The sequence below is a fragment of the Prosthecochloris sp. genome (genome assembly GCA_015482705.2).
Taxonomy (GTDB): Bacteria; Bacteroidota; Chlorobiia; order Chlorobiales; family Chlorobiaceae; genus Prosthecochloris.
In genome coordinates this window covers 57,672-104,650 of record JADMLA020000038.1, presented here as the reverse complement: position 1 = coordinate 104,650, position 46,979 = coordinate 57,672, and the positions used below count along the sequence as shown (strand labels likewise).

Genomic DNA, 46,979 nt, shown 5'->3' with positions numbered 1-46,979 from the left:
AGTCAAGAAAGAAGAAGCGCCGCCGGAACAGACGCTCGCGACGCAGAAGGAGATCAGGAAGGCCATTCATCAGCCGCAGGGGGTCGAGGGCGGTATCGGCGATGCTCCTGTATTCGTGCCCTGCGAAGTCATGCCATCATTTCTCAGGAAGAAAGAGCCGAGATATCCCGAAATGGCCCGTCGTGCAGGTATCGAGGGGAAGGTGTTTGTCAGTGTCCTGGTTTCAGAGAAGGGGAAACCGATAAAGGCGAAGATTATGAAGCGGGTTCCTTCTGATCAGACGATCTTCGACGAAGCTGCGATTGAATGTGTTATGAAATCAACGTATTCGCCCGGTGTTCAGAACAGCTCTCCGATCGAGGTTTGGTTAGCTGTGCCGATACGCTTTACGTTGCGGTAATGGGAAAAAATCAGGTTCTTTTCCTGTAAAGCAGTGCGAAAAGTATCCAGGCATACGCTCCGACCAGTAGTACCGGGCTGACGTAGAGTGAAAAATAACCGTCTGCACTGTTTTCAAGATACATCATGATATAGCTGAATGCTATGACGGCAATTCCGATGCCGATGAAAAAGTAGTTGATCTTTTCCAGCGGCATCGGAATGTTTCTCTTATTGGGGCTCTTAGGTTTCTTCGCTGAAGATTTCATCGAGACAATCGATACACTGTTGTGCTTCTTCACGGCTTGTGGTCAGGGGGGGAAGGAGTCTGACTACATCGCCGCTTGTTGCGTTGACGAGGACCTTTCTTTTCAATGCTTCCTGAACGTAATACGAGGCTTCACGTGTAACGGTTATGCCGATCATCATGCCATATTGACGAATTTCCCGTATTTGAGAGTATTTTTCTGCGAGTGTTTCAAGCGCTTGTCCCATAAGCTTTCCGGTTGCGGAAGCATGTTCCATGAGATGATCATCATAAATAGCGTTGATTAGCGCCAACCCTGCTGCACATGCTACCGGATTACCGCCAAAAGTCGTGCCGTGGTTACCCGCTGCAAAAACGTCCTTGACTTTGCTGTTACCGATAACTGCAGACAGCGGCAAGCCACCGCCGAGAGGTTTTGCCAGACAGATCAGATCGGGTTCGATATCGAAGTGCATGTAACTGAAAAACTTACCGGTTCTGCCGCAACCGGCCTGGATTTCATCGGCGACAAGCAAAAAATTGTGTTGTTCCCGAAGCGTTTTCAGGGTGTCGATGAATTCGGGAGAAATTTTGTGAATGCCACCTTCACCTTGAATGAACTCGACAAACACGGCAGCTGTGCTATCGTTCACAGTGGCTTTCAGGTTATCGACATCATTGAATGAAACATTCGCCATTCCGGGGAGAAGAGGGTCGTAACCTTCAAGATATTTCGCCTTGGCCGTCAATGACATCGCTCCATAGGTTCTTCCGTGAAAACAGTTCGAAAGGGAGACGATTTCTTTTTTATCAGTGCTGCCCGACAAGTGAGCCCATTTTCTCGATAACTTTATAGCGGCTTCGATTGCCTCCGTACCACTGTTGGCAAAAAATACCTTTGAGAGCCCCGAGATTTCAAGAAGTTTTCCTGCAAGCTCGAATTGGGGCTCGAGCATAAAAAGGTTCGACGCGTGAATGACCTTTTGCGCCTGCTTTGTAATTGCGTCGATGACTCTTTTGTCGCCGTAACCAAGCGCATTGACCCCGATACCCGAGATCATGTCAAGGTAGCGTGATCCATCGGAGCCGTAAAGATACGTTCCCTCACCGTGAGTTATGGCAAGAGGCAGGCGTGAGTAGTTATGAAAAAACAGTTGTTTCTCCGTTTCTTTATTTATTTCGCAATCCATAACACCAGTTGATTTTTGACCTTTTCGACAAACTGTTCATTGTCCGAAAGGTTTCACGTTGTATTGTAAACTCAGTTTGAACGGCAGCCTGAAATGCCCTTCCACAGCTTCCATAGTCCGTAACTGCCTGCCAGGGAGGCGATCATGTACAGATCCTGGCTAGGTGTCACTTTGGGGGCTTCGAGGAGGAACGCTATATAAGAAGCCAATCCAAGAAATATAACCGACGAAAGCAATTGTGTCACATCTTTTGGCGTGCACTTGTTGAACATTCCTGTTTTTTCCCGTTTCGGTAGCATCTGTCAGCTCTCTTCTTCGACATTGATCTCGTTTCGGTCCGGATAAAACCGCCATTCCTTGTTGACGATAAGGCGCGCGCCATGGCCGAACGTAAAATAAGACCAACCCCACTGCAGCAATACGAAAACGCGATGCTTGAACGTTGTGAGATAGTAAATGTGTACCAAGAGCCAGGTAAACCAGGCAAAACTTCCGAAAAACTTGAAGTTTCCGATTTCCACGATTGCCTTGTTTCGGCCAATGGTAGCCATCTGTCCTTTATCGCGGTATTTGAACGGTTTTCTCGGCTTGCCTTTGCTATCAGCGAGGATGTTTTTACCCATAGCGTGTCCCTGTTGTGACGCCACTGGAGCCATTCCGGGAAGAGGGTAGTCCGTATGGTGAGCATAATGAGCCTGGTCACCCCCCACGAAAACATCTGGGTAGCCGGGTATGCTCAGATCTTCTTCAACTACGATTCGCCCTGAACGGTCGGTTTCCACTCCCATTTTTCCGCCGATTTCTATCGCTCTGACACCAGCAGCCCATAGCACTGTCGCTGCTTCTATGCGTTCGTTGCCGATCTGAACGCCGTTTGTATCGACATCGGTCACCATACTGTTCGTCCATACCTGTACCCCCAGCTGTTCGAGAGCTCTGGTTGCTTTGCTGGCGAGCTTCGGAGAAAAAGAACCGAGAATTCTCGGTGCCGCTTCGACAATAAATATTCTCGTGAGCTTCGGGTCGATGTGCTTGTAGTACTTGGAGAGTGTAAAACGGCTCATTTCCCCGATAGATCCGGCAAGCTCGACGCCGGTTGGCCCACCGCCGACAATGACGAACGTTAGAAGTTTCTTGCGTTCAACAGGATCCGCGGTTCTTTCCGCAGCCTCGTAGGCTTCCATGATCCTTCGCCGTATTTCGGTTGCCTGGGCGATGATTTTCAGGCCAGGTGCATGTTCCTCCCACTCGTCATGGCCGAAGTAATGGTGTTTTACACCGCATGCGAGGATCAGGTAGTCGTATGTCATTTCACCGAAATCGGTAAAGAGGATTTTTCTTTCCATATCGACATTTTCGACCGAACCTTTGAACACCGTGATGTTTTTATACTTCGAAAGCATGTTTCTCAGCGGTTCAGCAACATCACCAGCTCCGAGAGCTGACATGGCGACCTGGTAAAGGAGCGGCTGGAACAGGTGGTAGTTCTTTCTGTCGATAAGGGTTATCCTGATATCACGTTTGTTCCCAAGTTCTTTTGCTGCGTTGATACCGGCGAAGCCGCCACCAACGATCACGACATGCTTCATCGTTACTTTTCCTGCTGTTTCGTCTGAATTGATCGGTTTCAATGTTCTGTCCCAAACCGGTAGAATCTCCCCGAATAGCGTTATCCAGCACCATGGTTACTATCAGCTCTATTACAGGAGAGAGGGTCTGGCAAACTTTCGCTACTAATTATAGAGTAATTTTCCTAAATAAAAAATTTTCTGTCCGTTGCCGCTATTTTCTTTTCTGGCAAAGACCTGCTCGTGTGGCGGCTGGTTGATGGAGGTTTCTTATGAACGGTTATATGGAGTCTTTTACTCTTTCGGTTGTACAGTCAGACTTTTCTTTTAAGGATATTCTTGACTATTTCGCCTGATTTTTATTTATTAAATCTATAAAATAAAGTCAAGATAGTAGATTATGTTTTCGTTGAGTGCAAAAGCTCACTATGGATTGGCGGCAATGCTTGATCTGGCTGATAATTTCGGGAAGGAAAGGTTGCAGATTCGGCAGATTGTCGAACAGAGAGGGATTCCGAAAAATTATCTGGAACAGATTTTTAACCGGTTGGTGAAAAACGGTTTGGTGAAAAGTGTTCGTGGCAATAAAGGTGGATATGAGCTTTTTGACAGCCCGCGAAATCTTACGGTTTTCTCGATTCTCGAAGCTCTCGAGGGGCCAATTGGTATTGTTTCGCAATATGATGCCAAAGCGGTGAGGCAGGTGTTCGGCAACCTGGAGGACCGTATCAGGGAGCATTTTTCAATTTCTCTGGAGGAGCTCCTCGAGGAGGAAAAAAAATATGCGGAGAAACGGATTTACTATATCTGAAAGTGTCTCTATTCGTTTTCGGAAAACCTTGCTCTCGTGGTTACGATTTTTTTGTTCTGTATATCTCGATGCTGTCCCTTTTACACCCGAATCCGTCCTAATCACCTGTGAAGGTGTATGGGGCGGCAAATAAATCAACTGATCGGTAAGGTTGTGCACTACGCAAATGACATGACGGAGCTTGTTGGAAAGACGCCTCTTGTGGCGTTGAACCGGCTTTTTGGAAGCAGAAATATGGTTCTCGCAAAACTTGAACAGTACAACCCCTGTGGGTCGGTAAAGGATAGGGCTGCACTGGCCATGATCGATGACGCTGTTGCAAGCGGCAAGCTCGGTCCTGAAGGAACGATAATCGAGGCTACGAGCGGGAATACGGGAATTGCCCTTGCGTTCATTGCCGCTATCAGAACGTACAGGTTGATTGTGGTCATGCCTGATTCGATGAGCATTGAAAGACGAAAGATGTTGGCATTTTTCGGGGCAGATGTCGAGCTTACTCCTGCGCACCTTGGAATGGAGGGTGCAATCGCCAGGGCGGAAGAATTACATGATTCCCTGCATGACTCTTTTCTTGTTCGCCAGTTCGACAATCCTTCGAACGTTGACGTTCATCAAAAAACAACTGCGGTTGAAATTCTGCGGGATACCGACGAAAGCGTCGATGTGATCGTTGCCGGGGTGGGGACAGGGGGAACCATAACCGGGATTGCCCGTAATGTCAAGCAAAAACGGCCAACGGTCAAGGTTGTCGCTGTCGAGCCGGCAAACTGCGCTGCCTTGAGTGGTGAACCTCCAGGGCCGCATGCAATACAGGGAATTGGTGCTGGATTCGTTCCCTCCATCATGGATGAAGCGTTGTTAGATGACGTGGTTACTGTAACCGATGGTGAAGCGATGGAGTGGATGCGCCGGATTGCCCGTGAAGAAGGAATTCTCGCCGGTATTTCATCTGGAGCATCGGCTTGCGGTACGGCGAAGTACATAAAAAACAAGGGATTGGAAGACGCGGTGATTGTCACTTTGTTTCCCGATACAGGAGAACGGTATCTGAGTGTAGCTATAAAATAAGTGAAACTATGAAACTGACGATAAACGGTGAAAGAAAAGAACTGTCTTCGGATACGATAACGGTAACCGAGTTGCTCGCTCTTCAGGGTGTTGAAATGCCGGACATGGTATCCGTCCAGATCAATGGTGATTTTCTCGAGCGGAATGTTTTTGATGCCACGGTTGTCAGAGAAGGGGATGAGGTTGATTTTTTGTATTTCATGGGAGGAGGCTGTTCTGAATGAAAGGTTTCACCACGAAGGTTTTACACACAAGGTATCCTAAGAAGGATGTTCATGGAGCTTTGCGGCCTCCCCTGTATGATTCCGTTGCATTCGAGTTCGATAATGCCGACGAGATTCAGCAAGCTTTCGAAGGGAAGCTGCCTGCACATACTTATAGCAGGATATCCAATCCGACTGTAGAGGATTTCGAAACGAAAATGCGGGTGTTGACCGATTCACGAGGTGTCATTGCCGTATCATCAGGTATGGCAGCCATAACGAATGTCATTTTGGCTCTCTGTTCTACCGGGAGCAATATCGTTTCAAGCCGACACCTGTTCGGAAACACCATCTCGTTGTTCGAGAAGACGTTGAGGGATTGGGGGCTTGAAGTACGGTATGCCGATATGAGTGATCCCGGTTCCATCGAGAGCAAGATCGATGAAGATACCCGGGCGTTGTATCTCGAGTCGATAACCAACCCTCAGCTCGAAGTGGCCGATATGTCCGCTGTCTCGGGCTGTGCAGAGAAGTTCGGGGTTCCTCTTGTCCTCGACGGTACGTTGACAACCCCTTTTCTGTTCCGTTCCAGGGATTACGGGGTCGCGGTGGAGGTCGTTTCGACAACCAAGTATATATCTGGTGGAGCAACGGGAGTCGGTGGGGTTATTATCGACAACGGTTTGTTCGACTGGAGTCGATCGCCCAAAGTTTCATCTTTAAGCGGTCAGTACGGGCAGTTTGCTTTTCTCGCAAAACTTCGCAGGGAGGTTTTCAGAAACTGTGGTTCCTGCATGGCTCCGCATCATGCATGGCTGAACACTCTCGGTCTGGAGACCTTGGCTTTGCGCGTCCGGCACAGTTCAGAAAACGCAATGGCGATTGCACGGTTTCTTGCCGAACAGCCTGAAGTCAAAGCCGTCAACTATCCGGGGTTACCGGAATCGAAGTATCATGCAACTGCTTCTGCGCAGTTCAGCGGATTGTTTGGCGGGCTGGTTTCCTTTGAGCTCGAGGACAGGAAGCAGTGCTTTCGCTTTATCGACAGTCTCGCGATTATTAGAAAAGCAACGAACCTCAACGATAATAAAAGCCTGATCATACACCCTGCCTCTACGATATTCGGTGAATATGCCGCGGAGGAGCGTTTGGGTATGGGCATTGACGAAAACATGCTGAGGCTTTCGGTCGGCATAGAGGATCGGGAAGATTTGATAGATGATATACAACAGGGTTTGGAGAACATATGATTGACTTTACAGAGTCACAGCTGGAGCGATACAGCCGTCATATCCTGCTCGACAACGTCGGGGTCGAAGGGCAGCAGAAACTGTTGAACTCGAAAGTGATGATCATCGGTGCAGGAGGGCTTGGAGCTCCGGCTGCCATGTATTGCGCTGCAGCGGGTATCGGAAAAATAGGTATTGTCGATGCTGATGTCGTCGAGGTATCGAATCTTCAGCGGCAGATCATTCATTTTACAGCAGATATCGGTTCTCCCAAGGTGTTCTCCGCTAAAGAGAAGATGCAAGCGATAAACCCCGATGTCGAGGTTGAATCGATAAAGACATTCGTCAATGCATCGAACATCGAAGAAATCATAGACGGTTATGATTTCGTCATCGACGGGACCGACAGTTTTGCGACAAAATTTCTCATAAACGATGCATGTGTCATGAAAGGAATTCCTTTTTCTCACGGGGGTATTCTGAGGTTCAACGGCCAAACAATGACGGTGCTGCCGAAAGAGAGCGCCTGTTATCGGTGCGTTTTTCATAAGCCGCCGCCGAAAAACATGATTCCAACCTGTTCCGAGGCGGGGGTGTTGGGGGCTGTGGCAGGAATGCTCGGTACGATTCAGGCTGCAGAGGCATTGAAGTTCATCACTGGAGCTGGGGATATTCTGGCTGATGCCTTGCTGACCTTCGATGCACTGCCCATGAATTTCAGAAAGGTGAATGTGCAGCGAAACCCGAAATGTGCGGTTTGTTCGGAACATCCGTCCATTACCGAACTGCGGGATGAAGAGCAGCGGGAGTGTGACTTGAAGTAACCTTGAAGCTGGTGGAACAAGGAGGAAGGGCATGGTGATTTATAACTGTGTGTATGAGAAAATAGTCGAGCATGCCTGCAGGGATATGCCTCTGGAGGCGTGCGGATATCTGGGGGGAAGAGACGGGGCTGCAGTTGAAGTCTATCACCTGACCAACATGGATAAGTCGGGCGAGCATTTTTCTTTCGATCCCAAAGAGCAGTTTGATGCTGTTCTGGCAATGCGGAAAAAACAGCAACAGGCCATCGCGGTTTATCACAGTCATCCCGAAACGCCGGCAAGCCCTTCACAAGAGGACATCCGGCTTGCGTTCGATCCCGGAATGATTTATGTGATTGTTTCTCTAGCAGCGCTTCGCCCTGATGTCAGGGCATTCAGAATTGTGAAAAAAGAGGTGAGCGAAGAGCCTCTGGTCGTAATAGACAGACCGGATAACGAATTGGAAAACCGGGAGATGCGATGGAACGGCAAAAACTCTCTATAGTTTGCTTCAGCGGTGATTTTGACAAGGCGCTGGCGGCATTTACTCTGGCAACCGGTGCTGCTGCCGTGAACTGGGAGGTAAAAATGTTTTTTACTTTCTGGGGCCTCAACATCCTGAAGAAAAAAACGGGCCGAACATGGATCGGAAATGGTTTGCTGGCAAAGGTTTTTAATTTTCTCATGGGAGGGAAAAAGAACCTGCCGTTAAGCAGGTTGAATTTCGGCGGTGTAAGTCCGGTGCTGATGACCGGTATGATGAAAAAAAGCAATGTAGCGACCCTCGATGAACTCGTGGAGGCGGCGAAAGCACTGGGTATTGGTTTTGTTGCCTGTGAGATGGCGATGCATATTCTCGGGATCGATAAAAACGATCTCGATGAACATGTGAAGGGGGTTGCCGGAGTGGCCACGTTTCTCGATGCGTCAAAGGATGGACATATCATTTTTATCTGAGCCGGCGTTTACAGGATATTCGATTATTGCCGGTCTGTGATGAACAAGAACGGTTTTCAAAAAAAAGGTTTTAAAGGAGGCAGTTACTATCATGCAGCACACTCTCGATATCACGAAAGAGCGGTGTCCCATGACCATGGTTAAGGTCAAACTGAAACTCTCACAGATCGATGACGGTGAAGTCCTCGATGTCCTGCTTTCGGAGGGTGAGCCCCTGGAGAGTGTACCGAGAACGGCAGAAGAGCAGGGACATCGCGTCGAGGATATTCGCAAGGACGGAGAGCTCTACCACGTGGTGATCCGAAAATGATGGGGACCGACAAGAATACGTGTTGCCAGCTCAGGTAAGATCTTCAATCAACGCTGCATGCTGTGGAAACTTTCTTGTGAGCGAGTCCTTGTCGGCCAGGGTGAAATCACTGAAATCGAAGCCCGGAGAAACAACACAGCTTGTCAGCGTGTATGCTTCCGTGGATTCGGTTTCATGTCTTGCCCCGAACCATGTGTTTGCAGGAACAATGCCTTGAAAGGTTCCTGTTCCCGGGTCCAATGTTAATGTTGACATGAAGCCAACATCATGGAACAGATAGACTGTCAGTGGAGTTCCGGTGTGATAAAACCACAGTTCATCCGATTTGATCCTGTGCAGCTTCGAACGGTCTCTTTTTGTGAGCAGGTAAAAAATTGCCGTGGAATATGCCCGGTTTCCTGAAAAAACCGGGCTTTTGCGAAACTCGTAAGAGGTCTTGCTGCGATACGTTTCACGAAAGAAGCCCCCTTCCGGGTGATTGATAAGATCGAGTTTTTCAATCCAATAGTCAGCTGATTGCATTGAGTTTTTCCTGTACTTTCCTGTTTTTCATACGGGATGCTTCCGCAAGTTTGATCCGAAATCCTTCAAGAGAAGACATGATTGATGGGTCGGTAAGTGCAAGTATTTGCACTGCCATAAGAGCCCCGTTTCTTGCGTTGTCGATGCCTACTGTCGCAACCGGAATGCCTGCGGGCATCTGTACGATTGAATAAAGAGAATCCTGCCCGTTGAGCTTTTTGCTGAAAATCGGAACACCGATTACCGGGAGCACGGTAAGTGCAGCAGTAACGCCGGGAAGATGTGCTGCTCCGCCGGCACCGGCTATGATGACTTTGAGGCCGTTATCTTTCGCCTTCGTGGCATATCGTTCGAGCTCGCTTGGTGTGCGGTGCGCGGAAATAACGGAAACTTCATAGGGAATATTGAATTCGTCGAGGACGGATGCCGCCTCTTTCATGATGTCGAAGTCGGAATCGGAACCCATAAGGATGCCTACCAGGGGAGATGAACCGTTAGGTGAAGTTGTCATAACAAGTAATAGATTGCCACCGCTTTGTGGCGGTGTCCTTTTATTTATGATTTTGCTGAGTTTTGTGTATTTTCACGGGTACAAGAAAGGAAAAGTAACAATTGTAGAGGAAGATTACAATGGCAACAAATCTTGCAGATAAGTACCGCAATCCCGGCCCAAGGTATACAAGCTATCCTACCATTCCCTCATGGAGCACGGACGGAGTATCCCAGGAACAATGGAAGGAAGCCATGGTAAAAGGCTTCAATGACAGTAATGACACTACAGGTGTCAGTATGTATATCCATATTCCCTACTGTGAAAATTACTGTTATTTCTGCGGTTGCAACGCTTATCGTACGCAGGATCATTCTTTTGAGCAACCCTATCTCGAAGCATTGCTGAAAGAGTGGCAAATGTATCTCGATGTTTTCCCCGGAACATTGAACGTCAAGGAAATGCATATCGGTGGAGGCACACCGACATTTTTAAGTCCGGACAACCTCATCAGGCTGGTTAACGGGCTTTATGAACATGTTAACCGAATGGATGATTACATGTTCAGTTTTGAAACAAATCCGCGTTCGACAACGCGGGAGCACCTTGAAGCGCTTTACAGCGTTGGCTTTCGTCGGATGAGTTTCGGTATTCAGGATTTTGACCCAATAGTTCAGAAAGAAATTAACCGCCTACAGCCTTTCGAACTGGTTCGGGAAAAAGTGGATATCGCTCGCGAGATCGGATTTACCTCGGTAAACTTCGACCTTGTCTACGGCTTGCCGAAACAGACGTTGGCCACTGTGACCGATACGATTGCCAAGGTTATGGAGCTCAAACCCGATCGGCTTGCATTTTATGCGTATGGGCACAATCCACACATGTACGAAGGACAGCGAAAGTTCAAGGAAAAAGATCTGCCGGTCGGTGCAGTCAAGCAGGAGCTTTATGACAAAGGTTTGGAGATGCTCGAGTCTATTGGCTACCATGAAATAGGTATGGATCATTTTGCCATTGAAGGGGATGCTCTTTACGAGGCGGCAAAAAACGGTACTCTTCACAGGAACTTCATGGGGTATACGGAAAACACCACCCAGATGATGCTTGCCCTCGGTTCTTCTTCGATAAGTGATACCTGGTATGCTTTTGCCCAGAACGAGCGTTTTCATGAAGATTATATACGCGAAGTCAACGCCGGCCGTTTTCCTTTGCATCGCGGCCATTTGTTGACCGATGAGGATCTTGTCCTGCGTCGTCACATTCTTAATCTTATGTGCAAGCAGGAAACATCCTGGAAGGATCCGAAACTTTATTGCGATGAACTCGATGTCGCGAAGTTCCGTCTCGAAGATATGCAGAATGACGGTATGGTAGAACTGAATGACGATGGTGTTCGTGTAACGGAAGTCGGCATTCCGTTCCTCAGAAATATTTGCATGGCATTTGACGCCAGGCTTTGGCGGTCCGATAGCCTTTCAAAAGCTTACAATGTGTCCAGGGATATCCAGGCTGAATATATCGAGAAGGCGCGACAGGCCAAGGAAGCTCAGCAGGTGGATTGATCTTCTTGATTATTGTTTCATATTCCACGAAGAGGCTGCCTCAAAAGGGCAGCCTCTTTGTCTTTAACGCAGGTAATCGTGAAGTGCTTCCTTATGCTTGTCTATTCCCGTGAAACCCAAAACGAACCTGTCACCGATCTTACCCTGATGTTCATGGTTGTTCCTGTTTCACACGGGGCGGCATTACTTTGTGAAAGCGTTGATGTGCACAGAGGCGGCACAACCATTCTCTCGGTGTCATCCTCTGATTTGACTCGGGGAATCCATCATTGGCGAAAGCCTTTATAGATGCTGCAGATTACCCAGTGAAGTATGAACTTTTTGAGTGCGTGACATGACTTTTCTCAAGTGACTATGCTGGTTTCAACCATTGTCGATTGTCTTCTAAACTGTCTCTTTTTATTCGAGAAAAGGCGGCGTACACTGTCAAACTTTTTTTTCTTTGTTCATCGGGCTTAAAACATGTTTTTCTTCATTGAAATCATAGCTAAAAACTGTTACTTTTATCATAGAATCAATATTTCCAACAGTGCCTGCAAAACGAGGTGCACAGATGTTAAGGAAATATGTTAGGTGATGTTTTGCTGATCAACGATCAGCACAAATCCGCCGCCAAGATCATCATGGAGCGGGTGTTGGCTGATAGAAATGAGTTGGAACAAAGTAGTCCGGGTTACAAGTTTGTCGTTGCCATTTCAGGTGAGTCAGGAGCGGGGAAATCCGAACTTGCTCATTCACTTGCTCTCCTCCTGAAAGGTTGTGACATCCGAGTTAAAATTCTTCACACAGATAACTATTACCGTGTTCCTCCTCTCGAACGGAGGGAGCACCGGATAAGCAACGAATACAAATCCGTCGGTTTCGGTGAGTATGACTGGAAACTCCTGCATGACAATATCGACGATTTCAGGAATGACAAGCAGGTGTTCATACCCTGCATCGATATTATCACTGAAGAAGTTGACCAGCTTTTTACGGATTTCAGTAAAATACAGTTGCTGATCATAGACGGTTTATACGCGATCAGAACGGATGATATCGATCTCAGGGTTTTCATCGATCTAACCTATCACAAGACTAAAATCAACCAGATGTTACGTTGCAAGGAGCCTGCCGATGGTTACCGCTGGGAGGTCCTTGAGCGGGAGCATCATCATGTGCGTTCGTTGAAGTCCCTTGCTGATCTCCGTGTGGACAGTAACTTCGATGTTTTCGAGTCGTGTGTGGAAATTGAGGATGAATAACGATGTCTTCAAACAGGGAAAGAATGAATACGAATGAAACGATCGATACAATTCTCAAGCGCAGAAGTGTCAGGGTATTCAAACCGGATCAGGTGGATAAGGATTCGCTTGAGTTGATTCTCGAGGCCGGTAAATATGCACCTAGTGCAATGAACCAGCAGCCATGGCATTTTACCGTTATCCGTAATCGTGCTCTCCTGGATAAGCTCGATGTATGCTGTAAGACGGTTTTTCTGGAGTCGGATGTTGAAGCGTTGCGTGAGGTGGCCCGTCGTGACGATTTCAGTGTGTTTTATCATGCACCGATCCTTATCGTTGTAACAGGTGATCCCGGCGCGCTTGCGCCTCAGTATGACTGTACGCTTGCCATGCAAAATATGATGCTTGCCGCGGCCTCGATGGACATCGGGTCATGCTGGATGCACTCGATTATGATGTTCCATGCAACCGAAAAAGGAAGGGCTGTATTCAGGGAGCTTGGGATTGTTTTTCCTGAAGGGTACAGTCCATATGCGGCAGCAGTGTTCGGCTACAGTGCGGTTCCCTTACCTGAACCTGAGCCAAGAAAACCTGACAGCGTGACGATTATTGTTTAAGATATCGCCAGTTCCCATTCTTTGTAAAGCTGCTCGATCTCAGTACAAAGTTTCTGGTATCGATCAACGTTTGTTTGTATTTCTTTTTCCGGTTGTGAATAAAAATCCGTTGATCCCATCCTGGTTTCGTATTCCTGTTTTTCTTTTTCGAGCTTGTGGATCTTTTTTTCCAGCGTTTCGGCTTTTACGTTGTTCTGTTTGACTGCAGCTTGTTTTTGCCTGGATGTCGAGGCAGATTTTCTTGTCTCCGGATTGTTCTTCTGCGAGTTACGTCCATGGTTGCGTTCATCTTCCCAGGCTTTTTCCGCTTTTTCAAGGTATTCTCCATAACTTCCAAGATATACCTTGAGAGAGCCGTTTTTAATTTCTATAACCTTGTTGACAAGGCTGTCGAGAAAATAGCGGTCATGGCTGACCAGCATCAGGGTGCCGTCGTAGTTTTCAAGAGCATCGATCAACATTTCCTTGGAACGCATGTCAAGATGATTCGTGGGTTCATCCATGATCAAAAGATTCGATGCCTGAAGCAGAATTTTCGCAAGTGACAATCTTGATTTTTCTCCCCCTGAAAGAACGGCTGTTTTTTTTTCGACACTATCGTTGCTGAAGAGAAAACAACCCAGAATATCTCTGACTTTTCGCTGAGATTGTGCATCGGGAGCGGCATCCATCATTTCTTCGAGAACCGTTTTGTCCGGATTGAGGTTTTCAGTTTGATGTTGGGCGAAATAGTTAAGGGAAACATTGTGCCCGTGAGTCATGTTTCCTTCGTAGTCGAGGTCACCCGAAACGATTCTGCAAAAAGTTGTTTTTCCGGCTCCATTCGAACCGACGATCGCTATCCGATCACCGCGCAGGATTTCAAGATCGACTTCTTTCAAAACCTCCTTTGTGGAACCGTCCGGTTGTAGCCATGATTTCGTGACATGTTCGAGTTTCAGGACTTCTTTACCTGAATGTCGTGCTTTCGGGAAACTGAATGCGATTCTTGACAAATCTTCATCAGGAGCCTGAAGTTCTTCTTCTAGTTTCTGCATCTGGCGTAGTCTGCTTTGCGCCTGCTTGGCTTTTGTCGCCTTGTAGCGGAAGCGGTCCACAAAGGCTTTCAGGTGGGCCATTTTTTTGAGATCGTTTTCATATTTGGCCATCATGAGTTCGAAGCGCTCAGCTTTCTCTTTTTCGTAATAGCTGTAATTACCTTTGTATTCATGTATGGTCCTGAGATAAATTTCAAGCGTTCTGGTTGTGATTTTATCGAGAAAAAAGCGATCGTGAGAAACGATGATGCAACTGTGCTGATAACCGAGCATGTAATTTTCGAGCCATCTCAGGGAATCGATATCGAGGTGGTTGGTTGGTTCATCCAACAAAAGAAGCGTTGGTTTTTGTAACAGCAACTTGGCAATGAGGAGGCGCATCTGCCAGCCGCCGGAAAACTCCCTGACCTTTTTCCGGAATTCCGCTTGGCTGAAACCAAGCCCATCGAGAACTTTTTCAGCTTCGGCTTCCATGGTGTATCCGCCGAGACGTTCGAATTCATGGGAAGCGTCGCTGAACTTTTCAATTAGTCTGTGATAACGTTGGCTTTCGTGGTCCTGATTCGGTGCTGCAAGCTCTTCTTGCAGTTTTTCAATGGAGCTTGAAAGTTCGTTCAGTTTTTTGTTTGCTTGTAGCACATAGTGCAGTGCAGTTTTTTCAAGGTCATTTTCGAAAGAGATTTCCTGGGGAAGATAGCCGATGGTTGTCTCGGATGATCGTATGATCTGGCCGTTCGAAATGATCGAGTGGCCTGTGCCGGTTTCGCTTATGAGACGAAGCAAGGTTGATTTCCCGGTTCCGTTCAGCCCTACCAGGCCCACACGGTCTTTGTTTCCGATACGGAAAGACGCATTGAGCAGAAGATCCTTCGTGCCGGCGCTTAGATTGATATTTCGAGCTTCAAGCATTGTGATGTGTTACAATTGTCGATGTGCAGAAAAAAATAAAATAAACCATGGTCCTATCAACCTGTGTGGAAACATTTTTATTTTTTTTCGAAAAAAAGTGCAAGACTTACAAGAAAAGATCGTCAAATGTATTGAAAGTGCTTGAGTAGGAACAGGTGCTTTTACTATCCGGTTAGGTTAGTGTTGCTGCTTAATGTTCTGCAACAGATCGATGTTTTGATGATAAGGTTACGTATATATTGATATGCTTCGATACCGTGATCCATGTTTTCTGGTGTTTTCTGATCTGTTGTCGAACCCGGTGAAAGAGGCGTGAAAGCGCCTCTAGAGCTGGTCTCCCTCCCATTGTTTCGTTTTTTCTTCAAAAAGATTTTTTTCAAAGCTCGTCTCTTTTTATAAGAAAAAGAAGCTTCCTCAAAAACGTGTCGCCTGTAGTTGAAACCAACAGCGTCGCCACAAAAAAAGTCATTTCGACTCGAGAGAAAGATCATGTTCACCCATGATATGGTATCAAATGTTTCCAAGGTCATGCCGCTTCGTGTAAAACAGGAACAACCATGAACCTCAGGGTAAGACCGGTGAAACAGTCGTTTTGGCTTTCGCGGACCGGGCTGGCGAATGATATTCACGAGGGGTAGCTGAATCTATAACTGATTTCCCTCTCACAATACGGGAGGCTGCCTTTTTGGGGCAGCCTCTCCATTGTTTGAATGATGTGACGAACGTGGAAAGTTATCCGGCAAGCGCTTCGTTCACTTTCTGGGCAGCGTCCCGCAGTCCGTTTGCCGCTATGAGGTTGAGGCCGGATTCATCGAGCATTTTCTGAGCGATTTCGGCATTGGTTCCTTCGAGCCGCACGATGACAGGAAGATTAAGGCCTACTTTTTTTGCGGCTTCTATAACACCGCCAGCAACGCGGTCACAACGTACGATTCCCCCGAAAATATTGACGAGAATGGCTTTGACGTTTTTGTCACTCATAATGATTTTAAACCCTTCTTTCACTGTTTCAGGGCTTGCTCCTCCACCAACGTCGAGGAAGTTGGCAGGCTTTCCGCCAGCAAGCTGAATCATATCCATCGTTGCCATTGCCAAACCGGCTCCATTGACCATGCAGCCGACATTACCGTCGAGACGAACATAATTGAGGTTTGATTTTGATGCTTCTACTTCAAAAGGATCTTCTTCACTGGTGTCCCTGAGTTCAAGAAATTCCTTGTGACGGAAAAGAGCGTTCGAATCGAAGTTGATTTTCGCGTCCAGAGCCAAAACACGGCCTTCCTTTGTAACCACGAGGGGGTTGATCTCTGCCAGAGAAGCGTCGATTGAGGTATACGCTTTGTACAGGGCGGTGATGAACCGTACGGCATTTTTAAAATTTTCACCTTCGAGTCCAAGGAAAAATGCAGCTTGACGAGCCTGGAAACCTTGAATGCCATGGAGCGGATGAATCTGGAGTTTCAACAGTTTTTCAGGAGTTTCTTCCGCAACCTTTTCTATTTCCATCCCACCTTCGGTCGAAACCATCAAAACATTGTTCGAAGTCGCACGGTCGAGAGTAATGCCGACATAAAATTCTCTTTCGATGTTCATTCCTTCTTCTATCAAGAGGCGCTTGACCTCTTTTCCTTCCGGTCCGGTCTGGTGGGTTACCAACGTGGCTCCAAGCATCTGGCGTGAAATGTCGTGAACTTCCTCCGGGGACTTTGCAAGCTTGACTCCACCCGCTTTGCCACGCCCTCCGGCATGAATCTGGGCTTTAACGACGACGACGTCGCTTTCCTGCTCTTCAAACAGCTGTTCTGCTGCCTGTCTTGCTTCATCGGCGGAAAAAGCAACGATATTTTTCGGTACAGAGACTCCGAATTTGCGCAGGATGTCCTTACCTTGATATTCGTGAATATTCATGTTCTTGGATATTTGTTGAAGTGGCACAACAGGAGGGATGCTCCTGAAAATTGGCGAACAAAAACTTTATAATAGTAAAAATAAGCGGTTAGATAAAATTCAATCAGGATAATGGAGCTTTCATATTTCATGGAACAAGCCTTTCGAGAGGCAATCAAGGCATATGAGAAAAAAGAGGTCCCGGTCGGTGCGGCTGTGTTCGACGCGAACGGTCACATTGTGGGAAGAGGTCATAATCAGGTAGAGGAACTTACCGATGCAACCGCCCATGCCGAAATGATCGCTTTGACGTCTGCGATGGCAACTCTTGGCAGTAAATATCTTAACGATTGTACGCTTGCCGTGACGCTCGAACCGTGTCCAATGTGTGCAGGAGCGATTGTCAATGCTAAAGTCGGAAGAGTGGTCTTCGGGGCCTACGATCCGAAAATGGGTGCATGTGGAACAGTCATGAATGTTGTTTCTTCATACGATCTCAATCATCGGCCGGAGGTTTACGGTGGTATTCTCGAGCACAAGGCGCAAAGTCTTCTGCAGGAGTTTTTCCGGGGACTGAGGGAGTAGAGGTTCAAGGGAAAAAGTGAGAAGGCAAAAAGTAGAGGGTGAAAAGGAGGGAATGCAGACTCGGGTTTCAGGGTTTCTCTTTTTCCGACTCGACGTTTTCCCGGATGATGTTTTTTAGCGATTGTGCTACATGAGAAACAATATCCTGTGCCAGATTTCCTCCGGAAGGTGAAGGGCGAACCGTGTCAAGGCTCTCTATCCCGGCATTTTTAACTGCGTTGCTGATGGTTTTTGACAGTATTGGATTGCATTCTTTGACAATCTCTTTGAGCATGAACGTCGCTTCGAAGTTGCTTCGACGTATGATTTCTGCTGTTTCTTCCTTCGAGAAAGACTGACAGTAATGCAGGCTGATGATGCCGGTGAGGCAGGTGAGATAAGTATTGGTGGATCCGGCAAGGAAAAAGTTGAGAAACAGCGGTGTCAGCAGATTGCCTCCTGGCAGAAGCGTAGCGAGGGTGTTGCTGAAAGATGATTGAATAATGGGTTTGATGTGTGACGGTAGTTCTTCCTGATTGAAGTCGGACAGAGGAAGCGATTCATAGGTGAAGCGAAAAAGTGCGATCAGGTCTCTGCCGGAAGGTTTTTTGTGATGAAGCTTGTAGATGCGCCATACAAGCTTGAGGTTGTTCATCAGTGATGTTGACGTGCCGTAAGATGTGTTTTGAGCCAAAGCACCGACAAAAAAGTTTTTAATTGCCAGTTCCTTCGTGGTGTTCAGGGCATCGGTTTCAAGAAGTTTGTGATTGGCCTTGATCCATCGTTCGTCCCTTTCCTTTGTAAATGGGTTCGGATGTTTGGGGTGTGCTGGTTGAGACTTGGCGAGGTGGCGAATATAGGCCCCATAAGATGGCGCTGTTTCATCTTCAGGGAAAACCGGTTTGAGAGAAGGGCTCCAGAGCGCAATGAGAGAAAAAACGAAAATACAGAAGATGACCGCTCCTGCTCCGAAAACAGCATATCCTGCAACAGGATGTAGGCTGCCGACAAGTGCAGCGAAGAAATACAGCTGATTGAAAAGAAAAATCAGAAAAAGCGATAAAGTGAATATCAGCGCTGTCGTCAGCAGGAATCTCAGCTTTCTTTTCATGGCGACCTGATTGAAATGCCGTATGTTTGGTACACTTCAATGTAACAGTTCTTTTATAAATAACCCGCTCGGCTTTATGCAGTGGAGTGGAAGGTGGAGAGAAGACGGTGCTTCAGCAGTGAGCAGAAGGGCCTCTGATGATCGCCTGTTTTCAAGCCAACGGTCAGCTGTTGACTTTTTCTTCGATGGACGGTTTCTGTATGTGGTGGTTCTCGCTGAACAGGTAGTCCTGAAAGACGTCTTCAGCCGAGGGTAACTGCCAGCTTCCGTCCGGCATTTTGTTTGTGGTTTCTTTTAGCCTGTACGTTGTGTCACCACAAGTCCAGCAGTCATATTTCGCCATCCCGGTACACAGACAGGTTTGATCGGTGATTTTCATGCGCTGGCCTTTTTCCTTGAGCTCGAGAGCCTTGTAGTAGGACTCTATGTAACCGCATTTGCCTTTATTGTCAAGCAGGTAACCGAGGCCTTCACAGTTCGGTTTGATCGAATAGTTGAGTACCGGTGAACTTTTGAGCATTCTCATGGGGTAACCGGTAGGAGAAACGGTGTTGACAACAATATCGTCTCGTTCGGTGTTGATGTACTGCTGCTTGACCTCATGCGGGAGGCCTGATTCTTTTGTGATGGTGAACCGCGTTGCCACTTGAACCGCAGAGGCCCCGGCCAGAAAAAATTTGACGGCGTCACCGCCGGTAAAAATCCCTCCTGCGGGTATGACAGGAATGTTCAGATTTTCGCTTTTGAGAAAGTCGAGCACCTCTGTTACGATTGTATAAAGATCGTAGGTTTTCCAGTCTTCAGGCCCGAAACCAAGATGCCCACCGGCAAGAGGACCTTCAACAACGATATAGTCAGGCATGCGTTGCAGCCGGAATGCCCGCTTCAGGAAAATGTTCAAAGCGCGTAACGACGAGATGATAATGCCGATCTTTACATCGTGGAACCGCGGGTGGTCTTTTATAAGATCAAGTGTGCGCAGATTGAGGCCGGCTGCGAGTGTCAATCCGTCTATTCCTGCATCCATGGCAGTGGAAAGCCGTGTTCGAAGCGTTTCGGAAGAATCCCGCATGGTGAGTTTTTCCATGCAGTTCATGAAAATAGCGCCGTTACCGCTTTTTTGAGACACGGTGTGTTCTACATACATTTTCTGTGCTTCGGCAACCTCGCCGAGATCGAAATAGAGATCTGATTTATCGGGGTTGTTAGCGTTGTAACTGTATTTCTTGCGTTTACGAGTCGTATATGAAGTACTGAGTATCTGATCGCAGACATAACAAACTTCAGCATCGGAAATATGGCCAATTCCGCCCAGCTTTTCAGCTGCGAGAGCAAGCTCGGTCGTTGATATGTTTACTCCCATTCCGCCTATAACGATCGGGGTATATTCTTTTTTGCCAAGTTGCAGTCTGAAATTGTCTACTTTCATAATGCGTTGTCAGATCTTTGGCCGGCTTCTCTTTTGTCGGTCTTGTAATACTTGATAATAAACTGGGCCTTTAGGGCCAAAAGAACAAAAGATAGGATATTTCATCATATAAAACCATAAGCTCTTTTTATAATTTTTGTCTTTTATGCATACGGATTGGCCCGCTTGGATAGGGGAGTGAGGTAGGATGTTTGAGAAAAGTATTCAAGATTATTACATTGACATGACTTGGTAGAATAGGGTGGTAATACCCTTCCCTTCAATAAAATCAATGGTCTTACAAGGAGGAGAGTGCCATGATAAAGCTTGTATTGCTTCGCCATGGAGAAAGTGAGTGGAACAGGGAAAACCGTTTCACCGGCTGGTATGATGTTGACTTGAGTGACAAAGGTGAAAAGGAGTCAAGGAGCGCAGGGGAGCTTCTGAAAAAGGAGGGTTTCGTTTTCGATATCGCCTATACTTCGGTTCTCAAGAGGGCGATTCGTACGCTCTGGAACGTGCTTGACGGAATGGATCTGATGTGGATACCGGTTACCAAAGATTGGCGTTTGAATGAGCGCCATTATGGGGCGCTTCAGGGACTGAACAAGGCTGAAACAGCTCAGCAGCATGGAGAAGAGCAGGTGCTGGTCTGGCGTCGAAGTTACGATACACCGCCTCCGCCGCTTGAAAAGACGGATTCTCGTTATCCGGGAAACGATCCTCGATACGCAGCGCTTGCTGAGGATGATGTTCCCTTGACGGAATGTCTCAAAGATACCGTTTCCCGTGTTATGCCGTTTTGGCTTGAAGAAATCGCGCCCGAAATCAAGGCGGGGAAAAAAGTTATTATCGCAGCGCATGGTAACTCGTTGCGTGCCCTGGTTAAATATCTCGACTCAATCTCGGACGAAGATATCGTGGGGCTGAACATTCCTACCGGGGTTCCTCTCGTGTATGAACTCGATGACGATCTGAAACCTTTGAACAGCTACTATCTGGGTGATCAGGATGCACTCCAAAAAGCAATCGACGCGGTAGCGAATCAAGGCAAAGCGTAATCACGAAGGGGTGATGGCTCAGGAATATTCTTTTAAAAAGGTTATATTCCCCAGTTCAAATTTGAGAGCGCTTTTTTAGTAATAATTTAGATTAGAAGTAGCTGGAGATATGAAAGCAAAGCAAGCAGCAGGGCTCTATGACCCACGTTTCGAACATGATGCCTGTGGCGTGGGTTTTGTGGCCAATATAAAAGGTGTACGATCTCATGAGATCGTGCGGCAGGGTTTGGAAGTGCTTGAAAAAATGAAGCATCGCGGTGCTTGCGGATGTGAGAACAATACCGGAGACGGTTCCGGTATTCTTGTACAGATTCCCGATAAGTTTTTAAGAAAGGTCTGCGAGGAGAGAGGGATCGAGCTTCCTTCAGAAGGTGATTATGCCGTTGGAATGGCGTTTATGCCGCCAGATATTTCTCAGCGCAGGGCTATAGAGGATATCTGCCGCCAGATGGTCCAGGCAGAAGGACAAAAGTTTCTCGGCCTCAGAAAAGTGCCGACATGCAACGACTCTCTGGGGAAAACAGCGAAGTCCCAGGAGCCGGTGGTCAAGATGTTTTTTGTCGGTAAAGGAAAAGATATTACCTCGGATGAGGAGTTTGGCAGAAAGCTCTATGTAATACGGCGCAGGATTACCAAAAGGGTCAAGTATACCGCGGGGCTCCTGGGTAGCAATTATTTTTATATAAGCAGTCTTTCTCACCGAACGATAGTGTACAAGGGGATGCTGCTTCCCGAGCAGGTGTCACTTTTTTATCCTGAACTGAACGATTCCGACGTGGAAAGCGCCATAGCCATGGTGCACTCCAGGTTCAGTACCAATACGTTTCCGAGCTGGGACCGTTCACATCCATACCGCTTCCTCAGCCATAACGGAGAAATCAATACCCTTCGAGGGAACATCAACTGGATGAAGGCCAGGGAAAAGATGTTCGAATCCAAGCTGTTTGGCAGCAGTATAGAACATATCAAGCCTGTTATTATGGAGGACGGGAGTGATTCCGCCATCCTCGACAATGTTTTCGAACTCCTGGCGTTAAGTGGCCGTTCTCTGGCTCACGCTGCGATGATGCTCATTCCGGAGCCATGGAACGGCAACGGGGACATGGATGAAGAAAAGAAGGCATTTTACGAATATCACAGTTGTTTGATGGAGCCCTGGGACGGGCCGGCTTCCGTTACTTTTACCGATGGGGTTCAGATCGGAGCTATTCTCGATCGTAATGGATTACGGCCGTCACGCTACTACATCACCAAGGACGATCTGGTTGTCATGGCGTCAGAAGCGGGTGTGCTCGATATTGAGCCCGAAAGGATTCTCAGGAAAGACCGCTTACAGCCAGGCAAAATGTTTCTTGTCGATACGGCTCAGGGACGCATCATTTCCGATGAGGAAATCAAGGAGACAATCGCCAAGGAATTGCCTTATTCGAAATGGCTTGAAAAGCACTTGCTGGAACTCGAGTCTCTTTCCGGCAATGCTGTTGAAAAGCAAGATGAAAACGGGATCGGGCTTCTGGACCATCAGAAGCTATACGGATATACTCAGGAGGATATCGCTCTTCATCTCGTTCCGATGGCAACCAACGGTGTGGAAAGAGTCGGGTCGATGGGGCACGATGTCCCTCTTGCAGCGCTATCGAACAGGCCGAAGCTGCTTTATGATTACTTCAAGCAGCTCTTTGCCCAGGTTACCAATCCTCCGATCGACTCTATCAGGGAGGAGGTCATTACCTCGACGATAGTCATGCTTGGCGCCGAAGGGAACTTGCTCGAACCTACCGAAGAGAACTGTCACAGGCTTAAAATCGATCGTCCTGTGCTGACCGATGAAGAGCTGGACAAGATACGCAGTATAAATCAGCCGGGTTTCAAGGCGGTTACCATCCCTATTTTTTACAAGATCGAGGATGACGGGAAAGGGATTGACAACGCGATGCAGGATATCTGTCGCCAATGCGAACAGGAAATTACTCAGGGTGCCAATCTGATCATTCTTTCCGATAAAGGCGGGGTTGATGAAATACACGCTCCTATTCCAGCATTGCTTGCTGCTTCAGGGGTGCATCATTTTCTGATCAATGCCGGTCTTCGAACGAGAACAGGACTCATTCTCGAATCCGCAGAACCGAGAACGGTGCATCATTGCGCCTTGTTGATTGGGTACGGGGTTGGTGCAATCAATCCTTATTTGGCGATCGAGTCGATTCGAGAGCTTGTTGACAAAGGGCAGATTCCGAATCAGGATGCCGAGACATCCGTGAAAAACTATATCAAAGCCATTGTCAAAGGGGTTGTGAAGACTATGGCGAAAATGGGTATTTCAACGGTTCAGAGCTACAGCGGCGCTCAGATTTTTGAGGCCGTAGGGCTTAACTCACGACTTGTGGACTCATATTTTCCCAGAACTCCTTCCCGGATAGAGGGGATCGGTATCGACTTGATTGCTGAGGAAGTTCGCAAGCGCTATGAAGCGGCTTTTCCACTTTCCGGGAACGATGTCGATCCGGGGCTCGAAAGTGGCGGAGAAAGAAAGTGGCGGCACGACGGAGAGGGGCATCTGTTAAGCCCTGAGGCAATCCATATACTCCAGTATGCCTGTCGGACTGGAGATTACGAAATGTTCAAGAAATATGAGAGTCTGATCGACGAACAGAGCGAAGAGCTCTTTACGCTTCGTGGTCTCATGGATATCAGGTTCGGCAAAACTCCTGTTCCGATTGAAGAGGTGGAACCGGTGGAAGATATTGTCAAGCGGTTCAAAACCGGTGCTATGTCTTATGGCTCCATCAGCAAGGAGGCTCATGAAACATTGGCGATAGCCATGAATCGCCTCGGTGGGAAAAGTAATACTGGAGAAGGCGGTGAGGAAACCGATCGTTTTCTGCTGGAGTCGAATGGTGACTCGAGAATGTCTGCAATCAAGCAGGTTGCTTCCGGACGCTTCGGTGTGACCAGCGAATATCTGACAAATGCGAAGGAGATTCAGATAAAAATGGCTCAGGGGGCGAAACCTGGAGAAGGCGGACAGCTTCCGGGGACCAAGGTTTATCCGTGGATTGCCAAGACTCGTCATTCAACTCCGGGGGTTGGGCTGATTTCTCCTCCTCCGCACCACGACATTTATTCGATCGAGGATCTTGCGCAGCTGATACATGATCTGAAAAACGCCAATCGCAATGCACGCATCAACGTAAAACTTGTTTCGACAGTCGGGGTTGGTACCATCGCTGCAGGGGTGGCGAAAGCTCATGCTGATGTTGTTCTGATCAGCGGTCATGACGGTGGAACAGGGGCCTCTCCTCTTTCCAGCATCATGCATGCAGGAATGCCTTGGGAACTCGGGCTCGCCGAAACACATCAGACCCTTGTACTCAACAATCTCAGAAGCCGTATTATCGTTGAAGCCGATGGCCAGATGAAAACCGCTCGGGATATCGTCATCGCTGCACTGCTCGGGGCTGAAGAATTTGGTTTTGCTACTACGGCTCTTGTCGTTATGGGTTGCATCATGATGCGTGCTTGTCAGGAAGACTCCTGCCCTGTAGGTGTGGCAACCCAAAATCCGGAACTCAGGAAAAACTTTACCGGAAAACCGGAGCACGTCGAGAATTTCATGCGTTTTCTTGCCGAAGGGGTACGCGAATATATGGCGAAAATGGGTGCTCGGACACTCAATGAACTGGTAGGGCGAACTGAAAAGCTCGAGATGAAGAAAGCCATCAGGCATTGGAAAGCGGAAGGGGTCGATCTCTCGAAAATTTTATACAAGGCAGAACCCGGTGAAGAGGGTGAAAGTCTGTATAATACCTGTGAACAGGATCATGAGATAGATGATTCTCTCGACATCAAAACTCTTCTTAAAATTTGTGAACCGGCTATCAAGAGAAAGGAAAAAGTCAACACGACGCTCCCGATTCACAACACCGACCGTGTTGTCGGTACCATTGTCGGAAATGAGGTGACCAAAGCCCATGGGGGGGAAGGGTTGCCCGACGATACGATACACATCAAGTTTTACGGTTCAGCCGGGCAAAGCCTCGGTGCCTTCATTCCAAAAGGAATGACACTCGAGCTTGAAGGTGACGCGAACGATTATCTTGGAAAAGGTTTATCGGGAGGCAGGGTTATTGCCTATCCGCCAAAGCAGTCAACCTTTTCGCCGGAAGAAAACATCATCATCGGTAATGTCGCTTTTTACGGAGCGATATCCGGCGAGGCGTATATTCGCGGAATGGCCGGTGAACGTTTCTGTGTGCGCAACAGCGGTCTCGAAGCAGTTGTAGAAGCCGTCGGTGACCATTGCTGTGAGTATATGACCGGTGGTACCGTTGTTATTCTCGGCACGACAGGAAAGAATTTCGCGGCAGGTATGTCTGGCGGTGTGGCATTTGTGTACGATAACGACGGATCGTTCGAACAGCGATGCAATCATCAGATGGTCGGGCTCTATGAGATTGACGATGAACATGAGTTCGCAAAACTCCGTGCTATGATAGAGCGGCATTATGAATATACCGACAGCTCTCTTGCGGCAGGGATACTCGAGGAATGGCAAGAAGCCAGAAAACGTTTTGTAAAGGTGTATCCGCATGACTACAAACGTGCGATGGAGGCCATGGAGAGCGTCATGAAAGAAGGAATGGCCGGAGATGATGCTATCATGGCCGCATTCGAAAAGAATGTTCACGATCCTGCACGTGTCTCTGGAAACTGAGGTAGGGAAATATAAGGACCCTGTTAAATGAATTAAGTGGTATATGGGTAAAGTAAAAGGATTTTTAGACTATGAGAGGGCGGTCCCCGAAGACAGGCAACCGCTCGAGCGTATAAAGGACTGGGAAGAATTCCACAAGGAAATGCCGGAAGAAGCTCTGCGCGAACAGGGGGCTCGTTGTATGGACTGTGGTACACCGTACTGTCACACCGGTATCATGCTAAACGGGATGACATCGGGATGTCCGATTCATAACCTGATTCCCGAGTGGAACGATCATGTCTACAGAGGATTCTGGCGCGAAGCTTTCGAGCGGCTCATGAAGACCAACAATTTCCCAGAGTTTACCGGGCGAGTTTGTCCTGCACCGTGTGAAGGTTCATGTGTTCTCGGGATCATAGAGCCGCCGGTGACCATCAAGAACATAGAGTGCACCATTATCGAACACGCTTTTGAGCAGGGTTGGGTAAAGCCTTATAAGGTTGCACAGCGGACTGAAAAGCGTGTGGCAATTGTCGGATCGGGTCCGGCCGGCCTTGCCTGTGCAGATCAGCTGAACAGAGCGGGGCACAACGTGACTGTTTTCGAGCGTGACGACAGAATCGGGGGATTGCTCATGTATGGTATTCCGAACATGAAACTCGATAAAGAGAGTGTTGTTCAGCGGCGTATCGACCTCATGGAGGAAGAGGGTGTTAAATTCGTTGTGGGCACTGAGGTTGGTAAAGATTATTCAGCCGAAAAGCTGCTCGAAGAGTTTGATGCAGTCGTCCTCTGTACCGGGGCGACAAAGCCGAGAGATCTCGATGTCGAAGGCCGGAGCAATAAAGGAGTGTATTTTGCAATGGATTATCTTCGTTCAAGCACGAAAGCCGTTCTCGACGGCGATGAGCCGAAGATAAACGCGAAGGATAAAGCTGTTGTTGTCATAGGTGGCGGTGATACCGGGACCGACTGCGTTGCCACGTCGATTCGTCAGGGATGCAAAAGTGTTGTACAGCTCGAAATTATGCCCGAGCCTCCACTGGAGCGTCAGCCGGATAACCCATGGCCCGAATGGCCTAAAACCCTCAAGGTGGACTACGGGCAGGAAGAAGCTGCTGCCATTCAAGGGAATGATCCCCGCCGTTACAGCGTCATGACTCAAAAACTTCTTGGTGATGCCAACGGGCATCTGACCGGGATTGAAGTCTGTCAAGTTGAGTGGGTGGAAAAAGAGGAGCGTTGGATACCCGAACCGGTTTTCGGTACCGAAGAAATTATCCCTGCTGACATGATTCTTCTTGCTATGGGATTTTTAGGGCCGGAAGAGGGGTTATTACAACAGTTGCATGTCGAACAGGGAGAGCGTTCCACTATAAAAGCTGAATATGGAGACTTCAGAACCAGTATGGTAAAGGTTTTTGCTGCCGGTGACGCACGCAGAGGCCAGAGTCTGATTGTATGGGCAATCAATGAAGGCCGGGCTGCGGCTCGTGAGTGTGATCGTTACCTGATGGGGTGTACAAATCTTCCTTGACCATAACTTATTTTTGCATGGAAAAGCAGAGATTACAAGAACTGCTCGCGCAGTTGCACGAAGAACTCGAACAAACAGAAACGGTCGACGAACGCACCGGTGCGGTGCTGACCGATCTTAAAAATGATATCGGTAGACTCGTTCATGAAGAGGTGGTTATAGAAGATGAGCAAGATGGATTGACAGAGCGTCTGGGCAATGCTCTTGAACATTTTGAAGAAGACCATCCCAAACTATCGATAGTAATACAGCACGTTCTTGACAGTTTGGCAAGGATGGGATTTTAAGGGGAGGATTTACCATGTCAAAGGAAAATGACGGGATGAAAGGAAAAAGAAAGACAGGCGGCGGAGGAAACGATGTCGTGGTGTGCTCATTCTGCGGAAGAGGAAGTGATGAAGTGAACAGTATGGTGGCAGGTCCCAATGCTTTTATCTGCGACCGATGCATCATGAGTTCCGTGGAAATTCTTCGTAAGGAGATCAGCGCGATAAAACCGTCAGCACCCGCTGGTGATCAGCCTTTTCAACCACGCTTGATTTCTCCAAAATTCATTATGGAGTCTCTCGGCCAGTACGTTATCGGCCAGGAAAGAGCTAGAAAATCACTGGCTGTAGCGGTGTATAATCACTATAAAAGGATAGAGTCGCAGGAATGGGTGCATGAGGACGATGATGTCGTGATTGAAAAAAGCAACATTCTGCTTATAGGTCCAACAGGAACGGGCAAAACGCTCCTTGCCCAAACCCTTGCGAATCTCCTCGAAGTTCCATTTACCATCGTCGATGCGACATCCCTGACAGAAGCAGGCTATGTTGGAGACGATGTCGAAACGATTCTCGCCCGTTTGCTGCAGGCGTCCGATTTCAATCTCGAAAGAGCTGAGAAAGGTATTATCTATGTCGATGAGATCGACAAGATTGCCCGAAAATCAGCCAATGTTTCCATCACCCGTGATGTATCCGGAGAAGGTGTACAGCAGGCACTGTTGAAAATTCTCGAAGGAGCGGTTGTCGGGGTGCCACCGAGAGGCGGCAGAAAACATCCCGAGCAACAGCTCATCAACGTGAATACGAAAAATATTCTTTTTATCTGCGGCGGTGCCTTTGAAGGCCTCGACAAGATCATTGGCCGCAGGGTTGCAAAAGCCTCTATCGGGTTCGGAACGAAAGTCAAGGCACAGCAGCTCGAATCCGATCCTGAAATTCTCAAAGAGGTGTCTCAGGACGATATGCATGAATACGGCCTGATACCTGAATTCATCGGTCGTCTGCCTGTTATTTCCACACTCGACCCACTTGACGAGAAAGCGCTTCGCAACATACTTGTCGAACCGAAAAATGCGCTTGTCAAGCAGTACAGAAAACTGTTTGAAATGGAGGAGTGTGAACTGGTTTTTGAGGACAATGCACTTGACAAGGTCGTGGAAATAGCGATAGAAAGAGGAACCGGTGCGAGAGCCTTGCGTTCCGTACTGGAAGGCATCATGATCGACATCATGTTCGAGCTGCCATCGATGAACGGTGTGCGGAAGTGCGTGATCACCGAGTCGGTGATTACCGGAGAGGGTGAACCTGAATTTTATTTCGAAGACGGCAAAAAGAAAAAAATCGCCTGATTTCGGCAATTGTAGCTTTGCATTTCACGGATGAAATGATATATTATTTGCCCTTCGGGTGATTAGCTCAGTTGGTTAGAGCGCTACCTTGACATGGTAGAGGTCAGAGGTTCGACTCCTCTATCACCCACCCGCAAATATATGCATGAAAGCACGGCCTTCACGTGCTTTTTTGTGTTTGTGATTGGCTTTTATAGCTTATATACCCCGCTTTGATCCTGCCGTTATTGACAAAGAACTCTTCGGAATATTCCATAACAAGACGGTTTATCGCTGACAGTGTGGAAGGCAACTGGGAGTTACGACTAATGCAGTAAGCTTCATGCTTAAGAAGAACTGAAAACATTATTTTTCGATACATTTCTGAGTTGTTGTGGTTACGGAACAACAACCTCTATTATTGATGTTTGGTATATATGAATCGGTTGACGAAAGTAACGAATAGCGTTGCTTTTCTTGATCGATTCATGTATTTATCAGTATGAATCTGTCTCAATACATAGATGGTCTGCAAACAAAAGGCTCGTACTGCTTCAGTGGGGAAGAAGTCGATGCGGTTCTTGAGTCAAGTATGGTGGCTACCAGAGCAGCCTTGCGGCGTTTGAAGCGCCATGGTGCGATTGCTGTGCCATTTCGGGGATTTTATGTGATCGTGCCGCCTGAATACCGGCAGATGGGATGCCTACCTGCAAAACAATTCATCCCCGAATTGATGGAGTATCTGAAAGAACCCTATTATGCAGGGATTCTTTCCGCAGGTGAGTTTTATGGCGCTGCCCATCAACGCCCTCAGGCATTTCAGGTTGTCACGGAGCATTCCAGGTCCGGGATTCTCTGTGGAACGGTCAAGGTGGATTTCATCAAGCGGAAAAATGCGGCTATGATGCCGACCCGAGAATTCAATACTCCGCGAGGTTATCTCAAGGTGTCTACTCCGGAGGTTACCGCTTTCGATGTCGTTGGATATCCGCATCATGCTGGAGGACTTGACAATACTGCAACGGTATTGGCTGAATTGGCTGAATTCCTCGATGCCGAAAAACTGATCGCCATAGCAGGATTGTCTCCGATTACCTGGTCTCAGCGTCTTGGTTATCTTCTCGAACTGATTGGTGAAACTGAGCTGGCTGAAGGATTGGCCTCCTATGTAGCAGAACGGAAACCGGTTTCAGCGCCGCTGTCACCGTCACGGTCATATCATGGTGTCCGGCAGAATCCGCGATGGCGACTCCTGCCAAACGAAAAGGTTAGTCCAGATCTATGATTCCTCTTGATTACATCACCGAATGGCGGCCCAATGCACCCTGGCAGCAGCTTTCCCAGGTTGAGCAGGACCTGATAATCTGTCGTGCGCTGGTTGAACTCTACAGCCATCCAGTTATAGCTGAAAATCTGGTATTTCGTGGAGGAACTGCCTTGTTCAAGCTCCATCTTTCGCCGGTGAGGTATTCAGAAGATATCGACCTGGTGCAAAAAGCGCCTGGCTCGATCGGCCTGGTTATGGATGCTACCCAGGAAAAACTCAATTCCTGGCTTGGAGAGCCGAAGCGGAAGCAATCGGAAGGACGGGTGACGCTGACCTGGCGGGTTGAATCAGAAGAGGGATTGCCATTGAAGCTGAAAGTGGAAATCAATTCAAGAGAGCATTTTACTGTCTTGGGATATCAGCAGATTCCATTCACGATGACCTCGCGATGGCATAAAGGAAGTGTGTCGATCACCAGCTATAACAGGGATGAACTGCTTGGCACGAAGCTGCGAGCACTCTATCAGCGCAAGAAGGGCAGAGATCTGTTTGATCTGTGGTATGCATCGCAGACGATTCCAGTCAACTCTGAATCTGTTGTGTCCTGCTTTCTTCGGTACATGGAACACGAAATGCATAGGGTTAGCCGTGCAGAATTCGAGATGAACCTGTTTGAAAAACTTGGCGATCCCCGTTTTCTTGGTGACATGAACCCACTTCTGACCAGTTCGACATCATGGGACCCGAAGGCGGCTGGCATGTATGTCCTTGGAGTCCTTGCTCCGCTGATGCCTGGGGAGGCATGGAAACAGACAGATGAAAAACTGAAGGATCTTAAAGAGTTGTAAGCAAGTTACAGGTGTTCGATCGTTACTCGAAAGTTGAATCGAAGCGTTCTATGTCACTACAACCAGGAATGATGTCTCAAGGTTCGTAAAAAGATGTCGATGTCTTGAAAATCTGGTCGCTTAATTATTTCCATGATTTGGCGAAACGCATGCCCATCACAGCCGGAAAAAAATCGCAGAAATAGGGGTAAAAAACAAGAGCAAGCCGCTTGAACATCCTGATCTTGTTACTGTTGCCATAAGAGTGCCAAAAGGAGTAATCTGTCTTGTTTCAGCCCTTTCTTTTCACGAGATGACCACCCAGGTTCCTCATGCTGTTTCCGTTGCACTCGAAAAAGGCGCCGAACAACCAAGAATTGATTTTCCGCCGGTGACAGTTTTTCGTTTTTCCTCGGAATGTTTTTATTCGGGTATTGAAATTTATATGCTTGATGGGATTCCGGTGAGGATCTACAGTCCCGAAAAGACCCTTGCCGATTGTTTCAAATTTCGCAATACCATCGGTATGGATGTAGTACTTGAATCGCTGAAACTCTATCAGCAAAGAAAGCAGAAAGACCTCAATGCCCTTATGGATCATGCAAAGACGTGTCGTGTAACATCAGTGATAAGGCCTTATCTTGAAGCAACGCTATGAGGATGTGAGCCCATAAACCAGACAAATAATGTGCAGAGGGATTTGTTCAATAGAGCGGTTTGGAACATTCTTGCATCATGATCGTCATTTTGGCCTGGTAAGATCGTTTCTGTATATTACACTGTAATACAATGCAGTACGACGGTAAAAAAATGAGGATCACTTATCATGCTGACTTCACAGCAAAAAGAGTCTCGGGATCAATTAAGTCTGAGAATAGCGTCAAGCACGAAGAAACGCATCGAGGCACTGGCGCAAGCCACGAGGCGGTCGAAATCATTTGTCATCGAAGAGGCCATCAATCAGTACCTTGAGCTCAATGAATGGCAGATTGAGAGCATTCAGAGGGGGATTGAAGATGTGAAGGCAGGACGGGTGATATCCCATGAGGATATGCTCAAGGAGTGGGAGGGCGACAGTGAAGGTGATCTGGACTGAGGAGGCCAGAGATCGGCTCAAAGACATTGAGGCTTATATCGTACAGGAAAACCCGACAGCGGCCAAAAAACTGGTTCGAGGGATTATTCTCAAAGTCGCAGAGCAGCTGACATTATATCCATCAAGCGGTAAGACAGGACGGTTGAGCGGTACTCGAGAGCTGGTTTTTTCCAGCCATCCTTATATTGTCGTGTATACTGTTATGAATGATAACGTTTATGTCTTGACTGTTTTTCACAGAGCTCAGAAAAAGCTTTTTGTATAGAAATGTATGCGCGTTACGGCAGTTGTTTTTGTTGATTGTTATTAATCGTTTTTGATAAAATTTTTGTTACGCGACTGTTACACGAAAAATCGGGGCGTCGATCTAAGTTATTATTATATAGTGGTTTAGATTGATGTGTTTCGATATACATGGTAGAGGTCAGAGGTTCGACTCCTCTATCACCCACCCGCATATATACGCATGAAAGCACGGTCTTCACGTGCTTTTTGTGTTTATAGTGGGGGTTTATACCCCTCATAAACAGCCTCCCTAATCCTGCCCTCACTGAAAAAAGAGCTCTCCAATAGAGATTGTTTGTCAATACATTTTGTCACGTAGAAACCGGCAAGCAACTGCTTGTAAATGTCAATGCAGTATGCTATTGGAGGCGTGATGCCGTCCTTACCGTCTAATGATCTGGTGCGCAATTGTGATTGAGGGACTTTGTTTCCTTTCGCTTTCGTGATTTCATCACTTTGATATATGGAAAGAGGAGTATTTAATGGAGTATTTAATTTATATGGTTGATTATTAACAATCCTATATCCCGATTAGTCTGTTCGCCTGTCGGGCTTGCTGCAAGCGATTTATCCATAAAGAAATAATCAGATCGGTGAGCATTAATTCAAGGCAAGATCTTATCCTCATCAAGGGCGATGATATAACGGATCAGGTATTGGGTATCGGTCTGCACGGTGAGCGTACACGGGTGACTTTCAGAAGTGGGAAAACCTATTTCTATGCCCGAAAGAACGTAGAATGGCTTTCAGAACCTATCAGAATATCGAATGAGAATAGTCATGTAGTCGTCCGCGGCAATTTGATTTTCGATATCGAAGAGGTTTTACAGTTCGGTAATTGGGTGAAAATATTTCGAGCCGCCGAAACCCTTTGCTGCCGGATTTCTGAGTTTTCCCTCCATCCTCTACAATCATCAAATGGGCATAATCCCGATGTGCTTGCCTATTTCAGGGAACTTGCCGAGACCTCTGCTCTCAGGACGGATGACGACAAGTCCCTGATTGCGATGAAATACAGACATCTGGATAAAGTTTCGGGACACAGTATTCTAGCCAGCTTTCTGCTTGCCCGGTCACCAGAATCGGGTATGGTCTCGTCGGATCTTATTTTTCCGTTCGGTTGTAATATGAGCCAGAAAATGGCCGTTGAAAGGGCGATTCAGAATTCCGTCTCCCTGGTTCAGGGTCCGCCGGGTACCGGCAAGACCCAAACCATCCTGAATCTGATAGCAAACATGTTGCTGCTTAAGAAACGTGTTGCAGTTGTTTCCAATAACAACTCGGCTACAGAGAATGTGCTGGAAAAGCTTAGGAAGTATGGGCTCGATTTTGTGGCTGCAACTCTCGGCAGCACAAAAAACAAGAATACGTTCATCGAGGGTCAGACTGATGAAGCGGTTCTAATGCCCACACTTATTCCTGAAGAGGAAGCATCTTTGCACAAGGAGATTCTCCTTTTAAATCAAGAACTTGATGATGCGTATGTCGAGAAAAACGAGCAGGCTGAATTAATTCAGCAGATTGATGCTCTTCTGCTTGAAAAGGCGCACTTCGAAAACTTCTATGAGGAGACTCAGAGAAGTGATCTATCAGTGGGGGATCGAATATCCCGGTCAAAATTATCCGCTAGGAAACTGCTGGAAGCATGGCTGTATTCTGAGAGGCAAGCGAAGCGTCAAGTGAAAACCAGTTCGCAGCCCCCTTCAGTTACTACGTCTACTTCAAACTCTCCATTGTCTTCAACTGCTTCAGCCCTTTCGGGCAGGCGAGTTGGTTTTGCTGAGAAGGTCGCCCTTCTCTTGCGTTTCGGTTTGGCAGGAAGAGTCTTTTCCCTGGTTAGCGCCGAGGAACGCATCCCCTTGTTGCAGAAGGCTTATTACGACCGCAAGCTGGCCGATATGGAAAAGAGGCGGTATCTGCTCGAGAAGTCGCTCGAAGGATTCCGTTTCGATGAGCGACTTGAAAAACTGACCGCGCTTTCAATGCAGCTGTTCAAGCACCGTCTGGCGGAACGATACAACAACCGTAAACGGGAATTATTCGAATATGATGATCTGTGGAAACAACCGGAGGAGTTTCTCGATGAATATCCTGTCATCATGAGTACAACGTTTTCTGTCATGACGTCGCTCAAGAACGGCCATATGTTCGATTGCGTCATCGTTGATGAAGCGAGCCAGGTCGATTTGCTCAGCGGCGTTCTTGCAATGGCTTGTGCAAAACAGCTTGTTATCGTGGGCGATCCAATGCAGCTGCCAAATGTATTGACCGAACAGGATGAAAAGCGAGCCAAAAAGATTGCCTTGCAATACGATCTACCGGATCATGCCAGGTTCGAACGGCATAGCCTGCTTTCTGCAGTGCGCACTGCATTCCCTCAAGTTCCGGAGACGTTGTTGCGAGAGCATTACCGATGCCATCCAAAAATCATTCAGTTCTGCAATCAGAAGTTCTATGGCGGCGAACTACTTGTCATGACTCAAGATCAAGGCGAGGTCGATGTTCTTAAAGCCTATATGACTGTCGAGGGCAGACATGCGCGAGGCACGTATAATCAGCGCCAGATTGATGAGATTATACAGAATGTTCTGCCTGAAATGGTCTCGGCCAAGCCTGAAGATATAGGCATTGTGTCACCATTTAGAGCTCAGAAAGCTCGGATGCAGGCGTCTTTGAACTCGCAGCAGATTGATGTCGATACGGTGCATAAATATCAGGGAAGGGAAAAGCCGGTTATCATCATAACCACCGTATCGAACGAATCCAATGAATTTATCGATAATCCGAATCTGCTCAATGTCGCTGTATCCCGTGCACAGGATAAGCTTCGGCTGGTAGTGTCCAAAGAGATAGCTGAGGGGAGCGGCAATGTCGCTGACCTTGTTCGTTACATCAGGTATAACAATTGCGAGGTCATTCCAGGTCGGGTTCGGTCGATTTTCGATATTCTCTATGCAGATTACAACGAGCTGCGTTTAAAGGTACTGAAAAAGCAGAAACGGGTTTCAAAATATGATTCCGAGAACCTTGTCTTCAGCGAAATCGAGGCGCTCCTCAAAGAAAAAGCATATCGGGGTTTCGGTATCGTTTTTCAATTTCCCTTGTCGATGCTCTTAAGGGAAAATTATGATTTGACAGCAGAAGAATCCAGCTATGCCACTCACCCATGGACTCAAATCGATTTTCTGATTTTTCGTAAAGTCGACAAAAGTCCCGTGCTTGTTATCGAAGTTGATGGATTTGCTTTCCATCGTGAAGGAACACGTCAGGCTGAACGAGATGCTCTGAAGGATGCTGTTCTATCGAAGTGCAGGATACCGATACTTCGCTTGTCGACAGTCGGAAGCGACGAGAAGAATCGGATCAGGAAAAAGCTGGAGGAAGTTGCATAGTAGTGAGATGCTGTGAGAAATAGGGGACGTTGTTTATCAGGTTAAATAACGTCATCATAATGATAACAAACACGGTTCCTCACAACCTTTGCATTTTCTTTCTCTGACTATTCAGAAAGCAAAAGCGTTACTTTGTGAGCTTGGCGCAAGAAGGACAAACACCGAACAAATAAATTTCGTGGTCTTCAACAATGAACCCTTTTGGTGCAGTTTCATCTTCTTTCAGGGCACATCCAGGGAGTTCAAAGGCCCGGTTGCATTTACGGCAATGAAAATGATGGTGATGTCCTTTTCCGGTACGTTCATATAATGTTCCAAGAAAAGGATGGGATATTCGTTTTAAGCAGCCGTCATCGATGAGAATTTTCAGGTTTCGGTAAACAGTCGCCTTGTTGAGGGAATTCACCTGTTTGCGTCCGTAGGTAAGCACCTCATCCACTCCCAAAGGTCTTTCATGTTCTCTGAAGACTTTCTCTATAGCCATTCTCTGTGAAGTATTGCGCCGCAAGTTTTGAACCCCCTTTTTCATGATTTTAGGGTTTTGCAACCCTTCTTGCAAGTTTTTTTCCAACACGAGCAATGCACTTGTGGTTTAATGTGTTATATGCAAATGCATTTGCAATTGCATGTATGGGCGTTGTGTCTTATTATCTAAGAAATCTTAGAAAAAAATGACGCTTATGGACAAAAGCAGAACAAGGTTTCTGTCTGCATTGGTTCTTTCGACAGCTTTCGGTTTTTCAAACCTGCAAGAATCAAACGCTCAGGAACTTCATGCAGATGAACCGTCACCATCAGTGAGTTCCTTCAATGATTTTCAACTGGAAACAATCGTTGTTACTGCTGATGCGATCGATGACGAAAAGCAGGAAATCGAGAGTGGTGAACTGAGATCGCACAAAGTGGTCGATCTTGCTGAAATTCTCTCCGACGAGCTGATCGAGGTTCAAATGATTCGTAAAAGCGGATACGGTAACGAGGTTTCCGTGCGAGGTTTCGGTCAAGAGAATATCAAGGTCTTGCTGGATGGTGGTATTCTCGAGGGAGCCTGCGGCAGCCGTAAAGATCCCTCGCTTTCGCATATCAATATTCTGACAGTGAAAAAATTGACGGTTCAGGAGGGACCTTTTGATGTAACAAAACCTGGTTGTTTAGGTGGTTACATTGATGTGGTTACCAAGAAACCCGAGCAAGGATTCCAGGGAGAGCTGCTCGGAAAAATCGGTAGTTACGGTTTTCATAGTGGCGGCTTTACAACTACTGGGGGCAGCGAAAACGTACAGTGGCTTTTTGGATACAATTTTTCCGAATCAGATCAGTACGAAGATGGCTCCGGCGAAAGGCTATGGCGTGTGAGAGAGGGTTTGGCTGCTTCGTATAATAAAGAGGGACGTGAGGCAAAGGCGTTTCAGAAACACGACATCTGGGGTAAACTTCAGTTCATGCCCAGTGAGAATCATACCGTTTTGTTGGAGCACGCCTATGGAAATGCGGATGACATTCTTACACCCCGAGTCGTATTCGATACCGAAGAAGAACTTACCAATCTGACAAAGGCGAGCTGGGAGATCCGCAATCTTGGCAACCTATCGGAGAAGCTCACTTTGTCTTTCTATCGCAACGAAGTGGATCATTATCCTTTTCAAGCTTATCGCAATGTAGCAGTACCTAAAAACAACAAGGTCGAGTCGGTGATTACAGGCGGAGCCATTCAAAATGTGACAGAGACGGATTTCGCAACGTTGATCTACGGGATCGATTGGTATCACAGGGATTGGTGGGGAGACGTCTATAACAGTCTGACAGGTGATAAGCTCAATGATTACCTGATTCCATCCGTTGCATCATTGAACATGGGCGGGTATATCAAGATTGACAGAAATTTCGATACATGGTCACTGGGGTTGGGCTTGAGATACGATCGTTTACGGCAGGAGGCCGATGAAGATCTGGTATTTACAAGTACAGTGACAGATGACAATCGCAAAGTGGACCATCTTTTCGGTGGACATATTTCGCTCAAATATTATCTGAGCGATGAGGCGATGCTTTTCACCGGTGTTGGACGAAGTAATCGAACGCCGACATCGAGTGAACGATATATTCAAGGCAACCCTGGTTTTTTCGGAAACCCCAATCTCAAGCCTACGTCAAACACCGAGTTCGACGCAGGCTTTACGTATGAGCGTCGAGGGGTGAAGTTCAAGGCAAAGGGATTCTATTCCGACCTTAAAGATTATATCTACCAGGAAAGCAGTTTTGCAGGGTATAAGAGCTATACGAACATCGATGCCCATATATGGGGCGGGGACATCAAGGCAAGTGTCGATGTCAATGATAAGTTTTCTCTGGAAGGAGGTCTCGCCTACCAAAAAGGCGTCAAGGATAGTTTTCCCGACAACAACAACGACGATGACCTGGGCCAGATGGCTCCTTTAAAGAGTAAACTGGCTTTGAATTACAATAGTGACAAAGCTACGAGGGAGCAAGAGCGCAGCTTTTACGGCACAATCGAATGGGTCCATTCCAATGCCTCAAGGGATATCGATACCGATGCCGGTGAAAAGCCACTCGAAGCATGGGATATCATGAATCTGCGCATGGGTTACCGCTTTCAATCATACAGGCTGAATGTCGGCATGGACAATGTATTCGACAAGAAGTATACGGTTGCGAACTCCTATGAATGGGATGTCATCGGTGGGACGGGTGCCAATCCGGCAATCGTCAACGAGCCGGGGAGGTTTATCTATGCAACTGTTGGGTATACTTGGTAGGTTTGTACTGATTGTAATTTAGTCGATATCAACTCGAAAGCAACTGTAAAATGAAGTTTATGGATATTTGGGCGGCACCTTATTTATGTGCCGGACTTTCCTGAGGCAAAGCTTTATTGAACAATATTCTATCAGAGCCCTTTATTCTCCTGGTTTTCAACAATTTTTGTCGTGTTCTCGGCTATACGAAATGTCGCAACCAGTGCTTCGAGAACAAGGCGGATAAGTATTGCCGTGAGAACAAATGCAAAAGGGGACAGTACTATCTTGACAAGCCCTGCTATAACATCATATCGGAGATTCGAGATTCCTGCACCGGCAAAACCCAAAGCTGATATGCCCGCAAAGACCAGACCGATGATATACAAGTACTTGACAATCTGTAGGGTAATAAACTCTTTGAAGGTGAAGTCAAACAGCTTTGAAAAAAATCCATGAGCATTCATGATAGGCCTTTTATAAGGGTTGATGCAGCTGATGATTATGGAGTTTGGAACCATAAAGCCTCTCATGCAGGCGGTCGGAATTCGGGAATTTTACCTTAACCTAAAAGATGGAGTGGCTTATTGTTCTGAAAAATTACATGTTAAATTCGTGATGGGCAAATTATACTGTGATATTTCACTGTTTTTTTTGTTGAGGTTAACGCTGTTAAATGTTTTGATGTTGCAGAGAACTATGAAGGGTATAAAGAGGGGGTGAAACAGGCTATATTCATGGCTTTTTTGACCGTCTATCCGTAAACCAAAAATCTGATCGTAAGAATCGCGATGATCGGTAGGGGAACCCTGAATGCATTATCTCACATGAATAAGGGTTTTGGTGATCTGGTCCCGTAAGCTGGACGGAACCGCTACCTCATCGGCATATTTTTTCCATTGTGCTACCGCTGCATTGATTTCGTCAATGATTTCTACAGCTGTTTTGACATTTATGGATTTTGCGATGGTTAACAGGTCTTTTTTCGCGATGTTCGTCCGTTTTCCGTTGATGCTCAAAGCATGCTGACTGACCCAACGGTGATTGGGCTGATAGGCATGGCAAACATCATAAGCTGGTGCCAGTTCCCATCTGGCGTTTTGCTTCAACCGGAACGAAAAGTTTTTGGTGTGGTCATCGCAGTTTCGGGCCGCCACATTGAACACCATTCTCCTGAACATCTGCTCTGCGTCGGGATATGGTAGTTTCAGTTCGCGCATGGTTTGAAAAAGTTGTTCATAGCTGAAACTCATGACCGAGTTGTAGTCGAAATGCTTTAGTGCACTGAATGTCTGAATGTGATGCTTCTTTGATCCGCCTTCCCGGTCGAAGCGCTTGGTCATAAAGTGTGCTCTTTCGTTTTCTTCCAGCAATCGGGATGGCATCATGATTATACCACAGGCCAGGGCCATATTATAGTATGCCATTTCAACCCTGCCGTATCCGTGAGAGGTTCCCAGTTGCACATCACTTACTCCGTCCAGCTTTAAAAGCCAATGTTCGAACCCTTTGGGGGCATTTGTCTGGCCGGATCGTACTTCTCCTGTTTTTTCGTTGTAAGCAATCACGGCCTTCGGCCTTGCGCCGCCAGCTGAAGTTCCGATCCGAAGAAGTTCCGATACTGCCTTATTAGCATCCGCATCCAGGTTGGTAGCAAAAGCTTCTTTTTTGGAAAGCATGTTTTTTGCAACATCCACCAGCGCTTCGATCTCAACGGAAAAGGTTCTTTTTCTCGCTTTCCAAACAGGTGGTTCGAACTCCAATGCACCCATTCCCCGTGTACCGATAAAGCAGAGCATCTCCACCGGATTCATGCTGTTCTGTGGGCGACCTTGCCGGGCCAACCACAGGTTGATCAACTCACTGCCATACCGGTCAGGCAGAACGTCTGCTAATAATCCTGGCAATCCTTTGAAGCTGTCCAGTTCAGGTTCGGCTTTTTTACGCAGCTTTGGAAAGACAAACGTTTTTGTCGTAGCGGATATGGGCATTTGCAGTGGGGCCAGATCCCACCCTTTTGCTGTAAATAGGGGATCATATTCAAATGTAGCCAGTCCTGCGGCATCGTCCCATGCCACAGCTCCGGCCATCTCTCCCCATATCCTGACTTCCGCTACATCCATTGCTTACCAATCATGTTTTGTTGTATCGCCGCCCTGTTTTCCTCTGGCCCGTTGCCTTTTTTCTTTCTGTATTTTGGCCATCATCAAAGGGCTGATGCTCTGTTCCACGACAAAGGCATCCATTACCTGCAGCTGGTCCAGTACCCTGAGTACCTGGATTAAAGTCGCGAGGGTGACAGTTTCGCCCCTTTCCAGCAAGCTCAACGTCGATCGGCTGATACCGGCCTCACGAGCAAGTGTATTCTGGGTTTTGTTCTGTTCCAGGCGGTGGTGTCGCACAAAAGCCCCTATTTGCCCAACAAGCATCTTGTCACTCAATGCTACCCAATTTGAGAGTGATTTATCGGTCATAATGCCGTTATTTGCAGATCAATGAATGAATTACCATTCAAATATACTTTTGGTTAGACAGGATGTCAAATTTTTTGCGTGATTTATCATTTGTTATCTTTGTTAAATGCGTTTAGTGAATTATATGTCATTCATTAAGTTGCAAAATATTTCATCAGTTATTTTGTTATTCCTCCTCCGGTTCAAAACCTTCATTGTAAAGTACGTTACAGTTGCTTCTGTTGCATGTAGCGTTTCTATTGACAGGGTTGATATATAAACCCGATATTTGCGAAAATGAATGAAATCAGGTGAAAACATGTCAGGTGTTATGGAAAGAGTAAAGAAGCAAGGTAGGTGGTGTGATCAAGCATAAAGCCGACAATAAACACAGATGTAAGTTTTGATGTCCTATAAATGACATATACCATCGACGATTATTTATATTTATAATTTATAATCTCCTGCGGAACGAAAAAGCTGTACAGTTGAGGTTAGGGCCAGACCATTTCAGGGTAAGTCGGTATGCCCATTGAGTTGGCATATCTGCGGGGAAGGATAGGCAGGAAATCAAATCTGTTTACAAAACAACGCCTACAAGCTTTGACGATGAGCAATTTTTCTTTCATAGCATGTGATTCTATAGACGTCATAGCTGGTTATATGCATGGGATGACTCAACCGTCACTCTCAGCAAGGCTTCTACTTTCAAATTCTCAAAAAACTACAGGAATAAACCGGCAACTTGCTCGGCTACTCGAGCCTTATATTCCACCTGAGCATCTGTCGGAGATCGAGGAAAAGCAGGAGAGTGACAGCAATACATTGGCTGAAACGATAGGGAATGCCGTCGGCGGGCTGCAGGAATCTGCCGGGATACCGGTATTGAATTCAGCAAAGGTTATCAGTTGCACTCAAGACGGTAGCAAGGCAGTCGGTTCACCTGAGGTAGTCGTTACCGTGCTTTTTCCATCGCTTGTGCCCCTCGCCGCTAAACTTGTTCTCGAGTGGCTCCTGTCGGTAGTTAATAATTTGCGGCCAGAACAGAGTGAACTGTCAGCAAAGCAGAGTAAAAAGCTTGATCAGCTTTTTCAAAGGCTCAATATTCTCGCTCCCGGTGGATCGAACAATATCCGTTTTATTCGTGCAGCGGATACTCTCGGCATACCTGTTATCGCTTTACCCGGAGGTGTTTTTCAATATGGTTGGGGTAAGAGAGGCCGATGGTTCAACAGCAGTATCACCGATGAGACACCATTCATTGCGGTGAAGTATGCGAAAAACAAGCTGTTGACCACTTCGACATTGAAAAGCGCGGGTATTCCTGTTCCGGAGGGAAACCGTGTGAAAAGCATGACTGAAGCTGCCTCGTTGGCCGACAGGATTGGCTTTCCTGTGGTGGTAAAACCGGCTGACCTTGACCAGGGTAAGGGGGTACATGCCGACTTGAGGACCGAAAACGAGGTTTACGCGGCATTCAAGCAGGCAAGCAAGTTATCGACGAGTATCATGCTGGAGCGTCATCATAAAGGTCATGCATTTCGTATAACACTATTTCGGGGAGAAAGTGTCGCTATCGTGAAGCGCCTGCCTGCAGGAGTTACTGGCGACGGTATTGCAACGGTGAATGAGCTTATTGAAAAGACAAATACCGATCCAAGACGCTCCTCCAGTCGTTTTTCGATCATGAAGCCGATTACAGTGGACGAGGAGGCGCGCTTGTTGTTGCAACAGGATGGGCTTCGTCTCGATTCAGTCCCACAGAAGGGGCAATTCGTCGCCCTGAAAAAGGCCGCCAATGTGAGTACCGGAGGGGATGCAATCCTTCTTGAAAAAGATGATATTCACCCTTCTTATCTCTCTTTGGTCAAGAGGGCGGCGGCACTGCTCCGTCTGGATATAGCGGCGGTCGATTTCATCACGGATGACATCGAAAAGTCCTGGCAGGAATCCGATGCCGTCATTATCGAGGTGAATGCCCAGCCACAGATGGGAACCATCCTTACTCACCTTCACGGGCAATTGCTCGGCAGCTACGTCAAGAGAAGAGGCAGAATTCCTTCAATGTTGGTTTTAGGAGCCGATCGTGGAGATGTTGTCAAGGAAGTGCGGGAATACAACGGGCGTGATCTGTCAGGTCTGGGGTGTGTTTCAAAAGACGGCATATTCATTGGTAGGGAGCGCATCGGTGACGGTGGTAAGAATTCTATTGCAGAAGCACGTACGCTCCTTATCAATCCATCAGTTGCCGGGTTGCTTCTTGCCGGCGAGCTCGAGGCGATTGCAGCCAATGGGCATGCGCTGCCATTTATAGAAAAGATAGTAATTAGCTCTTGGCCTGATGAATGGGAGAAGACGCCAAAGGAAATGGAACTGTTGAGTAGTCAGCTCGATGGTGAGATATGGCTTGTCAAAGACCATCCTCTCGAGTCAAGCGCCCTGCAGATGTTCAGCAGGGAAAACGTGCGCGTTTTCGAATCCCGTGATTCTATGATCGAAGCTTCCGTCGAGATTCTAAGTGAAGAATGCAATGATTGAGCGCGAAACTCTACAGGCGTCTGTCAACGGTCGGCCGGTATTGCGACGGGTTCAGATCGAGCCGACCAATCGTTGCAATTTCACGTGCGGCTATTGTCGACGGGCACACTGGTCCAGACCGGAGGGTGATATGGATCTGGAACGGTTTCAGGAAGTTCTGAGCTATCTGCCGGAAGTGCCTTACATCCATTTACAGGGTGTCGGTGAACCTCTACTGAACAAGGATCTGCCAGCGATGATCCGTCGAAGTCGTTTACGCGGGGCACGTGTCGGTACAACTACCAACGCCTCGATGTTAAGCAAAAAAAAGGCTAAGGCACTGCTCGATTCCGGAGTGAATCGTATCAACCTATCTGTCGATACACTTGAAGCAGCAGATTTCAGCCGTCTTCGTCCTGGAGTATCCATGGAAAAAGTTCTTGCTAACATTTCTGCCCTTGCCGAACTACGGCACAGCGGTGGCTACGAGGATGTCGGTCTTACATTTGCGCTGGTTGCGGTGCCGTCTGCTATCGAGAGTCTCTGCTCTATAATCACGCTTGCAGCTGAGCTTGGTCTTGATGAAGTTTACCTGCAGAACCTCAACGGAAGCTTTCTTCCAACCGACGATCCTGTCAAGGAAAGTTACGGTGATAGTGATTATACATACTACAATGAGGCGACGCAATCAGCACAAGTTCTTGCTTCAAGGCTTGGTATTCGCTTTCTGCCTCCGGCAATGGATGTTCCTGATTATTCATGGCGTTGCCGATGGCCATTGCATGGCTGCAACGTCACCTGGGACGGTTTTGTTTCGCCTTGCTGCTTGCAGCCTGATCCTGATGTACTACATTTCGGCAACTTGTTCGAAACGGACTTCGAGAAGATCTGGAGCAGTCCTGCTTACCATCATTTCCGTGCCCGTGTCGAAGCGGATTGCGAACCTCTTTGCGCAAAGTGTCCGGATCGTTACGGTCAGATGTGGCATCCCACTGCCAATCCGTTTGCGGAGCTTCAACCATGACCACCATGAATACAGATAGTGCCGAACAGACGCCGTTGGTCTCGATTATCACTCCAGTCTATAACCGGGCTGATTATCTCGCTGAGACAATCGAGAGTGTTCTTGCGCAAACATTTCACAACTGGGAACTCCTTATTATCGATGACGGCTCTGATACCGATGACAGCCGCCGGATTTCAGAGATGTACTGTAAACGTGATGCACGCATCCGTTATTATTATGAACCTCATGGGGGCATCAGCGCCGCACGCAATCATGGTATCACCCGTGCACGAGGAAAATATCTGGCGTTGCTGGACTCGGATGATCGCTATCTTCCCGAAGGGCTTGAATGTTTGGTTAATGCTCTGCAATCTGCGGCTGATCCGGTTAAACTCGTCTATGCCAATTTTATTAAATACTTTCAAGACGAAGATCGCTTCCAGCCTACACGGGTTCAACCTCCAAAGCCGAGGCCTGGCCTGTTTTTCCAGTTCATTCTACCGGGTGGCAATCCCGTCGCACCTTCTGCTTCACTCGCGGAACGTAGCGTTATTCAAGATATCGGCGGGTTTGACAGCAGTTTTGACGGTCTCGAAGATCGTGAGCTCTGGTCCAGGTTGGTACGAAAATATGAAATCGAACATGTTGCAAGACAGGTTGCGATTTATCGTAAACATAGCAATCAGATAACTAACCCGAAAAACCGTGCAGCGAAGCGACTGCTCAACGATAAACAGGCTTATACCTTCTTTTCCGCGCTCCCGCTAGAATCTTGGTTTCCTCAGGCAAAAGAGCCGGAAAGCCAGGCAAAAGCGCTTGAACAGATGGCCATGATTTTACTGAAACGTCAGAATCCGCCTGTTGACTCAGCACTGTATATGCTTCGTCTTGCTCAGTCAAAAAGCCCAACAGCAAAGCGCAGACTTTTTATTGCTGACCTCGAAGCTACAATACCGGTTATTCTCAAAGAGCATTTTGGCTGCAAAGAGCGCATAACTATACCAAACGTTTGACCTCTATGTCAGTTACAGATTACAGCATCACATCGGCACGACGATATATAGATTTCGTTCTGTCTCGTGGAAAAGAGCTAAAACTCCCTATTATGCCTCGGCATTGTGTTATCAGTTATGTTCCTGACGTTCTCGAACAAATGAAAAAGCTTCATGCTCATCGATCAATGAGATTGGGGCTGACCAATCCGATGCAGTTGTTTTTTTTTACTCCCGACGAGGGGCAGGCTTTTGCCATGGCTCGAGGGATGCACGGCGCTCCTATGGCTGCCGTTCAGTTGGAAGAACTTATTGCTCTTGGTTGTGAAGATTTCCTTGTCATCGGGCCGGCAGGGCACCCGACGGCGAAGGGGGAGCCGGATCTGCAACTCGGTGATTTATTGCTCGCGACATGTGCCTGGATTTTTGAAGGGACATCACCCCATTACGGGAAGGATGACCATTCCTCGCCTGCTTCACTGTCGGTGGAACGTTTACGGTCCGCTCTTGAAAATCTCGGTATTCATTTTCATCAGGGTGCAGTCGCAACGACTGATGCGCTCTACCGGGAAACCGGCGAATTTATCAAGGGATTGGTTGCCAAGGAAATTTTGGCTGTAGAAATGGAAATGTCGGCACTTTGTACGGTGTCCGGGTGCCGTGGAAAGAATTTGGCCGGACTGTTGTTCATCAGCGATCTGGTATGCTCTGACGGCAGATGGGATATCGCTCCTTCACTGAAAGTATATCGGAATGTTGTACGGCAGTTCATAGACGTCGTGCACGGGTATGTAAGACAACAATGATGCAAGATAAACAAGTAATCGTCACAGGGGCGGCATCGGGTATCGGTCTTGCAACAGCAACCCGTTTCGCCAAAGCCGGGGCTCATGTGCTGGGGTTGGACCGAAAACCCGGTGTTACGTCCATCGGGCTCGACCTGCCTAACATGAGAGGAGTGTGTTGTGACCTGACCGATGTCCGGCAGGTTACAACTGCGCTGGAGGAAGGACTTGTCAAAACGAGTGTCGATATATTGGTCAACAACGCCGGAATCAATCCGTCACCATCGAGTTTAACCGGTACTTCCGAAGCAGTTTGGCAAAAGCTGCTCGATACGAATTTGACAGCCATTTTCAGGGTGACAAAGATAGTGATGGGGTATTTGTATGAGGGTTCGATAATAAACATCAGCTCGATCCTCGCTTTTTCAGGCGCCAATAACAACGCTGCCTATGCGGCAACTAAAGGAGCGATCGTTTCGTTGACTCGTGCTATGGCCAGGGATCATGGGCCTTCGATTCGGGTTAACTGTGTCTCTCCGGGCGCTGTGGAAACGGAAATGTTCGAAGAGTATCTGAGCCGATGTGACGATCCGGTACGTGAGCGTGAAAGGATTAGGA

Annotated in this window: 42 protein-coding genes, 1 tRNA gene and 1 pseudogene (1 of these 44 only partly in view); 31 read left to right on the top strand and 13 right to left on the bottom strand. The window is 47.4% G+C overall.

The window, feature by feature from the left end:
* A partial coding sequence (locus tag QZ209_RS09345) for an energy transducer TonB (RefSeq protein ID WP_294347241.1) occupies positions 1-400 on the top strand: 400 nt, incomplete at its 5' end.
* Positions 401-410: 10 nt separating this feature from the next.
* Here QZ209_RS09345 and QZ209_RS09340 read toward each other — a convergent pair.
* The 3 genes from QZ209_RS09340 to QZ209_RS09330 form a co-directional block, all read right to left on the bottom strand.
* Positions 411-596, bottom strand: a complete 186-nt coding sequence (locus QZ209_RS09340; RefSeq protein WP_294347239.1) for a hypothetical protein — start codon at positions 594-596, stop codon at positions 411-413.
* Between the two features lie 25 nt (positions 597-621).
* Positions 622-1,815, bottom strand: a complete 1,194-nt coding sequence (locus QZ209_RS09335; RefSeq protein WP_294347237.1) for an aspartate aminotransferase family protein — start codon at positions 1,813-1,815, stop codon at positions 622-624.
* 302 nt (positions 1,816-2,117) lie between these two features.
* Entirely contained in the window at positions 2,118-3,404 is a 1,287-nt protein-coding gene (locus QZ209_RS09330; RefSeq protein ID WP_294347236.1) for an NAD(P)/FAD-dependent oxidoreductase, read from the bottom strand.
* Between the two features lie 379 nt (positions 3,405-3,783).
* On the opposite strand from QZ209_RS09330, the gene QZ209_RS09325 reads away from it, so the two are divergent.
* From QZ209_RS09325 to QZ209_RS09290, 8 genes are all read left to right on the top strand, one after another.
* Complete coding sequence (locus tag QZ209_RS09325) at positions 3,784-4,194, top strand: Rrf2 family transcriptional regulator (RefSeq protein WP_294347234.1); 411 nt, start codon at positions 3,784-3,786, stop codon at positions 4,192-4,194.
* 117 nt (positions 4,195-4,311) lie between these two features.
* Positions 4,312-5,262: a cysteine synthase A gene (gene cysK, locus QZ209_RS09320; protein WP_294347232.1), complete on the top strand. Its 951-nt coding sequence runs from the start codon at positions 4,312-4,314 to the stop codon at positions 5,260-5,262.
* Positions 5,263-5,270: 8 nt separating this feature from the next.
* Entirely contained in the window at positions 5,271-5,486 is a 216-nt protein-coding gene (gene thiS, locus QZ209_RS09315) for a sulfur carrier protein ThiS (protein WP_294347230.1), read from the top strand.
* Positions 5,483-6,715, top strand: a complete 1,233-nt coding sequence (locus tag QZ209_RS09310; RefSeq protein ID WP_294347227.1) for a PLP-dependent transferase — start codon at positions 5,483-5,485, stop codon at positions 6,713-6,715. Before thiS ends, QZ209_RS09310 begins: the two co-directional genes overlap by 4 nt.
* Complete coding sequence (locus QZ209_RS09305) at positions 6,712-7,518, top strand: HesA/MoeB/ThiF family protein (RefSeq protein WP_294347225.1); 807 nt, start codon at positions 6,712-6,714, stop codon at positions 7,516-7,518. Before QZ209_RS09310 ends, QZ209_RS09305 begins: the two co-directional genes overlap by 4 nt.
* Before the next feature lie 31 nt (positions 7,519-7,549).
* On the top strand, positions 7,550-8,002 hold the full coding sequence (locus QZ209_RS09300) for a M67 family metallopeptidase (RefSeq protein ID WP_294347222.1): 453 nt from the start codon (positions 7,550-7,552) through the stop codon (positions 8,000-8,002).
* The gene (locus QZ209_RS09295) at positions 7,978-8,454 is read left to right on the top strand and encodes a DsrE/DsrF/DrsH-like family protein (RefSeq protein WP_294347220.1); all 477 of its coding nucleotides are present in this window, start codon (positions 7,978-7,980) and stop codon (positions 8,452-8,454) included. The genes QZ209_RS09300 and QZ209_RS09295 overlap by 25 nt, the downstream gene beginning before the upstream one ends.
* 91 nt (positions 8,455-8,545) lie before the next feature.
* Positions 8,546-8,764 carry a sulfurtransferase TusA family protein gene (locus QZ209_RS09290; protein ID WP_294347219.1) on the top strand — a complete coding sequence of 73 codons (219 nt, stop codon included), beginning with the start codon at positions 8,546-8,548 and terminating at the stop codon, positions 8,762-8,764.
* Positions 8,765-8,794: 30 nt separating this feature from the next.
* On the opposite strand, the gene QZ209_RS09285 is transcribed toward QZ209_RS09290, so the two are convergent.
* On the bottom strand, positions 8,795-9,286 hold the full coding sequence (locus tag QZ209_RS09285) for a cupin domain-containing protein (RefSeq protein ID WP_294347217.1): 492 nt from the start codon (positions 9,284-9,286) through the stop codon (positions 8,795-8,797).
* Positions 9,273-9,797 carry a 5-(carboxyamino)imidazole ribonucleotide mutase gene (purE, locus tag QZ209_RS09280; protein ID WP_294347215.1) on the bottom strand — a complete coding sequence of 175 codons (525 nt, stop codon included), beginning with the start codon at positions 9,795-9,797 and terminating at the stop codon, positions 9,273-9,275. The genes QZ209_RS09285 and purE overlap by 14 nt, the downstream gene beginning before the upstream one ends.
* A gap of 119 nt (positions 9,798-9,916) precedes the next feature.
* Between purE and hemN the strand changes: the two genes are divergently transcribed.
* From hemN to QZ209_RS09265, 3 genes are all read left to right on the top strand, one after another.
* Positions 9,917-11,338 (top strand): oxygen-independent coproporphyrinogen III oxidase, encoded by a 1,422-nt coding sequence (hemN, locus tag QZ209_RS09275; RefSeq protein WP_294347214.1) that lies wholly within the window; start codon positions 9,917-9,919, stop codon positions 11,336-11,338.
* Between the two features lie 566 nt (positions 11,339-11,904).
* The gene (locus tag QZ209_RS09270) at positions 11,905-12,582 is read left to right on the top strand and encodes a uridine kinase (protein WP_294347212.1); all 678 of its coding nucleotides are present in this window, start codon (positions 11,905-11,907) and stop codon (positions 12,580-12,582) included.
* A gap of 23 nt (positions 12,583-12,605) precedes the next feature.
* On the top strand, positions 12,606-13,178 hold the full coding sequence (locus QZ209_RS09265) for a nitroreductase family protein (protein ID WP_294347210.1): 573 nt from the start codon (positions 12,606-12,608) through the stop codon (positions 13,176-13,178).
* Here QZ209_RS09265 and QZ209_RS09260 read toward each other — a convergent pair.
* Positions 13,175-15,124, bottom strand: coding sequence for an ABC-F family ATP-binding cassette domain-containing protein (locus QZ209_RS09260; protein ID WP_294347208.1), 1,950 nt, complete (start codon positions 15,122-15,124; stop codon positions 13,175-13,177). The two genes, QZ209_RS09265 and QZ209_RS09260, sit on opposite strands and share 4 nt — an antisense overlap.
* Before the next feature lie 732 nt (positions 15,125-15,856).
* Complete coding sequence (gene sucC / locus QZ209_RS09255; RefSeq protein WP_294347206.1) at positions 15,857-17,032, bottom strand: ADP-forming succinate--CoA ligase subunit beta; 1,176 nt, start codon at positions 17,030-17,032, stop codon at positions 15,857-15,859.
* A gap of 111 nt (positions 17,033-17,143) precedes the next feature.
* Here sucC and QZ209_RS09250 point away from each other — a divergent pair, with 111 nt between their 5' ends.
* A complete protein-coding gene (locus QZ209_RS09250; RefSeq protein WP_294347204.1) occupies positions 17,144-17,596 on the top strand; it encodes a nucleoside deaminase in 453 nt (150 codons plus the stop codon).
* Positions 17,597-17,663: 67 nt separating this feature from the next.
* On the opposite strand, the gene QZ209_RS09245 is transcribed toward QZ209_RS09250, so the two are convergent.
* The gene (locus QZ209_RS09245) at positions 17,664-18,686 is read right to left on the bottom strand and encodes a hypothetical protein (RefSeq protein ID WP_294347202.1); all 1,023 of its coding nucleotides are present in this window, start codon (positions 18,684-18,686) and stop codon (positions 17,664-17,666) included.
* 163 nt (positions 18,687-18,849) lie between these two features.
* The gene (locus tag QZ209_RS09240; RefSeq protein WP_294347200.1) at positions 18,850-20,115 is read right to left on the bottom strand and encodes a nitronate monooxygenase; all 1,266 of its coding nucleotides are present in this window, start codon (positions 20,113-20,115) and stop codon (positions 18,850-18,852) included.
* Positions 20,116-20,411: 296 nt separating this feature from the next.
* Here QZ209_RS09240 and gpmA point away from each other — a divergent pair, with 296 nt between their 5' ends.
* The 12 genes and pseudogenes from gpmA (at position 20,412) to QZ209_RS09180 (ending at position 35,852) form a co-directional block, all read left to right on the top strand.
* Positions 20,412-21,155, top strand: coding sequence for a 2,3-diphosphoglycerate-dependent phosphoglycerate mutase (gene gpmA, locus QZ209_RS09235; RefSeq protein ID WP_294347199.1), 744 nt, complete (start codon positions 20,412-20,414; stop codon positions 21,153-21,155).
* Between the two features lie 109 nt (positions 21,156-21,264).
* Positions 21,265-25,869, top strand: coding sequence for a glutamate synthase large subunit (gene gltB / locus QZ209_RS09230; RefSeq protein WP_294347198.1), 4,605 nt, complete (start codon positions 21,265-21,267; stop codon positions 25,867-25,869).
* Between the two features lie 43 nt (positions 25,870-25,912).
* Positions 25,913-27,388 (top strand): glutamate synthase subunit beta, encoded by a 1,476-nt coding sequence (locus QZ209_RS09225; protein WP_294347197.1) that lies wholly within the window; start codon positions 25,913-25,915, stop codon positions 27,386-27,388.
* Between the two features lie 17 nt (positions 27,389-27,405).
* On the top strand, positions 27,406-27,675 hold the full coding sequence (locus QZ209_RS09220; protein WP_294347196.1) for a DUF4404 family protein: 270 nt from the start codon (positions 27,406-27,408) through the stop codon (positions 27,673-27,675).
* A 14-nt stretch (positions 27,676-27,689) separates the two neighbouring features.
* Positions 27,690-29,006, top strand: a complete 1,317-nt coding sequence (gene clpX, locus QZ209_RS09215; protein ID WP_294347193.1) for an ATP-dependent Clp protease ATP-binding subunit ClpX — start codon at positions 27,690-27,692, stop codon at positions 29,004-29,006.
* 56 nt (positions 29,007-29,062) lie between these two features.
* Positions 29,063-29,136 (top strand) — tRNA-Val (locus QZ209_RS09210).
* A gap of 351 nt (positions 29,137-29,487) precedes the next feature.
* A complete protein-coding gene (locus QZ209_RS09205; protein WP_294347191.1) occupies positions 29,488-30,270 on the top strand; it encodes a type IV toxin-antitoxin system AbiEi family antitoxin in 783 nt (260 codons plus the stop codon).
* Positions 30,267-31,100 (top strand): nucleotidyl transferase AbiEii/AbiGii toxin family protein, encoded by an 834-nt coding sequence (locus QZ209_RS09200; RefSeq protein WP_294347189.1) that lies wholly within the window; start codon positions 30,267-30,269, stop codon positions 31,098-31,100. The genes QZ209_RS09205 and QZ209_RS09200 overlap by 4 nt, the downstream gene beginning before the upstream one ends.
* 208 nt (positions 31,101-31,308) lie before the next feature.
* A pseudogene (locus QZ209_RS09195) lies at positions 31,309-31,737 on the top strand (transcriptional regulator); the annotation flags it as partial.
* Positions 31,738-31,905: 168 nt separating this feature from the next.
* Positions 31,906-32,175, top strand: coding sequence for a ribbon-helix-helix protein, CopG family (locus QZ209_RS09190; protein WP_294347184.1), 270 nt, complete (start codon positions 31,906-31,908; stop codon positions 32,173-32,175).
* Positions 32,156-32,440 carry a type II toxin-antitoxin system RelE/ParE family toxin gene (locus QZ209_RS09185; protein ID WP_294347182.1) on the top strand — a complete coding sequence of 95 codons (285 nt, stop codon included), beginning with the start codon at positions 32,156-32,158 and terminating at the stop codon, positions 32,438-32,440. The genes QZ209_RS09190 and QZ209_RS09185 overlap by 20 nt, the downstream gene beginning before the upstream one ends.
* Positions 32,441-33,053: 613 nt before the next feature.
* Positions 33,054-35,852 carry an AAA domain-containing protein gene (locus QZ209_RS09180; RefSeq protein WP_294347180.1) on the top strand — a complete coding sequence of 933 codons (2,799 nt, stop codon included), beginning with the start codon at positions 33,054-33,056 and terminating at the stop codon, positions 35,850-35,852.
* 127 nt (positions 35,853-35,979) lie between these two features.
* On the opposite strand, the gene QZ209_RS09175 is transcribed toward QZ209_RS09180, so the two are convergent.
* Complete coding sequence (locus tag QZ209_RS09175; RefSeq protein WP_366515764.1) at positions 35,980-36,360, bottom strand: transcriptional repressor; 381 nt, start codon at positions 36,358-36,360, stop codon at positions 35,980-35,982.
* A gap of 172 nt (positions 36,361-36,532) precedes the next feature.
* Between QZ209_RS09175 and QZ209_RS09170 the strand changes: the two genes are divergently transcribed.
* Complete coding sequence (locus QZ209_RS09170; protein WP_294347176.1) at positions 36,533-38,629, top strand: TonB-dependent receptor; 2,097 nt, start codon at positions 36,533-36,535, stop codon at positions 38,627-38,629.
* A 131-nt stretch (positions 38,630-38,760) separates the two neighbouring features.
* On the opposite strand, the gene QZ209_RS09165 is transcribed toward QZ209_RS09170, so the two are convergent.
* From QZ209_RS09165 to QZ209_RS09155, 3 genes are all read right to left on the bottom strand, one after another.
* On the bottom strand, positions 38,761-39,075 hold the full coding sequence (locus QZ209_RS09165; protein WP_294347175.1) for a DUF4282 domain-containing protein: 315 nt from the start codon (positions 39,073-39,075) through the stop codon (positions 38,761-38,763).
* Between the two features lie 351 nt (positions 39,076-39,426).
* Positions 39,427-40,731 carry a type II toxin-antitoxin system HipA family toxin gene (locus QZ209_RS09160; protein ID WP_294347173.1) on the bottom strand — a complete coding sequence of 435 codons (1,305 nt, stop codon included), beginning with the start codon at positions 40,729-40,731 and terminating at the stop codon, positions 39,427-39,429.
* A gap of 3 nt (positions 40,732-40,734) precedes the next feature.
* Entirely contained in the window at positions 40,735-41,082 is a 348-nt protein-coding gene (locus QZ209_RS09155) for a helix-turn-helix transcriptional regulator (RefSeq protein WP_294347172.1), read from the bottom strand.
* Positions 41,083-41,670: 588 nt separating this feature from the next.
* Between QZ209_RS09155 and QZ209_RS09150 the strand changes: the two genes are divergently transcribed.
* The 5 genes in view from QZ209_RS09150 to QZ209_RS09130 are tightly spaced (at most 5 nt apart) and all read left to right on the top strand, a layout consistent with a single transcriptional unit that may run on beyond the window.
* Positions 41,671-43,599, top strand: a complete 1,929-nt coding sequence (locus tag QZ209_RS09150) for an acetate--CoA ligase family protein (protein ID WP_294347171.1) — start codon at positions 41,671-41,673, stop codon at positions 43,597-43,599.
* Complete coding sequence (locus QZ209_RS09145; protein ID WP_294347170.1) at positions 43,592-44,602, top strand: radical SAM protein; 1,011 nt, start codon at positions 43,592-43,594, stop codon at positions 44,600-44,602. Before QZ209_RS09150 ends, QZ209_RS09145 begins: the two co-directional genes overlap by 8 nt.
* 5 nt (positions 44,603-44,607) lie before the next feature.
* Entirely contained in the window at positions 44,608-45,597 is a 990-nt protein-coding gene (locus QZ209_RS09140) for a glycosyltransferase (RefSeq protein ID WP_294347168.1), read from the top strand.
* A gap of 5 nt (positions 45,598-45,602) precedes the next feature.
* A complete protein-coding gene (locus tag QZ209_RS09135) occupies positions 45,603-46,382 on the top strand; it encodes a hypothetical protein (protein ID WP_294347166.1) in 780 nt (259 codons plus the stop codon).
* A protein-coding gene (locus tag QZ209_RS09130; RefSeq protein WP_294347164.1) for an SDR family oxidoreductase crosses the window boundary here: on the top strand, positions 46,379-46,979 show its 5' portion. 128 nt of this gene lie beyond the right edge of the window; only the first 601 of its 729 coding nucleotides appear in the window; it begins with the start codon at positions 46,379-46,381; its stop codon lies beyond the right edge, outside the window. The genes QZ209_RS09135 and QZ209_RS09130 overlap by 4 nt, the downstream gene beginning before the upstream one ends.

Coding starts and splice junctions, on each gene's coding strand:
- QZ209_RS09220 (WP_294347196.1), top strand. CDS start 27,406: ATGGAAAAGCAGAGATTACAAGAACTGCTCGCGCAGTTGCACGAAGAA.
- gpmA (WP_294347199.1), top strand. CDS start 20,412: ATGATAAAGCTTGTATTGCTTCGCCATGGAGAAAGTGAGTGGAACAGG.
- QZ209_RS09285 (WP_294347217.1), bottom strand. CDS start 9,286: ATGCAATCAGCTGACTATTGGATTGAAAAACTCGATCTTATCAATCAC.
- QZ209_RS09135 (WP_294347166.1), top strand. CDS start 45,603: ATGTCAGTTACAGATTACAGCATCACATCGGCACGACGATATATAGAT.
- QZ209_RS09330 (WP_294347236.1), bottom strand. CDS start 3,404: ATGAAGCATGTCGTGATCGTTGGTGGCGGCTTCGCCGGTATCAACGCA.
- QZ209_RS09140 (WP_294347168.1), top strand. CDS start 44,608: ATGAATACAGATAGTGCCGAACAGACGCCGTTGGTCTCGATTATCACT.
- clpX (WP_294347193.1), top strand. CDS start 27,690: ATGTCAAAGGAAAATGACGGGATGAAAGGAAAAAGAAAGACAGGCGGC.
- QZ209_RS09340 (WP_294347239.1), bottom strand. CDS start 596: ATGCCGCTGGAAAAGATCAACTACTTTTTCATCGGCATCGGAATTGCC.
- QZ209_RS09160 (WP_294347173.1), bottom strand. CDS start 40,731: ATGGATGTAGCGGAAGTCAGGATATGGGGAGAGATGGCCGGAGCTGTG.
- purE (WP_294347215.1), bottom strand. CDS start 9,797: ATGACAACTTCACCTAACGGTTCATCTCCCCTGGTAGGCATCCTTATG.
- QZ209_RS09240 (WP_294347200.1), bottom strand. CDS start 20,115: ATGAAAGTAGACAATTTCAGACTGCAACTTGGCAAAAAAGAATATACC.
- QZ209_RS09155 (WP_294347172.1), bottom strand. CDS start 41,082: ATGACCGATAAATCACTCTCAAATTGGGTAGCATTGAGTGACAAGATG.
- QZ209_RS09245 (WP_294347202.1), bottom strand. CDS start 18,686: ATGAAAAGAAAGCTGAGATTCCTGCTGACGACAGCGCTGATATTCACT.
- QZ209_RS09290 (WP_294347219.1), top strand. CDS start 8,546: ATGCAGCACACTCTCGATATCACGAAAGAGCGGTGTCCCATGACCATG.
- QZ209_RS09270 (WP_294347212.1), top strand. CDS start 11,905: ATGTTAGGTGATGTTTTGCTGATCAACGATCAGCACAAATCCGCCGCC.
- gltB (WP_294347198.1), top strand. CDS start 21,265: ATGAAAGCAAAGCAAGCAGCAGGGCTCTATGACCCACGTTTCGAACAT.
- QZ209_RS09205 (WP_294347191.1), top strand. CDS start 29,488: ATGAATCTGTCTCAATACATAGATGGTCTGCAAACAAAAGGCTCGTAC.
- QZ209_RS09165 (WP_294347175.1), bottom strand. CDS start 39,075: ATGAATGCTCATGGATTTTTTTCAAAGCTGTTTGACTTCACCTTCAAA.
- QZ209_RS09170 (WP_294347176.1), top strand. CDS start 36,533: ATGGACAAAAGCAGAACAAGGTTTCTGTCTGCATTGGTTCTTTCGACA.
- QZ209_RS09305 (WP_294347225.1), top strand. CDS start 6,712: ATGATTGACTTTACAGAGTCACAGCTGGAGCGATACAGCCGTCATATC.
- QZ209_RS09300 (WP_294347222.1), top strand. CDS start 7,550: ATGGTGATTTATAACTGTGTGTATGAGAAAATAGTCGAGCATGCCTGC.
- QZ209_RS09295 (WP_294347220.1), top strand. CDS start 7,978: ATGGAACGGCAAAAACTCTCTATAGTTTGCTTCAGCGGTGATTTTGAC.
- QZ209_RS09260 (WP_294347208.1), bottom strand. CDS start 15,124: ATGCTTGAAGCTCGAAATATCAATCTAAGCGCCGGCACGAAGGATCTT.
- QZ209_RS09150 (WP_294347171.1), top strand. CDS start 41,671: ATGAGCAATTTTTCTTTCATAGCATGTGATTCTATAGACGTCATAGCT.
- QZ209_RS09225 (WP_294347197.1), top strand. CDS start 25,913: ATGGGTAAAGTAAAAGGATTTTTAGACTATGAGAGGGCGGTCCCCGAA.
- QZ209_RS09250 (WP_294347204.1), top strand. CDS start 17,144: ATGGAGCTTTCATATTTCATGGAACAAGCCTTTCGAGAGGCAATCAAG.
- QZ209_RS09145 (WP_294347170.1), top strand. CDS start 43,592: ATGATTGAGCGCGAAACTCTACAGGCGTCTGTCAACGGTCGGCCGGTA.
- thiS (WP_294347230.1), top strand. CDS start 5,271: ATGAAACTGACGATAAACGGTGAAAGAAAAGAACTGTCTTCGGATACG.
- cysK (WP_294347232.1), top strand. CDS start 4,312: ATGGGGCGGCAAATAAATCAACTGATCGGTAAGGTTGTGCACTACGCA.
- hemN (WP_294347214.1), top strand. CDS start 9,917: ATGGCAACAAATCTTGCAGATAAGTACCGCAATCCCGGCCCAAGGTAT.
- QZ209_RS09200 (WP_294347189.1), top strand. CDS start 30,267: ATGATTCCTCTTGATTACATCACCGAATGGCGGCCCAATGCACCCTGG.
- QZ209_RS09335 (WP_294347237.1), bottom strand. CDS start 1,815: ATGGATTGCGAAATAAATAAAGAAACGGAGAAACAACTGTTTTTTCAT.
- QZ209_RS09310 (WP_294347227.1), top strand. CDS start 5,483: ATGAAAGGTTTCACCACGAAGGTTTTACACACAAGGTATCCTAAGAAG.
- QZ209_RS09325 (WP_294347234.1), top strand. CDS start 3,784: ATGTTTTCGTTGAGTGCAAAAGCTCACTATGGATTGGCGGCAATGCTT.
- sucC (WP_294347206.1), bottom strand. CDS start 17,032: ATGAATATTCACGAATATCAAGGTAAGGACATCCTGCGCAAATTCGGA.
- QZ209_RS09265 (WP_294347210.1), top strand. CDS start 12,606: ATGAATACGAATGAAACGATCGATACAATTCTCAAGCGCAGAAGTGTC.
- QZ209_RS09190 (WP_294347184.1), top strand. CDS start 31,906: ATGCTGACTTCACAGCAAAAAGAGTCTCGGGATCAATTAAGTCTGAGA.